The organism is Bacillus sp. F9_6S_D1_P_5, from assembly GCF_054823925.1.
In genome coordinates this window covers 1-57,671 of record NZ_JBTREW010000002.1, presented here as the reverse complement: position 1 = coordinate 57,671, position 57,671 = coordinate 1, and the positions used below count along the sequence as shown (strand labels likewise).

The 57,671-nt window shown below is 35.2% G+C and carries 58 protein-coding genes and 1 pseudogene; 20 read left to right on the top strand and 39 right to left on the bottom strand.

The genetic code is table 11. The features are described from left to right. Positions 1-242 precede the first annotated feature (242 nt). Positions 243-632, bottom strand: a complete 390-nt coding sequence (locus ACUXEY_RS03140; protein WP_029437700.1) for a hypothetical protein — start codon at positions 630-632, stop codon at positions 243-245. 292 nt (positions 633-924) lie between these two features. On the opposite strand from ACUXEY_RS03140, the gene ACUXEY_RS03135 reads away from it, so the two are divergent. Then, on the top strand, positions 925-1,473 hold the full coding sequence (locus tag ACUXEY_RS03135; RefSeq protein ID WP_461300078.1) for a DUF4352 domain-containing protein: 549 nt from the start codon (positions 925-927) through the stop codon (positions 1,471-1,473). Between the two features lie 196 nt (positions 1,474-1,669). Here the strand turns inward: ACUXEY_RS03135 and ACUXEY_RS03130 are convergent, their stop codons facing one another. From ACUXEY_RS03130 to ACUXEY_RS03120, 3 genes are all read right to left on the bottom strand, one after another. Next, on the bottom strand, positions 1,670-2,020 hold the full coding sequence (locus tag ACUXEY_RS03130; protein WP_461300077.1) for an SH3 domain-containing protein: 351 nt from the start codon (positions 2,018-2,020) through the stop codon (positions 1,670-1,672). A gap of 188 nt (positions 2,021-2,208) precedes the next feature. Then, on the bottom strand, positions 2,209-2,385 hold the full coding sequence (locus ACUXEY_RS03125) for a DAK2 domain-containing protein (protein ID WP_461300076.1): 177 nt from the start codon (positions 2,383-2,385) through the stop codon (positions 2,209-2,211). Between the two features lie 179 nt (positions 2,386-2,564). After that, positions 2,565-3,071, bottom strand: a complete 507-nt coding sequence (locus ACUXEY_RS03120; protein ID WP_001200329.1) for an RrF2 family transcriptional regulator — start codon at positions 3,069-3,071, stop codon at positions 2,565-2,567. 210 nt (positions 3,072-3,281) lie between these two features. Between ACUXEY_RS03120 and ACUXEY_RS03115 the strand changes: the two genes are divergently transcribed. Then, positions 3,282-3,923 (top strand): FMN-dependent NADH-azoreductase, encoded by a 642-nt coding sequence (locus tag ACUXEY_RS03115; protein WP_461300075.1) that lies wholly within the window; start codon positions 3,282-3,284, stop codon positions 3,921-3,923. Between the two features lie 74 nt (positions 3,924-3,997). Here the strand turns inward: ACUXEY_RS03115 and dhaK are convergent, their stop codons facing one another. Then, entirely contained in the window at positions 3,998-5,749 is a 1,752-nt protein-coding gene (dhaK, locus tag ACUXEY_RS03110; protein ID WP_461300074.1) for a dihydroxyacetone kinase subunit DhaK, read from the bottom strand. Positions 5,750-5,927: 178 nt separating this feature from the next. Between dhaK and dhaS the strand changes: the two genes are divergently transcribed. Together dhaS and dhaQ are read left to right on the top strand one after the other, a co-directional pair. After that, positions 5,928-6,494 (top strand): dihydroxyacetone kinase transcriptional activator DhaS, encoded by a 567-nt coding sequence (dhaS, locus tag ACUXEY_RS03105; protein ID WP_065211909.1) that lies wholly within the window; start codon positions 5,928-5,930, stop codon positions 6,492-6,494. 19 nt (positions 6,495-6,513) lie between these two features. Next, complete coding sequence (gene dhaQ, locus ACUXEY_RS03100; protein ID WP_461300073.1) at positions 6,514-7,512, top strand: DhaKLM operon coactivator DhaQ; 999 nt, start codon at positions 6,514-6,516, stop codon at positions 7,510-7,512. A gap of 340 nt (positions 7,513-7,852) precedes the next feature. On the opposite strand, the gene ACUXEY_RS03095 is transcribed toward dhaQ, so the two are convergent. After that, positions 7,853-8,482 (bottom strand): LysE family translocator, encoded by a 630-nt coding sequence (locus ACUXEY_RS03095; RefSeq protein ID WP_429600861.1) that lies wholly within the window; start codon positions 8,480-8,482, stop codon positions 7,853-7,855. A gap of 100 nt (positions 8,483-8,582) precedes the next feature. Further along, on the bottom strand, positions 8,583-9,221 hold the full coding sequence (locus tag ACUXEY_RS03090) for a VanZ family protein (RefSeq protein ID WP_461300072.1): 639 nt from the start codon (positions 9,219-9,221) through the stop codon (positions 8,583-8,585). A gap of 394 nt (positions 9,222-9,615) precedes the next feature. On the opposite strand from ACUXEY_RS03090, the gene ACUXEY_RS03085 reads away from it, so the two are divergent. Continuing rightward, positions 9,616-10,050 (top strand): hypothetical protein, encoded by a 435-nt coding sequence (locus tag ACUXEY_RS03085; protein WP_042513165.1) that lies wholly within the window; start codon positions 9,616-9,618, stop codon positions 10,048-10,050. 143 nt (positions 10,051-10,193) lie between these two features. Here ACUXEY_RS03085 and ACUXEY_RS03080 read toward each other — a convergent pair whose 3' ends face one another. The 6 genes from ACUXEY_RS03080 to licT form a co-directional block, all read right to left on the bottom strand. Further along, positions 10,194-10,565, bottom strand: coding sequence for an ATP synthase subunit I (locus ACUXEY_RS03080; RefSeq protein WP_429600863.1), 372 nt, complete (start codon positions 10,563-10,565; stop codon positions 10,194-10,196). 22 nt (positions 10,566-10,587) lie between these two features. Then, on the bottom strand, positions 10,588-11,172 hold the full coding sequence (pssA, locus tag ACUXEY_RS03075) for a CDP-diacylglycerol--serine O-phosphatidyltransferase (RefSeq protein WP_461300071.1): 585 nt from the start codon (positions 11,170-11,172) through the stop codon (positions 10,588-10,590). Next, positions 11,165-11,623 (bottom strand): MarR family winged helix-turn-helix transcriptional regulator, encoded by a 459-nt coding sequence (locus ACUXEY_RS03070; RefSeq protein ID WP_429600865.1) that lies wholly within the window; start codon positions 11,621-11,623, stop codon positions 11,165-11,167. Before ACUXEY_RS03070 ends, pssA begins: the two co-directional genes overlap by 8 nt. 149 nt (positions 11,624-11,772) lie before the next feature. Further along, positions 11,773-13,212, bottom strand: coding sequence for a 6-phospho-beta-glucosidase (locus ACUXEY_RS03065; protein WP_461300070.1), 1,440 nt, complete (start codon positions 13,210-13,212; stop codon positions 11,773-11,775). 95 nt (positions 13,213-13,307) lie between these two features. Next, on the bottom strand, positions 13,308-15,200 hold the full coding sequence (locus tag ACUXEY_RS03060; RefSeq protein WP_461300069.1) for a beta-glucoside-specific PTS transporter subunit IIABC: 1,893 nt from the start codon (positions 15,198-15,200) through the stop codon (positions 13,308-13,310). Between the two features lie 297 nt (positions 15,201-15,497). Beyond that, positions 15,498-16,346: a BglG family transcription antiterminator LicT gene (licT, locus tag ACUXEY_RS03055; RefSeq protein WP_429600868.1), complete on the bottom strand. Its 849-nt coding sequence runs from the start codon at positions 16,344-16,346 to the stop codon at positions 15,498-15,500. A 605-nt stretch (positions 16,347-16,951) separates the two neighbouring features. Between licT and ACUXEY_RS03050 the strand changes: the two genes are divergently transcribed. After that, positions 16,952-17,062: a YjcZ family sporulation protein gene (locus ACUXEY_RS03050; RefSeq protein WP_000505679.1), complete on the top strand. Its 111-nt coding sequence runs from the start codon at positions 16,952-16,954 to the stop codon at positions 17,060-17,062. Positions 17,063-17,180: 118 nt separating this feature from the next. Here the strand turns inward: ACUXEY_RS03050 and ACUXEY_RS03045 are convergent, their stop codons facing one another. Both ACUXEY_RS03045 and ACUXEY_RS03040 read right to left on the bottom strand, forming a co-directional pair. Continuing rightward, positions 17,181-17,735, bottom strand: coding sequence for an HPP family protein (locus tag ACUXEY_RS03045; protein WP_088121453.1), 555 nt, complete (start codon positions 17,733-17,735; stop codon positions 17,181-17,183). Positions 17,736-17,853: 118 nt separating this feature from the next. Then, positions 17,854-18,438: a CGNR zinc finger domain-containing protein gene (locus ACUXEY_RS03040; protein ID WP_461300068.1), complete on the bottom strand. Its 585-nt coding sequence runs from the start codon at positions 18,436-18,438 to the stop codon at positions 17,854-17,856. Positions 18,439-18,870: 432 nt separating this feature from the next. On the opposite strand from ACUXEY_RS03040, the gene ACUXEY_RS03035 reads away from it, so the two are divergent. After that, positions 18,871-20,277 (top strand): alpha/beta hydrolase family protein, encoded by a 1,407-nt coding sequence (locus ACUXEY_RS03035; RefSeq protein WP_461300067.1) that lies wholly within the window; start codon positions 18,871-18,873, stop codon positions 20,275-20,277. Positions 20,278-20,763: 486 nt separating this feature from the next. On the opposite strand, the gene ACUXEY_RS03030 is transcribed toward ACUXEY_RS03035, so the two are convergent. The 3 genes from ACUXEY_RS03030 to ACUXEY_RS03020 all read right to left on the bottom strand — a co-directional run bounded on the left by ACUXEY_RS03030 (position 20,764) and on the right by ACUXEY_RS03020 (position 23,668). Next, positions 20,764-21,591: a class I SAM-dependent methyltransferase gene (locus ACUXEY_RS03030; protein ID WP_461300066.1), complete on the bottom strand. Its 828-nt coding sequence runs from the start codon at positions 21,589-21,591 to the stop codon at positions 20,764-20,766. Positions 21,592-22,202: 611 nt separating this feature from the next. Then, positions 22,203-22,985: a hypothetical protein gene (locus ACUXEY_RS03025; RefSeq protein ID WP_461300065.1), complete on the bottom strand. Its 783-nt coding sequence runs from the start codon at positions 22,983-22,985 to the stop codon at positions 22,203-22,205. Positions 22,986-23,422: 437 nt separating this feature from the next. Then, positions 23,423-23,668 carry a hypothetical protein gene (locus ACUXEY_RS03020; protein ID WP_046957167.1) on the bottom strand — a complete coding sequence of 82 codons (246 nt, stop codon included), beginning with the start codon at positions 23,666-23,668 and terminating at the stop codon, positions 23,423-23,425. A 199-nt stretch (positions 23,669-23,867) separates the two neighbouring features. Between ACUXEY_RS03020 and ACUXEY_RS03015 the strand changes: the two genes are divergently transcribed. The 4 genes from ACUXEY_RS03015 (at position 23,868) to ACUXEY_RS03000 (ending at position 25,502) form a co-directional block, all read left to right on the top strand. After that, a complete protein-coding gene (locus ACUXEY_RS03015) occupies positions 23,868-23,993 on the top strand; it encodes a YjcZ family sporulation protein (RefSeq protein WP_000540385.1) in 126 nt (41 codons plus the stop codon). A gap of 168 nt (positions 23,994-24,161) precedes the next feature. Next, positions 24,162-24,503: a PadR family transcriptional regulator gene (locus ACUXEY_RS03010; protein WP_461300064.1), complete on the top strand. Its 342-nt coding sequence runs from the start codon at positions 24,162-24,164 to the stop codon at positions 24,501-24,503. After that, positions 24,496-24,978, top strand: coding sequence for a hypothetical protein (locus ACUXEY_RS03005; RefSeq protein ID WP_461300063.1), 483 nt, complete (start codon positions 24,496-24,498; stop codon positions 24,976-24,978). The genes ACUXEY_RS03010 and ACUXEY_RS03005 overlap by 8 nt, the downstream gene beginning before the upstream one ends. After that, a complete protein-coding gene (locus ACUXEY_RS03000; RefSeq protein WP_461300062.1) occupies positions 24,975-25,502 on the top strand; it encodes a permease in 528 nt (175 codons plus the stop codon). The genes ACUXEY_RS03005 and ACUXEY_RS03000 overlap by 4 nt, the downstream gene beginning before the upstream one ends. A 43-nt stretch (positions 25,503-25,545) precedes the next feature. Here the strand turns inward: ACUXEY_RS03000 and ACUXEY_RS02995 are convergent, their stop codons facing one another. Beyond that, positions 25,546-27,021, bottom strand: a complete 1,476-nt coding sequence (locus ACUXEY_RS02995; RefSeq protein WP_461300061.1) for an MDR family MFS transporter — start codon at positions 27,019-27,021, stop codon at positions 25,546-25,548. A gap of 142 nt (positions 27,022-27,163) precedes the next feature. On the opposite strand from ACUXEY_RS02995, the gene ACUXEY_RS02990 reads away from it, so the two are divergent. Together ACUXEY_RS02990 and ACUXEY_RS02985 are read left to right on the top strand one after the other, a co-directional pair. Then, positions 27,164-27,739 (top strand): TetR/AcrR family transcriptional regulator, encoded by a 576-nt coding sequence (locus ACUXEY_RS02990; RefSeq protein WP_461300060.1) that lies wholly within the window; start codon positions 27,164-27,166, stop codon positions 27,737-27,739. 108 nt (positions 27,740-27,847) lie between these two features. Then, positions 27,848-28,006: pseudogene (locus ACUXEY_RS02985) on the top strand (EamA/RhaT family transporter); the annotation flags it as partial. Between the two features lie 164 nt (positions 28,007-28,170). On the opposite strand, the gene ACUXEY_RS02980 reads toward ACUXEY_RS02985, so the two are convergent. Then, positions 28,171-28,938, bottom strand: a complete 768-nt coding sequence (locus ACUXEY_RS02980; protein WP_025966954.1) for a TSUP family transporter — start codon at positions 28,936-28,938, stop codon at positions 28,171-28,173. Between the two features lie 261 nt (positions 28,939-29,199). Between ACUXEY_RS02980 and ACUXEY_RS02975 the strand changes: the two genes are divergently transcribed. Together ACUXEY_RS02975 and ACUXEY_RS02970 are read left to right on the top strand one after the other, a co-directional pair. Next, positions 29,200-29,985, top strand: a complete 786-nt coding sequence (locus ACUXEY_RS02975; RefSeq protein ID WP_461300059.1) for a TrmB family transcriptional regulator — start codon at positions 29,200-29,202, stop codon at positions 29,983-29,985. A 408-nt stretch (positions 29,986-30,393) separates the two neighbouring features. Continuing rightward, positions 30,394-31,065: an EcsC family protein gene (locus ACUXEY_RS02970; RefSeq protein ID WP_253621505.1), complete on the top strand. Its 672-nt coding sequence runs from the start codon at positions 30,394-30,396 to the stop codon at positions 31,063-31,065. Between the two features lie 83 nt (positions 31,066-31,148). On the opposite strand, the gene dnaB is transcribed toward ACUXEY_RS02970, so the two are convergent. The 6 genes from dnaB to ACUXEY_RS02940 all read right to left on the bottom strand — a co-directional run bounded on the left by dnaB (position 31,149) and on the right by ACUXEY_RS02940 (position 35,213). Beyond that, positions 31,149-32,438: a replicative DNA helicase gene (dnaB, locus tag ACUXEY_RS02965; RefSeq protein ID WP_461300058.1), complete on the bottom strand. Its 1,290-nt coding sequence runs from the start codon at positions 32,436-32,438 to the stop codon at positions 31,149-31,151. Continuing rightward, entirely contained in the window at positions 32,435-33,295 is an 861-nt protein-coding gene (locus tag ACUXEY_RS02960) for a DnaD domain-containing protein (RefSeq protein ID WP_461300057.1), read from the bottom strand. Before ACUXEY_RS02960 ends, dnaB begins: the two co-directional genes overlap by 4 nt. A 193-nt stretch (positions 33,296-33,488) precedes the next feature. Continuing rightward, positions 33,489-33,815: a nucleoside triphosphate pyrophosphohydrolase gene (locus tag ACUXEY_RS02955; RefSeq protein ID WP_461300192.1), complete on the bottom strand. Its 327-nt coding sequence runs from the start codon at positions 33,813-33,815 to the stop codon at positions 33,489-33,491. Positions 33,816-33,867: 52 nt separating this feature from the next. Continuing rightward, a complete protein-coding gene (locus ACUXEY_RS02950) occupies positions 33,868-34,611 on the bottom strand; it encodes a MerR family transcriptional regulator (protein ID WP_461300056.1) in 744 nt (247 codons plus the stop codon). 8 nt (positions 34,612-34,619) lie between these two features. Next, positions 34,620-34,871 carry a hypothetical protein gene (locus tag ACUXEY_RS02945; RefSeq protein WP_461300055.1) on the bottom strand — a complete coding sequence of 84 codons (252 nt, stop codon included), beginning with the start codon at positions 34,869-34,871 and terminating at the stop codon, positions 34,620-34,622. Between the two features lie 3 nt (positions 34,872-34,874). Beyond that, positions 34,875-35,213 (bottom strand): DUF4870 domain-containing protein, encoded by a 339-nt coding sequence (locus ACUXEY_RS02940; RefSeq protein WP_461300054.1) that lies wholly within the window; start codon positions 35,211-35,213, stop codon positions 34,875-34,877. Between the two features lie 336 nt (positions 35,214-35,549). On the opposite strand from ACUXEY_RS02940, the gene ACUXEY_RS02935 reads away from it, so the two are divergent. After that, entirely contained in the window at positions 35,550-35,765 is a 216-nt protein-coding gene (locus tag ACUXEY_RS02935) for a helix-turn-helix domain-containing protein (protein WP_277545864.1), read from the top strand. Between the two features lie 13 nt (positions 35,766-35,778). Further along, entirely contained in the window at positions 35,779-36,930 is a 1,152-nt protein-coding gene (locus ACUXEY_RS02930) for a phospholipase D-like domain-containing protein (protein WP_461300053.1), read from the top strand. 153 nt (positions 36,931-37,083) lie between these two features. Here the strand turns inward: ACUXEY_RS02930 and ACUXEY_RS02925 are convergent, their stop codons facing one another. The 6 genes from ACUXEY_RS02925 to ACUXEY_RS02900 form a co-directional block, all read right to left on the bottom strand. Beyond that, positions 37,084-39,144 carry an AIPR family protein gene (locus ACUXEY_RS02925; protein WP_461300052.1) on the bottom strand — a complete coding sequence of 687 codons (2,061 nt, stop codon included), beginning with the start codon at positions 39,142-39,144 and terminating at the stop codon, positions 37,084-37,086. A 15-nt stretch (positions 39,145-39,159) separates the two neighbouring features. Beyond that, positions 39,160-40,086, bottom strand: a complete 927-nt coding sequence (locus tag ACUXEY_RS02920; protein WP_277545861.1) for a PD-(D/E)XK motif protein — start codon at positions 40,084-40,086, stop codon at positions 39,160-39,162. Further along, positions 40,076-42,790: a Z1 domain-containing protein gene (locus tag ACUXEY_RS02915; RefSeq protein ID WP_461300051.1), complete on the bottom strand. Its 2,715-nt coding sequence runs from the start codon at positions 42,788-42,790 to the stop codon at positions 40,076-40,078. The genes ACUXEY_RS02920 and ACUXEY_RS02915 overlap by 11 nt, the downstream gene beginning before the upstream one ends. Continuing rightward, positions 42,780-44,204, bottom strand: coding sequence for an ATP-binding protein (locus ACUXEY_RS02910; protein WP_277545860.1), 1,425 nt, complete (start codon positions 44,202-44,204; stop codon positions 42,780-42,782). The genes ACUXEY_RS02915 and ACUXEY_RS02910 overlap by 11 nt, the downstream gene beginning before the upstream one ends. A gap of 188 nt (positions 44,205-44,392) precedes the next feature. Next, positions 44,393-45,445, bottom strand: a complete 1,053-nt coding sequence (gene dcm, locus ACUXEY_RS02905; protein WP_461300050.1) for a DNA (cytosine-5-)-methyltransferase — start codon at positions 45,443-45,445, stop codon at positions 44,393-44,395. 82 nt (positions 45,446-45,527) lie between these two features. After that, positions 45,528-46,079, bottom strand: coding sequence for a tyrosine-type recombinase/integrase (locus ACUXEY_RS02900; RefSeq protein ID WP_461300049.1), 552 nt, complete (start codon positions 46,077-46,079; stop codon positions 45,528-45,530). A gap of 271 nt (positions 46,080-46,350) precedes the next feature. On the opposite strand from ACUXEY_RS02900, the gene ACUXEY_RS02895 reads away from it, so the two are divergent. Then, the gene (locus ACUXEY_RS02895) at positions 46,351-46,689 is read left to right on the top strand and encodes a helix-turn-helix domain-containing protein (protein WP_000424171.1); all 339 of its coding nucleotides are present in this window, start codon (positions 46,351-46,353) and stop codon (positions 46,687-46,689) included. 310 nt (positions 46,690-46,999) lie between these two features. Here the strand turns inward: ACUXEY_RS02895 and ACUXEY_RS02890 are convergent, their stop codons facing one another. The 3 genes from ACUXEY_RS02890 to ACUXEY_RS02880 are packed head-to-tail and all read right to left on the bottom strand — an operon-like array spanning position 47,000 to position 50,251. Further along, positions 47,000-47,968 (bottom strand): tripartite tricarboxylate transporter substrate binding protein, encoded by a 969-nt coding sequence (locus tag ACUXEY_RS02890; RefSeq protein WP_461300048.1) that lies wholly within the window; start codon positions 47,966-47,968, stop codon positions 47,000-47,002. Then, on the bottom strand, positions 47,965-48,642 hold the full coding sequence (locus ACUXEY_RS02885; RefSeq protein WP_461300047.1) for a response regulator: 678 nt from the start codon (positions 48,640-48,642) through the stop codon (positions 47,965-47,967). The genes ACUXEY_RS02890 and ACUXEY_RS02885 overlap by 4 nt, the downstream gene beginning before the upstream one ends. Positions 48,643-48,661: 19 nt before the next feature. Next, positions 48,662-50,251, bottom strand: coding sequence for an ATP-binding protein (locus tag ACUXEY_RS02880; RefSeq protein ID WP_461300046.1), 1,590 nt, complete (start codon positions 50,249-50,251; stop codon positions 48,662-48,664). A gap of 224 nt (positions 50,252-50,475) precedes the next feature. On the opposite strand from ACUXEY_RS02880, the gene ACUXEY_RS02875 reads away from it, so the two are divergent. Continuing rightward, positions 50,476-51,798, top strand: a complete 1,323-nt coding sequence (locus tag ACUXEY_RS02875; RefSeq protein ID WP_085309481.1) for an MFS transporter — start codon at positions 50,476-50,478, stop codon at positions 51,796-51,798. Between the two features lie 475 nt (positions 51,799-52,273). Here ACUXEY_RS02875 and ACUXEY_RS02870 read toward each other — a convergent pair whose 3' ends face one another. The 3 genes from ACUXEY_RS02870 to ACUXEY_RS02860 form a co-directional block, all read right to left on the bottom strand. After that, positions 52,274-53,641: a short-chain fatty acid transporter gene (locus ACUXEY_RS02870; RefSeq protein WP_461300045.1), complete on the bottom strand. Its 1,368-nt coding sequence runs from the start codon at positions 53,639-53,641 to the stop codon at positions 52,274-52,276. A 322-nt stretch (positions 53,642-53,963) separates the two neighbouring features. After that, a complete protein-coding gene (locus ACUXEY_RS02865) occupies positions 53,964-54,941 on the bottom strand; it encodes an ornithine cyclodeaminase family protein (protein WP_461300044.1) in 978 nt (325 codons plus the stop codon). A gap of 19 nt (positions 54,942-54,960) precedes the next feature. Then, positions 54,961-55,965, bottom strand: coding sequence for a proline racemase family protein (locus tag ACUXEY_RS02860; RefSeq protein WP_461300043.1), 1,005 nt, complete (start codon positions 55,963-55,965; stop codon positions 54,961-54,963). Positions 55,966-56,102: 137 nt separating this feature from the next. On the opposite strand from ACUXEY_RS02860, the gene ACUXEY_RS02855 reads away from it, so the two are divergent. Beyond that, positions 56,103-56,345: a YflJ family protein gene (locus tag ACUXEY_RS02855; protein ID WP_001999171.1), complete on the top strand. Its 243-nt coding sequence runs from the start codon at positions 56,103-56,105 to the stop codon at positions 56,343-56,345. 142 nt (positions 56,346-56,487) lie between these two features. Here the strand turns inward: ACUXEY_RS02855 and ACUXEY_RS02850 are convergent, their stop codons facing one another. After that, the gene (locus ACUXEY_RS02850; protein WP_029437630.1) at positions 56,488-57,441 is read right to left on the bottom strand and encodes a TRM11 family SAM-dependent methyltransferase; all 954 of its coding nucleotides are present in this window, start codon (positions 57,439-57,441) and stop codon (positions 56,488-56,490) included. Positions 57,442-57,671: the final 230 nt, after the last annotated feature.

Sequence of the window (57,671 nt, the reverse complement as noted above, 5' to 3'; positions counted from 1 at the left end):
TAAATGATATGCAGAAAAATCATATTGTTATAGAGATTTATAAGGGTATTATGTTGTTTTGCTTGCGGAATAATAGACACGAAATTTCATGTTACATGCAAATAAACAAGGAACCTATTAGTCGGTTCCTTGTTTATTTAACTAAAGCAGACTTATTTGGAGAAGCCAAATAAAAGTTAAATCAACTCCTATTTAACATTCCCCTTCAGATATATGACAGTAAAGAATACATCATCACGTTGTCAGCAAGCAAAAGTGTATTCTGCATTTCTGAAAACAGTAGATGGCAGATTGTGACCTGCTGAATCTGCTAAAAAAGAATATACAAGAACATCCTTAACATCATCTTTATTTCCACTAATAATAACATCAAGAAAATCTTCTATTTGGAATTCTGGCGTAAACAACACAATCTTAGTTGTTCTGTTTGGTTCTAAAGAAACAAAAGTACGAGAGATTTCAACTAATTCATTTTGAGTTGGGAAAGAAGTGTTTGGACTTCTCTTAACAGTTACCGTTACATTACTAGTATGGCAGCGTGAATCATTGTTTAACATAATGTTGAGAGCAGTTGGAATAATCCCATTTTCAGAAACCGGAACTCGAAACACTCCAGTAGATTTATGAGCCATATAATCACATCCTTTCAAAATAAAATATATTTACAATATATTAGATGCAAAAGATGTTCATTTTGATAGGGACAAATTATATGATTAATATATCTATAATAACCCTCCGTATTACTAAGCCAATGTTTTAAAAGATTAACAAATATCGCGAGAACCAATCGAATGTATATGAAAAGTAAAAAGAATAAGGTGTCTAAAAGATTACCTATCTTGAGCCAATAATGAGATATTATGTTAATCTTATATGTATAGTTGCACAAAATTGAGAAACTTAAGGAGACAGATCAATTTTATGAGAAAATTATTCATATTACTTACTTTCATTCTAGTATTAGTCAGTGTTACGGCTGCTTGCACACAAGATAAAAAAGATAGTGCCGTTGAAAATGTTCCATTAGAAGAACCAACCACAAAAAATGAAAATGAAGAATTAATAAATTTTGAAGAAGAAGATATGAGCCGCTTGGAACAAGGTATTTTATTAGTTGGTGAGAGTGTTAAGGGAGGCTATTACTTGAGCACCGTTCAAAGTGCATATTTAAATGATAGCAACGATTCTATCGTTGTTAATGTCTCTGTAAAAAATGTACGAGGTCAAATGATTAGACTATCAGAATTAAAATATAACTTAAAAGATGAAAAAGACGGAAAAACTTATGAAGGAAAGGTGCTTGACCAAAACCCTTCTAATATACAAGTTAAACCAAATGAAACGGTAGAATTAAAAATAGCTTTTGAAGTACCAAGTACCGCAGATGAATATATGTTTTATATTGAAAGCTCTTTAGATCCTCTAGGAGCACACTGGAAAATCGATAAGCTGCAATCACAAAAAAACTAAGTCTCAAATAAGCAAAAAGCAATGAAAAAATTTGATATAGATACAAATGAATAATATATAAGCATAAAACCATCGATTTAATGAATCGTTGGTTTTTTTTTCAAAAAATGCTCCATCAAAAACTAGGAGACAAAAAAACTAATCCTTAAAAGAGATCAGTTCAATATATCCACAATTATTATTATAGTACATAGTTTTATGAGCAAACGTTATATAATGTTGTGTGTGATACATAACCTGTCATCCCTTTATAAGTAACTTTTAACCACTGTTTAGAATTACTATAATGCCCTTGAACATACTCACCTGTTACCCATGTACCAGTAATTTTCTGACCACTAGTAAATGTATGTAAGACAGGTGATCCCACAGTGTAACCACTGCGCATCTTTGCACCATATGTACCTACCGTACCTCCCTTTGCACAAGCTGCTACTACTGTTTCATTTTTAGTAGTATTCGTAGCCGCGAAAGCAGAGCCGTTAAATGTAAATAAAGTAAACATAAAAGCTGTTAATAAAGTACAAATAGATAAGCGATGTAACAAAATAAATTCCCCCTTTTTTTATAATATATTTCTTCACAAACGATTATCTTAAATATTAGTTGGAGTTTTGAAATAAGATTTTATCAAAAATATGAAAAAACTCATATTTTACAGAGAGAGCCCGAAAGTAGTCTTCTACCAACTATATAAAAGTCCCTCCACCTTAAGGCAAAGGGACTTTCTCATTCCTATTTCAAACTACCCGAAATCTCCGTAAAAATAACTCCAAGTGCAAGTGCATGTGGATATCCTAAGCTTCTTTCACCAACTGTATCGGCGCGGCCCATGCGAGCTACGCTTTCTTTCGTATACTCTGTTCCTTTTTCAAAGGGAATTTTCATTATGTTTAAAATATATGAACACATAAATTCATTTACTTTTTACGAAAATAAAATTGTATTGTTTAGAATTTTAATGTTAATCAATTTGAAACTTTATGAGTTAATTAAATGTGATATTTAAAGAAGGAATTTGTGATGAAGTACTCACATGATGGAATTAATGTTAAAAAACAAAAAAACTCTAACTAATTCGTCATGGCGATTTAGTTAGAGTTTTTTTGTTTGAAGTATTCACGAGTATCTACCCTTATCTTTTCAGGTAAAACAATATCAAGTTCTTTATCTAACCATGCAAGAGTCTTTTTACGAAGAAACTCACGCATGTGTTCTTCTGCTTCAAGCATTACTAAGTTAATTGTACAAGAAGAATTGCTAGGTTCACAAGAATTACAAGCGTCGTCTCGATATAGTAGACCATTCTGTACAATATTTTTACATTGAAAAATAGGTTTTGGGCCTTCGACGGCTTCTATTACATCCCAAAAAGAAATATCTTCTGGAGACTTAGCTAACCTATATCCTCCCTTTACACCTGGGACAGAATTCACAATGTCAGCTTTAGATAATTTACCGAAAACTTTTGAAAGAAATGTTTCAGAAAGTCCTTGAAACTCTGCCAAATCTTTTATTCCAACACTTTCCTTGGAAGGAGCATTGATTAAATAAACTAGGCAATGCAAGGCATATTCAACCCCAACACTATATTGCATATACAAATCACCTGCTTTTTATTTTAAGGGTTATCAAATTGTATCTTAGGACCATTTAGAATTTTAGTCAAATAAAAAAAGGCTCTTTTAGAATAGTATGTATTTCATTTGACAAAAATAATTTCAGAGTTTATATTAAAGACCATATCAATCGACGATTAACTCAGTCGATAATTAAATTGTAAAATTTTAAAAAAAGGGGAAATACAAATGAACAAAACACTTATTATAAACGCACATCCGAAAGTGGATGATACATCATCAGTCAGCATTAAGGTTCTTAACCACTTTTTAGTATCTTATAAAGAATTAATTCCTAATAATGAAACGATTGAACAGATTAATTTATACGATGATGTAGTACCAATGATAGATAAAACTGTTTTAAGCGCATGGGAAAAGCAAGGAAATGAACAGAAGTTAACTGATGAAGAACAAAAAGTAACAGAGCGTATGTCCGAAATTTTACAACAATTTAAAAGTGCAAATACGTATGTGATCGTATTACCTTTGCACAACTTTAATATTCCATCAAAGTTAAAAGATTACATGGACAATATCATGATTGCACGTGAAACATTTAAATATACTGAAACTGGATCAGTCGGATTACTTAAAGATGGAAGAAGAATGCTTGTTATACAAGCAAGTGGAGGAATTTATACAAATGATGATTGGTATACAGAAGTGGAATACTCTCATAAATATTTAAAAGCAATGTTTAATTTCCTTGGTATTGAAGATTATCAAATCGTTCGTGCACAAGGAACAGCAGTACTAGATCCAAATGAAGTATTACAAAACGCATATAAAGAAGTTGAAGAGGCGGCTTCTAGATTGGCTAACAAATAAATTTTTTCACTGGAAGAATGATGGTTATAATTAAAGATCCCCTCCACCATAAGGCAGAGGGGATCTTCTAACTTCTATTTCAAACTACCCGCAATCTCCGTAAAGATAACTCCAAGTGCATGTGCACCTGCATCTGGATATCCTAAGCTTCTTTCACCAACTGTACCTGCGCGGCCCATGCGAGCTACGATTTCTTTCGTGTACTCTGCTCCTTTAACGGCTGCTTCTGCTCCTTTTTCAAAGGCAGTTTTCATATCTTCTTCGCTTGAAGCGCTAGCTAACCAAGAGTCTACACATGGAGCAAGTGCATCAACAAGTGTTTTATCACCAACTACTGCTCCTCTACCGAATGATCTTTCACCGATAGATTGTATGCCTTGCAGTGCTGCTTGTAACATTTCAGCAAATTCTTTCACTGCTAACTCACGCTTCTCGCCTGCTGCTTTACTAGCTGCGCGGAATGCTCCGCCCCAAATTGGACCAGATGCGCCGCCGCAATGTTCCATAATAATCATCGAACAACCGTCAAGGAATGATCCGATCGTTACGTTCTCTTGATCTACGATAGAATGCCACTCGCGTTTTAATTGCTTAAATCCTTTTGCAACACTCATTCCGAAGTCGCCGTCACCTGCATGCGTGTCTAACTCACAGAACGGTACTTCATTTTTAATAATAACGTCGCTCATTTTATCAACGAGATAAATCATGTTGTTTAATGTGATGACATTATTTTTAATAACAGCATGCTCTTCCGCTGTTTCTATTTCAAATGAAACTTCCTTCTCTTCTGTCTCTTCAAGTACATTCACGTACTCTACACTTTCAACTGGTCCATCTACTTTAAACGCTGGTGTGTTACACTCTTTAGATAGTAATGTTTTTAGCTCATCATCTAATTTCATTACTGTTAAAGACATACCAGCCATATCGATACTCGTCATATAGTTACCAACGAATACTCTATTAATTTTAATGTTTCTAGCAGCTAGTTCTCTCGTCACGGCGTTATTAAATAAGTAAAGTTCTTGCAGTGGTGTTCCGCCAAAACCGTTAACTAGAAGCGCAATTTCTTCGCCATCTTTCACTCCTAAATCTTTTACAAGATCATTTGTCATACGGTTCGCTAGTTCATCTGCTGACAACATTTTTTCACGCTTAATTCCTGGTTCACCGTGAATACCTACGCCGTATTCCATTTCATTTTCCGCAAGTGTGAAAGTAGGTGATCCACTCGCTGGAACTGTACAAGAAGTTAACGCTAAACCGATTGTACGCACGTTAGCCGCTGCTTTTTCTGCGACAGCTTTCACCGCTCCTAAATCCATACCTGCTTCCGCTGCTGCACCGGCAATTTTATGGACTAGAATAACGCCCGCAACGCCGCGGCGTCCTACTGTATACAAGCTATCTTCTACCGCAATATCATCGTCTACTTTTACGTAGTCGACTTCAATTCCATCTTCCGTCGCTAAATGCGCACCGTTTTTGAAATTCATAATATCGCCGCTGTAATTTTTAATAATTAATAACGTACCTTTTTTACTAGCTGTCTCTTTAATCGCTTGATATACCTGAATTTGTGAAGGAGACGCGAACACATCTCCGCACACTGCCGCATCTAACATTCCTTTTCCGACTAGTCCTGCATGCGCTGGCTCATGACCACTACCGCCGCCACTAATTAACGTTACTTTATTTTCGTTCATTTCTTTCTTCTTAATGACTTTATATTTTTTCAAAAGCTCAAGCTCTGGGTGCGCCATCACCATTCCGTTGCACATTTCCATTACTAATGTTTCTGGTTTGTTTATAATCTTTTTCATTGTAGTTCTCCCTCAATTCCTTTAATATATTGTGATATATTTGAAATCTTCTTCTTACTATCCATGTTAAAATGAAAGCGTTTTATAGTAAACGGACAAAATGGACAATCTGTCTAAAGACACCGCTCTCATTTATGGGTAGGATTTTCATATTACTAACATTCTAGGGATGATTGAGATGACCTCTTCTATAATTTCTAAAAAAATAATCGCGAATTCATTGAAGTATTTAATGGAAACAGATTCGTTTCATAAAATATCAGTGAGCGATATTATGTTACACTGTCAAATGCGTAGGCAAACTTTTTATTATCATTTTAAAGATAAATTTGAACTATTAAGCTGGATTTATAGAGAAGAAACGAAAGAAAACATTATCGACTTTCTCGACTATGAAACGTGGGAAAACATTTTCGATTTATTATTTGATTACTTTTATGAAAATCAAAAATTTTACCGAAATGCTTTTAAAGTCATTGAGCAAAACTCGTTTAATCACTATTTATTTGAGCATACGAAAAACTTATATATGAAGATTATTGATGAACTATCTGTAAGCTGTGGATTCAGCCTTTCTGATGAGACGAAAAATACGATTGCCTCCTTTTATAGTCACGGCTTCGTTGGAACGATAAAAGATTGGATTGAAAGCAAATGCGAAGTAGATCCGTCCATTATGTCTTCTCTTATGAAAAATATGATAAACAATCAATTACTACTATTACTTGAGCAATCAGCAAAGTAATTAAAGGGTGGCAAAAGCAATGAAAAAGATTATGAATGATGTACAAAATATCGTTCAAGATATGATGCATGGCTTTTATTTTGAACATAACGACAAAGTAAATTACGACGAAACAAATAACATCATTTATGTAAAAGATATCGAAAAACTGAAGCAAGACGTCGCTATTATAAGCGGCGGTGGTAGCGGACATGAGCCTGCTGATATCGGTTATGTAGGAAAAGGAATGCTTACGGCGGCAGTAAACGGAAGCATCTTCACTCCGCCTACAGTGGAACAAATTATTGCGGCAACTCGCCTCATGCCAAAAGATAAGAGTATTTTATTCATCATTAAAAACTTTAAAGATGACGTAACTAACTTTTTAGCGGCAGAACAAATCGCAAAAGAAGAAGGACGACAAATTGACCACATCATCGTAAATGATGATGTTTCAATTGAAGATGATGCTTCGTTTAATAAAAGAAGACGCGGCGTTGCTGGTACTGTTTTCGTTCAAAAAATACTTGGTACGGCTGCTCTTGAAGGTCATTCTTTAGAAGAACTAACAACAATTGGCCGTTCTGTTACAGAAAACTTACACACATTAGGAGTTGCTCTTTCACCTGCAAACGATCCAGTGAAAGGAAAAGCTTCATTCACATTAAACGATGATGAAGTCTTTTACGGCGTCGGTATTCACGGAGAAAAAGGTTACCGTAAAGAAGCACTATCCTCTTCTGAAATATTAGCGATTGAACTAATGAACAAATTAAAAAGCATTTACCGCTGGAGAAAAGGTGACAACTTCGCCATTCTCATTAATGGATTAGGTGCGACACCATTAATGGAACAATACATTTTCGCAAATGACATTCGTCGTTTATGTGAGCTGGAAGGATTACATATTACATTCGTAAAGGTTGGTACCCTTCTTACTTCTTTAGATATGAAAGGTGTTTCGCTTAGTTTGCTTAAAGTAGAGGATTTGGATTGGGTGAAGTGGTTGAAGGAAAATACGGAAACTGCTAGTTGGTAATATAAATAAAAATAGGATGGCTTCAATTGGCCCTCCTATTTTTATTTATATTTATTGAAAGGCAACTTCTCCTACTTTCCATATGCCATCACGTTTAAACATAAAAAACTCTTTATCATTCCTCACCTTGAAATATCCGCTGTGCTTACCCCATTGCTATCAAGCTAAACTCGTACAACGTCAATTAAAGTATAGGTTGTTTCTTGAAATAAATTTTTAGATAACTCAAAATAACAAGCAAAAAGTCCCTTCAAAGTTAAAGGGACTTTTTAGTATATAGAAATTAGCCTAAACCTAAGATTACATCTCTTGAAAGGGGGCATTTTTATGTTATTCAGGTTTATTGAGGAGCTTTTGTTTGAAGCAACTTTAACCCCATACCAATAAAAATCATTCCTGTTATCTTATTTAGAATCATTCCTACCTTTTGGTTTCCTCTTAATTTTTTTGTAACATATGAAGAGAAATAAGCAACAAATAAACACCATAATAGTCCAGTTACTGTAAAAGTAAGTCCTAAAATGATAAAAGGCATAGGACCTGAAGCCTTTGTATCTATAAATTGCGGAAGAAACGCAATAAAGAATAAAGAGACTTTTGGATTCGTCAGACTTGTTAAAAGTCCTTGTACATATATCTTTCTAATGTTCAATTTATTGGATGAGGCCTGGAAAGCTACATTTGTCTTATCAAGTATCATTTTAATCCCTAAATATACAAGATAGATAACACCTATAACCTTAATAGTGTTAAATAGCACAATGGATTTTGTAAGTATAATAGATAAACCAAAAGCAACCAATAACGTATGAACTAAAGAACCAGTAATAATACCAAAAACAGAATACACACCTGCTTTTCTACCTTGTGAAATACTTCTCCCCACAATATACATGGTGTCTGCACCAGGAATTAAATTCAATAAAATTCCTGTTAGTAAAAACACTTCATAATTAATAATACCGTACATTTTAGCACCTCTATCTATTTTTTTGGTGCCCTTATTGATATTAAATTAAATAGACGAAAAAAGAAAGTATTTTCTATTTATTCAATAAAATTAGTCGATTTTAATTTACAACCAATAAAGCTGGATGATAAATTAACATCGCACCTACAAATGAACATACTAGACAAAAAACAGCCTCGTATTTTATGACTAAAGGAGAGTTCGTATCAAGCTTTTTCCCCTCTCTTTTCAATATCATTTTAAATAATGCTGTGTATAATACTTTATATAAGACATACCCAATAATTGCCCCAAGGGTGTTCGTAAATAAATCATCAATATCTGTAATTCTGTTATTTAGTAATTGATTTAACTCAATTGCCAATGAAAAAAAGAATCCCGCACATACGGTGTTTTTCATTTTTCTAAAATGCGGCCAAATAGTCGGTAATAAAAAACCGAACGGCATAAACAATACAATATTCAAAAGATACGTCGTACTACCTGCCGTATCAAATAGAGTCAAATTAATTTGACTTACACGAATCCACGTTTCGTATCTACTTATATCCCATACAGTCGCGATCTGCGTCACTTTATACACTAACGAAAGGTAGAATAGAAAAACATATACCGATAGAAAATGCCGAATAGATATAGTTCTTTTCGCTTTAAAATAACATCCAATTTGAAATACAATACAAAACATAATTGTAAAAAAATAAGTATACAAATAACTCATTAAAACTTCTGTATGCATGTGGAATCCCCTAACTTTACATTTTCATCTATGACTTTGTTGTTTATAGGATAGGAGAAACTTTTAAAATAAAAAGTGGGGTAAATATAAAATTTCCCTTAAATCTTCACATGCAACCCTTGTAGTATTTTTATCAATGCAGTATATATAATCATGTGAAAGTCTGACAAGAGGAAAACAATTAGCGTGAATGAAAAGGTACTTGTTGGAATGAGAATTCATGAGGGTAGGTAAATACATAATGTTAAAGAAGCCTAACAACCATATAATACAATTCCACACGAAACGAAATTCTGATAATATGAAATAGATAATTATTTATACTTAGAATTTTTTCATATACATTAATGCGATATTTAAGGGAGATAAAGAAAGTTGGAGCTGATTTTTATTCATGAATAGACAAAATTCTTCTAATAACAAAGATGATTCCTCAAATAAAATTGCTGCTTTTATTGCAACGCTAGGAGCTCTATTAGTAAGTGTAGAAGTTTTATCTAATTTTTTTATAATTTTTTGGTTAATGATAATAGCAGTAACAAATTTAATAGTTATATTTTATCTTCAAATTAGTGTTTTTAGTTTAGTAACAACAATCCTTTTTGTAATCTTTTACTTTATATACAAAAAGTTATTTGCACATTCTAAATTTGTAGAAACCTTTTCAAAATATAATATGATCATTACAATAATTTCTTTATTAATTTTAAATATGTTATACATATCAAAAAAAATGTTTAACGGTGCATTAATTACACCTGTAGTAATAATTATTACATGGTTAATTTACAAATTTATGTTTAAAAAAATAAAAAATAAGAAGAGCTAGTTTTATAGAACATACTCAAAATAGAGCACTTACTTTCATTTTTTATATTTTTTGGGAATTGTAGTGATTTTATTGTAAGTGTTAATAACCCCCTCCTCAAGAGCTTGAGGAGGGGGTTAATTTCTAATTTAAAATGTACTAATCTATCCCTTCTCTTTCCTCATACTGTAATACCCCAAATTAATAATAACCAAGAAATACCCACCCATAATTCCAGCAGCAAATGTCCACATGTACTCACGGTGTTCAATTTCATACATAATAATCGCGCCGAGTATTGCGGCTGCAAACCGATTCATCATGCCAAGCATCGGTGCTTTTTCTTTTTTTACGATGCTATTTCCGAACTTTTCGATACGCCTTCCTAAAATCCAGGCGCAGTACATACTAACTAAAAGGCCGATGCTTATCCCTACAAACTGGGCTGAAAAAGGTGTCAGCAACCATCCCAGTAACATCACGCCTAGCAAACAATATATTTGTATGTTGAATGATCTTAATGCCATACGAATCATGTTATGCTCCTTATCTTTCCTATTAATCCCATCTTTCGGACTTCAAGCTTTCCGATATATCTTTTTTAAAATGGGGGAATTTGATTTTGCTTACCATTAAATAAGCGAGTACGCATGTGCCAAATGCCACGGAAACTGGGTTATTTAAGAGGCATAAAATGAGGAGACACATTGCCGCAAATGGAATAGGCATTCCAATAAATGTTGGGAGTTTGCTTTGCTTCGTATTAAATCCCGCAAGCCGAAGCATTCCGCAAATACTATAAGCAAGTGCACACATCATCCCGATAGACTGCAAATCTTTTAACGAGGCACTATAGGCAACAATAGATGGTGCCACACCGAAGGTTACTAAATCCGCAAATGAGTCTAACTCTCCGCCAATTTCCGTAACAGCATCAAGTTTCCGAGCGACCATGCCATCAAACAGATCAAATACCATACCTATAATAATGAACATAACTGCACCATACATATCGTGAACGAAAACAGCGTGAATAGCCAAAAGCCCACATACAAAGTTTGCTATCGTAAGCATATTCGGTATGTAACTCATCACACGCTTCTCCTCCTTTCTACTAATTGCTTCATCTCGGGCTTTACTCATTAGACTCAAGATCCTTCTGTTTTTCTTCCGATATCACTTTATTTATTTTCGTTAACGTATCAGTCATTTGTTGCAAAGCTTCAATATCAATTTTCGAGAAATATTTCTCGATTAATACATCATCTAACTTCGACAATTGCTCTATATACTTACTACCGTTTGGACCAATTGTAAGGAAATACTCCCTTTTATTATTCGGATTAACTTGTTTTGAAATCATCTGTTGCTTTTCCAGTTTCGATAAAACTTGGCTTACAGCACTTTTCGTTACATTAAACGTACTCGCAATGTTATTTGCTGTTGTGTTTTCATTTAAATTTATATGAAATAGCATGCTCTCTTGCTGCCCAGTAAGACCGAACTCATCCTTTAAATCTTGAAATAGTAAAATGTAGAGTTCCGTGTAGGCTCGATTCATTTCATTAATTACTTCTTTATATGATCTAGTCATAGAATTCTTCCTCCGGTCACGCTTTTATATAGTTTAGTTAACTTAACTAAACTATATTATACCTTTATGTTCGTGTAAAGGGAAATATCGCTCCATGCTTTATTCACAATGAAAAAGAAGACATCAATTAAGATGTCTCCTTTTCATACTTAAGACTCCAAACTCTTACCATTCGTCTTAATTACTTCTTTATACCAATCGAAGCTTTTCTTCTTCGATCTTTTTAATGAACCTTTTCCTTCATTATCTTTATCAACGTATATATATCCGTAACGTTTTTTCATTTCTCCAGTAGAAGCACTTACAAGGTCAATTGGGCCCCAGCTTGTATATCCGATAATATCTACTCCGTCTTGAATCGCTTCAGACATTTCAATCATATGTTTTTGCAAGTAATCAATACGGTATTCATCATTCACTTCGTCTTCACCATTTAATTGATCGACTGCACCGAGACCATTTTCAACAACAAATAACGGTTTTTGGTAACGATCGTACAGTTGGTTCGCTGTAATACGGAAACCTTTCGGATCAATCGTCCATCCCCACTCTGATTTTTCAAGGTATGGATTTTCAACAGAACCGAATACATTCCCGCTCGTTATGCTTTTTAATACTTCTGGATCTGTGCTTGTTGCTCGGCTTGAATAGTAGCTAAAGCCAATATAATCAACTGTATGCTCTTTTAAAATTTCCTCGTCTTCTTTTTCCATTTCAATTGCTAAATTGTTATCTTTAAAGAAGCGTTTTGCGTATCCAGGATATGCACCTCTTGCTTGTACATCTATGAAGAAGAATGATTCACGGTCTTGTTCCATCGCGCGTTGAACGTCATCTGGATTACATGTGTACGGATATGTCGCACCTGCAGCAAGCATACAACCGATTTTTGCATCTGGAATGATTTCATGACACGCTTTTACAGCTAACGCACTTGCGACAAGTTGATGATGCGCTGCTTGATACTGAATTTGTTTTTTATTATCACCCTCTTTAAATGCTAGACCTGCTCCCATGAAAGGTAAATGTAAAAGCATATTAATTTCATTAAACGTCATCCAATATTTCACTTTATCTTTATATCTATTAAATATAGTTTTCGCGTACGTCTCGAAGAAGTTTACAAGCTTTCTACTTCTCCAGCTTCCATACTTTTCTACTAAATGAACAGGCACATCAAAGTGAGCCATCGTAACAACTGGTTCAATACCGTGCTTTAACAGTTCATCAAACAAATTATCATAAAACTGTAATCCTGCTTCATTTGGCTTTTCATCTTCACCACTTGGGAAAATACGTGTCCACGCAATCGATACGCGTAACGCTTTAAATCCCATTTCTGCAAACAACGCAATATCTTCTTTATAACGATGGTAAAAATCAATCGCTTCGTGTGACGGGTAAAACTCTCCTTCTACAGGTGTAAAGGAATGAATATTTCCTTTCATAATATCCCAACGATTTTCACCAGTTGGTAATAGATCAACCGTCGTTAATCCTTTTCCGTCTTCTGCATATGCTCCTTCAACTTGATTGGCTGCAGTTGCTCCACCCCATAAAAATCCTTTTGGAAAATTAACTTTAGACATATAGAAAAACTCCTTTATATTAGAATGAACGAGGAAAGCTATTGTAAGTTTTAAAGAATACCTTTCTTCGTTTGAACCAGTATGAAATGTAACTACTATTTAACTCCTAACGTTAGTAAGGAATCTCCTGCTTGAATCTTTTCTATTTCCGTTTTTTTGATGCTATATTTATCATAATTTGTAACAACAACTGGTGTTGTCAAAATATAACCCGCCTTTTGAATTTCGGCTATATGAAACTCAATAAGTAATTGCCCTTTTTCTACTCTCGCTCCTTGTTCAATATGAGAAGAGAAAAATTCGCCATTTAATTTCACAGTATCCATCCCAATATGGATTAAAATTTCAGCACCTGAATCTGCCGTAATTCCTACCGCATGATTCGTCGGGAACAGCGCAGAAATCGTACCTGAAACTGGTGAAAACAACTTTCCTTCTGAAGGCTCAATCGCAACCCCTTCACCTAGCGCACCTGATGCAAATGCAGCATCGTCAATATTTTGAAGCGGCATAACAGCGCCATGGAAAGGACTAAAGATTACTTCATCATCGTTTGATGCAGCGATCTTATCAATTGTTTCAGCTGTTTCTGTAGATGTTTGCTTTTTCGTAAAACCAAATAAATAAGTTAGAACAAAACCTACTATTAAAGAAACAACCATCGAAATAATTGATCCCCAAAATCCAGCTGTAATCCCATCTTTCGGACTAATAAATGTCGGAAGCGTAAATATACCAAGTCCACCTGTCATATAAGCTTGTGTACCAAATACACCGAGTATTGCGCCGCCAACTCCTCCAGCGATACAGCTCATAATAAACGGCTTTTTAAGAGGAAGTGTAATCCCATAAATCGCCGGCTCTGTAACACCGAAAATACCTGAAATAAAAGCTGGAATGCTAAGCGTTTTTAACTTCTTGTCTTTCGTTTTCATCCAAACGCCAAGCACGGCACCAATTTGAGCAAATGAAGCAGCAAATATAAGTGCTAATATCGGATCAACGCCGTTTACTGCTAAATTGTTATAACCAATCGGAACGACGCCCCAATGAAGGCCAAATATGACAAGTACTTGCCAGAACGCACCGAGTAAAGCACCCGCTACTAATGGGCTTGCATGATAAACCCAAAGCGTCGCCTGTCCTAAAAACTGCCCTGCCCACGTCGCAATGGGGCCAATAACGAGAAATGTAACTGGTACAACGATTAATAATGTGAAGAATGGTAATAAAAATGTTTTCACAACATCTGGAATCACTTTCTTTAAAGACTGTTCTACTTTCGCTCCAAAATAAGCAGCAAGAATAATTGGAATAACAGATGATGCATAGTTCATTAAAATAACTGGTATTCCTAAAAACGTAATATGAATTGGTGATTCAAACATCGTTCCTGCAAATAACGTATATAATGGCTCACTTGCTTTTAAACCGGATAAAGCCGGATAAACTAAAGCTCCTCCAATCGCCATACCGATGAATGGGGATCCCCCGAATTTCTTACTTGCTGTATATCCAAGGAAGATCGGGAAGAAATAAAATAACGAATCGCCGACTGCATTTAATATTTGATACGTTCCTGCCTGTGTACTTAACAAGCCCAACGCTACAAATAGTGCATTAAATCCTTTAATCATCCCTGTTGCAGCTAACACTCCTAAAATAGGAGTGAAAATGCTAGAAAGAATATCTATAAGACTACTCTTTTTCTTCTCACTCGTAGTTTCTTCCTCAGCTTCTTGAAACCCTCCAGCCGCAATAACTGCTTTATACACGTCGGATACATGGTTACCAATTACAACTTGATATTGTCCGCCGCTTTTCATAACAGTCACAACATCTTCCATACTTTTCAGTACTTCCGTATTCGCTTTCCCCTCATCTTTTAACTGAAATCGTAAACGAGTGATACAATGTACAACGCTATGTATATTTTCTCTCCCGCCAACATTTTTCAGTATGTCTTTTGCTAATTTTTCATACTTCATAATAATTTCCCTCCCTACAATCATCCCATTTATTATTTTTATAAAGTGAAACTTTAATCAGTGGGGGTTTTGTTCATCCCCCACTGATTATTAGTTGAACCAATCGGGCCTTTACGGGCAGTTGATCTTCCACCTAACTTCTTTGCCACAGCCAAATTTTTAGGTGGAAGTCTTACTGCCCGTTAATGCGGGATAAAAGAAAAAACCTAAACTAACCGTAACGGCGCGATACATACGAATCACTCCATTACAAGTCAATTTAGGTTTTGCCTGCCAAACAGTAACAATCCCGTTTATTCAATTACATAATTCATTGCGTTTCGTTACACGATGAATGTGCAACGTTAAGTACACTTTTTCATCTTTTGAAAGATGACTATTATGTGCTTTTTGCAAGTATGCTTCAATTTTTTCTGTACAACAATATGCCTCTTCATACTTACTTTTCACTTGCTCGTATAAAAACTCATCCTCAGCCGAGTTCAGTTCCTTCTGCATTAAACGCTGCGCAAAATATCGTAAATGCGTTACAAACCGGCTATAATTAAATGAATTCTCATCTAAGTTCATCTTATAGTGGTACTTTACAACATTTAAAATATCTTGGACGATTTTCGTCATCGCTACCGTTTGTTGCATCGCCGGCTCTCCTTGCTGCGCATTCACGAAATGCAAAGCAATTGACCCTGCTTCATCTTCAGAAAGTGTAAACCCAGTCTCTTCTTCAATTATGTTCAAAGCTTGTAGACCAATTTCAAACTCTTTCTGATAAAACCTCTTAATCTCCCAAAGCAAAGTATTTTTGAGATCCATTCCTTCTTTATGCCGAGTTAAGGCGAAACTTAAATGATCCGTTAATGTAAGATAAATATAATCACTTAAAGTCCCCGGCAAAACTGTCTTAGCAAACTGAATAATTCTCTCTGTAATCTCTAAATTTTCTACAGGAATTTCAGTTAGCAACCTAGCAAGTTTCTCTGATAATTCTTTTGTTTCTAGCACAAAGGTCTTTTCTATCTTAGATTCATCAATCGCATCGCCGACTTTTTTCTGAAATCCCAAACCTCTGCCCATCAGTACAACTTCTGTCTCATTATCCTTCATCGTACAAACAACATTGTTATTTAAGATTTTATGGATTCTCATATTGTTCCGCCTTCTTCTTCTTAAAGTCACAAAAGGTAATAAAAAAACCTAAACTGATTCCAAAAGCCACACTACACCCGTAGCCTCTAGATCAATTTAGGTTTTGCCTGCCGAACAGTAACAATCCTTTTACTTATTAACTTACCTTTATTATACACAAAGAGTAAGCGGTTGCAATGATAAATTATTGAATATTTTTTTACAAAGAAAAATACTAACCGTTAATCAGCTGTTGCTTAAATTTATTACAAGACTAGTTATATACATCATTATATTTTACAATTACTGTAGGTAGCATATAAATTTCACTACGTGTATCATTCCGAATAATCAAGCACAATTATTAATAAAATTCCATATAGACCCATTAATGGTTAAAATGTTATAATAGAACTACCCTACATAGTTACTCATATTCATACTGAGGAACTAGCGTCTTATTAAGCAATGCGCATAAATTAGATAAAAAAGACACTTTTTACAGTGTCTTTTTTATTTTCAAAAGGACCTGCTCACGTTTATGCTTCAAAACATAAAGTAAATGGAATCCGTTAAAAAACACGAGTGACCCTTTGTTTTCCCCTCTTATTAAAGGAGGAACTATTATGGGATTTGGTGGTAGTTGCGGCGGAGGCTGCGGTTTTGCTGGAGGATTTGCACTATTAGTTGTATTGTTTATTTTATTAATCATCGTTGGAGCTGCTTGCTTCTGCTAAAAAACTATTGGAAAAGACACTCTTATATGGGTGTCTTTTCTTTGTAAACGAAAGAGTATGTGAAATGAAAATATAGTATAAATGGGATACTTACTCAAATTGTTTTTCACCTTATTAATTATATCCAAAAAGTTGGATAGCTCCTTTTACTACTCATATTATTAATAAATAAAGCAATAACTACAATAACAAGAGAACCAACTAAAACCGGTGTTACTAAATAACTCCAACTGTATGCTCCTAAAATAACGACAATTGGATCAGCCCCTGCTGGAGGATGCGTTGTTCTTGTTAACATCATAATAGCAATCGACATCCCAACTGCTAAAGCAATTGTCCAATATTCATTCCCAAACAAATGATATATTGATAAGCCAATGAAAGTTGAAATCAAATGTCCTCCAATAATATTACGCGGCTGAGATAGCGGTGCATTCCAAACTCCAAAAGCTAATACACAACTCGCTCCAAATGGGGCCATTAGTAATTCTGTAGAAGTTATACTCGTTAAATATGTTAAGGTAAGAATCGTTAAAAATCCCCCCAATAATCCCGTTAAAGAGTCCTTTATATTTACTTGTAATGGACTTCTTCCTTTCCCTTTCATTTTTGCAAAATATCGTACACTTATTGGTTGAGCCTCTTTCTGCTTAGCTGTTGTTATATTACTCATCATTCTCCTCCTTTATTTACCAATAATTATATTCCGAACAAACTAACCAGTCAATATTAATTTTAGGGGTTAGTTTTAAAGTACAGAAAAAAAGAATCAACTGTTATAAGTTGATTCCCTAAACTTCTTCACATTTTCGATCTTGAAATTTCGCTACCTTTTTTCGGTTCCCACATATTTTCATAGAACACCATTTTCGTTTTCCGCTTTTATCTATAAATAATAAAACACAGTCAGGGTTTGAGCACCTTTTAAGAGAAATAAGCTTATTTTCTGCTATTAACGTTAAAGCATCAAGCGCAATTAACGATACAAGTACATCCTCAATTTCTCCAACTGGAATAGGTACTAAACTCTGTTCAATAACTTTATATGTAAATGGTGCCTTCTCAATTTGTTTTTCTAAATACGTAATAAAATCATCAGAAATTTCATGCTGATCGGCAATTCCCTCAAACTGTTTTCTCAGTACTCCTCTTAGCTCTAATATGCTAGATGTAACTTGATTGAGTCGCTCTTGAATTTCTATAAGTGTTTTTTCATTCCAAAAAGGAAGATTAACCTTTATTACATGTAGCCATTCTAATACATCTTCATCTGTTATTAATAAATCATAACGTTGTCCACGCCTAACTAACTCTGTATTCACTAAATCTAATGAGAGATTTCCAGATATAAGCGGGAATTGTTTTCTTTCCTGCATGTACTCACCACCTACTCTTTAAATAATCATATTCCAAATTCATACAGAAGTGCAACTTTTTTATAAACTACAAAGTATGAAGACCAAAACCTTTAGCCATAATTATGACGAAAGGCTTTTTGTATATAACTAAAAAAGGAGCTGACTGTATGGAACATAATAAAAATGGAATGCTTGCTTTAATCGTTTTATTTGTAGGACTAGCATTTTTTGTTTTCGGTATGGTTTATCATTTATGGGGAACGGTTTAAAAATAAATTACTATTTATTTAAGAAAAAGTACTCGTATGAGTACTTTTTCTTAAGATGTCATGTAAAAACATTCTAAACTTACTTACATGCATACAATTATTACTGATGGTTATATAATTGAGAAGATTATAAATTATCAATCTATATTTATATGATTTGGAAAGGAGCTAAAAGCTAAAAATGTTAGAAATCATTTTTATTGCTATATTACTTTTGACTAGCATCACTCCCATCTTTATCGAACGAGGTTTGACGAAAAAAAATATAGTCATTTTACTGATCAATTATGCATTCTTATTTGCCACCATCATTGTAATTGGCACAAACTGGCGTATGATCCCCGCCTATTTCTTATTGTTCGTTTTAACATTACAAGTTTTTTTGAAACCAAAAACTACAGCCGTTTCTAAAAAGTTAGTGATGAAAGTTTTTAAAGGTTTAGGAATTATCGTAACTGCTATCGCAATGTTTACATTACCTTTACTTTTTCCAATCATAACACTCCCTGAGCCTACTGGAAAATATACAGTAGGAACGAAAGCTTTTCATTTAATTGATACAAATCGAAAAGAAACCACTGTACCAAATAGTCATGGAAATCGTGAGTTAATGATACAAGTATACTATCCTGCCAAAAAAGGATCAGGGAACCCTTCTGCCTATTTTAAGAACATAAACGAGCTGGCTGAACAATTGGCAGTAACAAACGGTGTTCCATATATCGTAACGACACATTTAGGACTGACAAAAACACATTCTTATCAAGATGCTACGCCACTTCAAGCTAAAGAAAAATTCCCTCTCCTTTTATTCGGCCATGGAATGGGATTATATGGTCAACAAAATACATTCCAGTTAGAGGAATTAGCTAGTCAAGGCTATGTCGTAATCGCTCTTAATTTCACAGGGTACGCAGCAACAACAATTTTTCCTAACGGAAACCGTGTAGACTCTATGCCAATTGAATATACACCTACTGCCTTAAATACCATAGTTCAAAAATGGGAACAGGATACTACTTTTGTTTTAAACAAAGTAATAGAGGGGAATTTCGATAAAAGCTTTAAAACGATTGCAGACTTAATCGAATATGACAAAATTGGAATGTTCGGTCACTCTTTTGGCGGAGCAACTTCCGCACAAATGTTAGTAAAGGATACGCGTATTAAGGCTGCAATTGATATGGACGGCGGATTGTATGGAGACCCGTTGCCTAAAGATGGTCCTCAGAAACCATTCATGTTGATGAATGCTGAGGCTACGATTCATTATATGAAAGAAGCTAAGAATCAAAAGATAACCGGAATCCAAAATGAATTATTAGAAATATCCTATTTAAGAAATAAAACGATTGAAAAACCTGGTGTATACACAGTAGTAATTCCAAAAACAAATCATACTAGTTTTACAGATTTAGCAGCATTTTCACCTATTATTAACGAACCAGACGAAGATGTAGCCGCAAATTATACACTCATTAATAAACTAGTAACTAGCTTTTTCGATCAAAATTTAAAAGGGATAAACGAAAATCATTTAGAAGAAATTCAGAAGCAATATCCTGACCTTCCTCTCATGAAACATTAATAATCTTTTCCTAGTTATGTAACCCCTCCTTGAGCTTGAGGGGTTTCTGCTTTCACACCATTATAAAAAAAGGCCCCATCACTGGGGGCACTCAAAAAATAATATAAATAAATGAATTAAAACAAATAACAGACAACTAAAATATATACGATTCAAATTATATAATCTATATATATGCAAAAATACATAAAAAATTTACTATTACATGCTATACTAAAAAAGGAATCGAAAATCGTTATTTTCTTCTTAGTTTTAAAGCAATATGGATATATACCTTCTTATCGCATTTGGATTGTACTAGCAAAAGAAGACATCAATTAAGATGTCTTCTTTTCTTATATTTTTATGAATCCCTTTGAGCAGATGTTCTCCAATCAAGAAAAGATGTTGGGCGTCTAGAATAAGTTGCCGTTTGTTAAAAAGAAAAAATATTGCTTTTTGAAAAAAGTGATAACATATATTTCTTTCTCTTTGTTCAATGTAACCTTATTTTTCTAACAATAAGGCTATAGTTTGACTTCCTCCGTTGCCAGTTTCACCGGAAACATCATCGTAAATTTCTTTTACAGTAAATCCTACAGCAGTTACCTCTTTGATGAATAATTCTTTTGTGAAGAATTGATACCAAATGTTGTAAGTTTCTATTTTATCATCGGTTACCACTGTTGTTTGTTCTAATGTTACTCTATCAGGATATTTGAGATTTCTCCCGATAGCTAAATAGCAATCCTTTGACCAGAAACCACCATTTTCATTCATACTCCAATATTGTTCTTCCTTGAACTGATCAAATTTATTTTGAGAGAAAACATCCAATAACAACTTTCCTCCATCCTTCAGACTGTTCCAAATGTTGAAAAGTAATTTACTACGATTTTCAGGCGCAAGAGCACCATAATCACAATATATCAATAGCGCCAAGTCATACATATTTGAATCATTTAATTCCAAATAATTTTTATAGCGATATTCAATATCATAATCTAACCTTTTTGCTTGTTCTTTAGCGTAACGAATTGAGTTTTCAGAGAAGTCTATCCCTGTTACTGTATAACTTTTTCTAGCTAATCGCTCACTATACAGACCTGGACCACAACCTAAGTCTAGTACTTTTTGATAAGATTTTTTGGGAGCGATTCGTTGGATAAAATCAATAGATTTATCAATAAACTGAACACTCCTACTAGCTCCTTCAGTATCAGAGCTTAAATGAGCTTCTAATAATTTTTTAGCAATATAAGGATCTTGCCAAAAAACATTATCAGTTTGTTCGAATCTTGAAGGTACCTGCAATTGATTTAATAAATTATTCATAAAAACTTCCTCCTAAAAATTTTTAAACACAAAAAACCGCAGAGTTTTACTCTGCGGTTAAAAAAGAGAATAAGTCCGTAGAGTAAAAAAAATCAAATGGGCATACCGAATAAACACATAAAAATGCGTATTTCAGTTTGCTTCAAATTGATTTATTTACTCTTTTCCAGTCATAACAAAGTTCACGAAAATCAAACTTCTGTTATGCCGAACTTCTTCACCTATCCTTTTAGTGTTTGTATAAATATAACAGACCATAAACTACGAGATCAACTACTAGTTTAACCCATTATTCAAGGATATGGTCCGATTGTTTAGTAGAATGACTTGCATTTTTAAACAACTTTTTACATGTAAAGTTTTTTTTATAAATAGACAGACACCTATTAAATAAAGAATGAGAAATGTATATTCAATTCTATAAAAATGGTGTGCTACTCAAATTGGTCTTGTTTCAAAAACAGATGCTACCAGTTCATCGTCTATACTAAATTATCATTTGTAACATTGAAGAGATTTTATTTACTTGATATAAAAATGAAGAAGAACTTCCCTTACGAAAAGAACTCATATAAATGTTTAAAGAGGATGCACAGATAGATGCATCCTCTTTAATTTACCTTCCGTCCGAAAAATGTAAAAACAAAAACATCTTTTGTCCATTTTCCTTTCCCATACATATAAAATACAAATCCACTAATGCTAGTTAGTATAAGAAGTACAACGAAATATATCCAATTTTTTTTATTACCATTCTTTAAGCTATCTATAATTTGCTCCTTAGTATTTCCCATATAAACAAATTCCCCATATCTACTAGGTAATTCTTTTATTAATTTTCCATCTACTGACCCAAGTACAACTACATTTTCTTTATTTTCTACTGCTCTAAATGAATAAAAGCGTTTTTTTCCATCTGCTAACTTTGTAGTATTTGCCTGAATATCATTTATTCTTGTTGAAATGACATTCTGACTATTTAATTCCATAAAGGGAGTTTCCAGAGACACATTTTCTTTATTTATTAATTGTAATTCTTTATTTCCAATATGTATTGGTTCATTATAAAAAGCTGTTACTTGGCCGTTACTCCATAAAGAACGATTGGGTGCAGAAGTCTGTGTATAGTATGTCGTTTTTTTCTTTTGAATTCGATTCACTACCGCATACCCATCAGCAAGTAGCGTTTCATCCCCTGTTACATGTTCAGAATATACCTTTCCCTTTACAAAGTATATACCGTTTTTAACCTCTTTATCGCTTGAAATCATCTGTACATCACCGAGTTCATTCCAGACTAAAAAACTATTTAAACTCTTATACCCATAAAAAACAAATACCATTAATAAAATTGTAAACAATGCCCCTATTTTAATTGTTGCCTTTTTATTCACTGGTTGTTATTCCCCCATATACTACGAATACTTTCATCTTAAAATTATAATTAGAAATATTATTCATGTACATATATTAATCCTTTTTCCCTAAGCTAACTTTGCTACTCCCTATTTAAGTAAACGTCAAGTAACGCTAAATCTACACAATTATTTATATTTTGCTCTTCCATTTCAGCCAATAATAAAGCCGGTGAAGCGGTAAGTTCTGTTTTCCGCACCAGACAACTAAAATATATACAACAAAACATCATATAATTCATATATATGCAACATTACATAAAAATATTTACTATTACATGCTATACTAAAAAAGGAGTCGACAATCGTTATTTTCTTCTTAGTTTTAAAGCAATATGGATATATACCTTCTTATCGCATTTGGATTGTACAAGCAAAAGAAGACATCTTACTAGATGTCTTCTTTTCTTATATTTTTATGAATTCCTTTGAGCAGATGCTCTCCAAGCACGAAAAGATGTTGGGTGTCCAGAATGAGCTCTTTGCTTCGCAGCAGCAACAGCTGGTTTTTCTTCAATAGTTGTTGGTTTCTCTTCCACAATCGCTGATTTTTCTTCAAGAGTAGTCACAGCTGTTTGTATTTTTTCCAACTGCTCTTTTAAAGCTTGCTGTTCAATCTTTAAATCCGTAAGTAATCGTAAAATCATTTCAGAATTGGCCATAAAGATCCTCCTTCCCCCAATACACAGAATAAAATACAATATGTCATCAGCATAATACCCGTGACAAAAATAAGGTCGTCAACTCTTATAAAATCTAAGCACCTTTTATTTTTCAAAAGGACCTGCTCAAGTTTATCCGTAAAAACATAAAGTAAATTAAATCCATTAATTAATGGTCTTTATGGAAGGAGGAGTTAATATGGGCTATGGAGGTACTTGTGGTGGAGGCTGCGGTTTCGGCGGCGGATTCGCTTTACTTGTTGTACTCTTTATCTTATTAATCATCGTTGGCGCTAGCTGTTGGGGCGGCGGATTCGGCTGCTAAGGAGAGGCACTCTTGAGAGTGTCTTTTTTTTGTGTGTTTTTAGATGTACAGCCCCCTCGAAATTCGCACATTTTAAAATTGACATAACACATCATGCACCATATACTGTTAACAACAGTATACTGTCATTAACAGTATAAATCCTAATTCATTCTAGGAGGTATATCCATGAAACATACAGGAAGACATACAGGTGCATTTCTTTTGTTATTTTTAGCAGAAGGTGATAACTATGGCGGGCAATTACTACAAAAGTGCGAAGAAGAACTTCCAGTCAATCCAATCGATAGTGCCATTTTATATCGCACGCTAAAAAAGTTAGAAAGCGAAGGTGCAATCGAATCTTACGTAAGTACAGATCATCAAGACAAACCGAGAAAGATGTACAAAATTACACCTGCTGGAAAGGAACAATTAGCAGATTTCCAAATGGATATTGAAGAAAAAATGAAGAACTTATCTTTTTTCATAGACAAATATAAGGACTTAAAGGATTCCGACCATGATTAACGGTGTGATTCTTTACACTTTAGCCATTATTCTTACGGGGCTTTCTTTTATGAAGGACCGCTCGAAGACGAAAAAAGCTCTAATGAAATCGTGGAAAATGTTCCGAAATCTTCTACCTGCGATGCTCTCCATTATGCTTTTCGTTGGCTTATCGCTTTCTATATTAACGCCGTCTTTCATCTCTTCTATTATTGGGGAGCAATCAGGGTTTATCGGCATTGTTTATTCAGCAATACTCGGCTCCGTTGCACTTATTCCAAGCTTCGTCGTATTCCCGCTTGGTAATACGTTAGTACAACACGGCGCAGGCCTTCCTCAAGTTGCGGCACTTATATCTACACTCATGTCAGTAGGGCTTACAACATTACCGATGGAACAAAAGATATTCGGGCGAAGCTTTGCTTACGCACGTAATGCATCTGCATTGCTCATGTCCCTCCTATTCTCCTATATCATTTGGATGGTGATGGTATGAAAGAACTAAAAAAATATCGCTTCTTTTTCATCTTATTACTGGGACTCTTCGTATTAACTTTTATAAATCAATCTTTAGGATGGAGCGCATTACAACTAACAGGCAATAGCATTTTAGATATGTTGTTTCTCCTTCCCCCTGTTCTACTATTTGTAGGATTACTTGATCAATGGGTGAAAAAAGAAACGCTCATGAAATATATGGGCAAAAATTCCGGCATATACGGAATCTTATTCTCTCTCTTATTAGGCGGCATTGCAGCTGGTCCTCTCTACGTTGCCTTCCCAATTGCAGCACTCCTTCTAAAGAAAGGCGCAAGCATTCGATACATCGTATTTTTCTTAGGCGTTTGGACAACTGCGAAATTGCCAATTCTCGTGTATGAACTTTCTTCATTTGGAGCAACTTTTACACTCATTCATATTTGCTTCGGACTAGTATTCTTTTATGTAATGGGGATTATTTTTGAGAGGTTTTATGATCAGGGAGAGTTGCTAAAGTATGATGTTACGAAAGAAATGTAAAAAGACATCTTTATCTCTTAAAGATGTCTTTTTTATTTGGACCTTAATTCTCGTTCTGTAAAACCCTCGCTGCCGTTACTCCCTCTTTCTCTTCTTTTAAAAACAACGATACGATAAAAGCAACAATGATAAAGACTAACCCTAGTGTAAAAGCACCTTGGAATCCTGATGTTAAACCGTTTAACTTCTCTACTGGATCCAGTGGATTTGCGGAGCTTTCCATATAGCTAGCTGTTCCTGAAGACATTTTCGAAATAAAGATAGCCGTACCAATTGCGCCAGCTACTTGTTGCAACGTACTAAACAGTGCTGTTCCGTGTGGATATAAATCTGGTGTTAATTGATTTAAACCGTATGTTTGTGCTGTCATGACAAACATGAGTCCAACCATTAATACGCTATGCATGACAATAATTTGTACCATTGATGTGTCAGGCGTAATGCCTTTAAATAAGAACATCGCAATCCCCACTAACACAATACCAGGAACGATAATAACTTTCGGACTAAATTTATCAAATAGTTTACCCGCGATTGGTCCCATTACGGCGCTAATAACACTTCCCGGAAGCATGATAATTCCTGACTTAAAAGCTGTAACGAGTAACACTGTTTGCAGGAACATCGGTAATAAAGTCATCGTTGAAAATAATGACATCATCACAATGACTATTAATCCAACTGATAATGTAAACATCGGAACTTTAAATGCGCGTAATTCTAAAATTGGATTCTCAATTTTCAATTGTCGAACGGCAAAAATACATAATGAGATAAGCCCAACAAGTAAAGTGCCATACACTTTCGCATCAGACCACCCTAAATCACCCGATGCACTAAAGCTATACACAAGTCCTCCAAATCCTAATGTCGATAAAAGGATTGATGGATAATCTACTTTTGGTCTTGTTAACTCTGAAACATTTTGAATGTACTTCATACCAATCATAATGGAAATGATCACGATTGGAATAACAATATAGAATAACCAGCGCCAATTTAATGAATCCACGATTACTCCAGATAATGTAGGACCAATTGCCGGGGCTGCCATCATCACAAGTGCGATTAATCCCATTGTGGCACCACGTTTTTCAGGGGGACAAATAATTAAAATCGTATTCATTAATAACGGTGTAATTAATCCCGTCGCTACAGCTTGGACGATACGGCCGACTAATAAAATGGAAAATGTCGGTGCGAATCCCGCAATTAATGTACCAGCTAAAAACGTTACCATAGCGATCAAAAACATTTGTCTCGTTGTGAGCCATTGCTGAAGTAACGCTGTAATTGGAACTAAAACCCCAACCACTAACATGTAAGCTGTAGAAAGCCATTGAATCGTTGAAGCTGTTACACCAAACTCTTTCATTAATACTGTTAACGCATTACCAAGTAATGTTTCGTTTAATAATGCAACCATTGCCCCTAAAAGTAATGCAATTAAAATGGGGGTATGTTTCAAATTAGAAGTATCAACTTTGCCACTTGCTGGGCTCTTAGTTGTCATATTCATTTACAAATTCTCCTCCTATTTCTTACTTAAAAAACTTTAAATACACCAGAACACATGTAATATAATATACATATGTAGATTAAAAAGGGAGAATCAATTGTCAGCCACTGTATACTTAATCTACAAAAAAGGAGAATTGTAGATGGACGATAATGAAAAACAACTCGATTTACGTATTAGACGTACACATAAATTACTATGGGATTCCTTATTTGAATTAATGACGCAATCAAAACAAAAATATAGTACGATCACCATTAACCAAATTTGCGACCGTGCGATGGTACACCGAACAACCTTTTATAAACACTTTGAAGATAAAGATGCTTTATTAGCATTTGGATTTAAACGATACAGCAAGATGATTGTTGAAATACCAGTTTCAGATCGATTAAGTAAACCATTTCAAGTAATGGAACAATTTCTACACCATGAAGAAATCGGTAAAATATTAGAGACGCAAATGTCAGATGAACAATTTATTAACCGGACACAGTATTTAAGTCACGAAACGAGAAAACAAGAAATAGAAGCGTTAAATCAACTACGCAAAAATCATACGATGCCAAATGATTTAATCATTGAATTTTATTCAGGGGCAATCACCTCATTAAGCACATGGTGGTTTAAAAATGAAAGAAGCGTTTCTGCTGCTGAAATGGATAAGTATCTCCACCAACTTATTAACCGGGATATTTTTCAGTTTGAAGAGGAATAACTTCCCCATCAAAAAAACGCCTATATGAAATAGGCGTTTTTTTGTACATACTACATACCAATCTTCTTCAAATCCGAACTTTCAATAATCGAATGAGAATATCCATCTTTCCCAACTCGCACACATACAGGCCTTATCTTTTCATCAGAACCTGTATTTTCCCCAAGTTTTGCTTTCGTTTTCACAGGTGAAACGCTCACAGGAAAAGAATACTTAGGGGCGACGCTTATATTATTGCGGGTTGTTTATAAAAAGAATGTGGAATAGGTATTTCACTAAGATAGATAAACATACCCGAGAAAAATATGAGTTTATACTATTTTAATTTTCTTCACTTAGATCTTCTTTTAAATGAGACTTTTTTAAAGAAATTCCCCCTGGTATCTTCTTATACTTTATGTAGTCTGCATAGTTAACCTTTCCTACATTACTTACTGCACATAGTCATACAGATTTTTCGCTAACAATAAACAAGTTACTGTAATGAAAAGAGCACGAACATACCCGCTTCCTTTTTTTATAGCAAACTTAGAGCCAACGACTCCTCCAGCAATTTGAGCAATCCCCATTATAAAACCATACGCATAGTTTACTTGCCCCACATACATAAATATCAACAATGCACCAACATTACTTCCTAAATTAAGAAACTTCGCATTACCTGCGGCTTTTAAAAAATCATACCCAATAAATAAAAGAGCAAACATTAAAAACGAACCTGTGCCAGGCCCTAGAAATCCATCATAAAAACCAATAGCAAAAATAAAAAAGGTAAAAATAATGACGTGTCGACCAGATAATTTCTTATGAGTAGAAATACTACCCCAATCCTTTTTAAATATCGTATAAATAGCGACTGCACCAAGCATCACCAGCATCAATGGCTTCAGTACTTCTGGGTTCATTAAATGAACAGTCCATGCACCTACTATAGAGCCTATGAAAGTGATTGGAAATAATTTTAAAGCCGATTTCAAATCAAGATTACCAGAACGATAAAACACAATATTACTAGTTGCACTTCCCATTGTCGATGCTAATTTATTCGTGGCTACTGCACTTGCTGGATTCAGCCCTGTAAATAATAAAGCTGGTAAGGCAATGAGTCCACCACCACCTACAACTGAATCAATAAATGCAGCCACAAACCCAAAAACAATCAAAATAATTAATATAGATGGGTCTAAATACAAATCCATACTAGTAGCCTCCCCTTTAGTCACCATTGTAATAGTAACTATAAATTTGCTAAATGTAAAGAGTTATTGTAACGTTGAAATATAAAGTGAAACTTTAATCAGTGGGGTGTGTTCATCCCCCACTGATTATTAGCCCTCACCAACCGGGCTTTTACGGGCAGCCCGACCCCCACCTAACTTCTTTGCTTCCGCTGAATTTTGAGGTGGGGGTCTTACTGCCCGTTAATGCGGGATAAAAGCAAACATCGGAGGAAGAAAAAAGTGGACTACATAGTACAACAGCTTAAAAAAATTGGTTTTAATGAATATGAAGCTAAATCTTATGTATCTCTTGTGAAACAGGGGCCTGCTACAGCCTACCAAGTAAGTAAGGATTCAGGGGTCCCAAGAGCGCGAATTTATGAGATTTTGGGTAACCTTGTAGAAAAAGGAATTGTCATGAAGGAAGAAATAAATGACACCACTCGCTATTCACCTCTACCTGTTGAAATCTTTTTACAGAAAGCTCAATCAGAATGGCAATCTACTTATGAAGGAATCAGTGATTCATTAAAAAAACTCGAAACTTCCGAGGAAAAACCGGATAATCGAGTGATTACTTTAAAAGACAACAAAACAATCATTAGCTATTGTCAGGCATTAATAAAAAAAGCAGAACGACGTATTGTCATTTCGATGTGGGATGAAATGTATGAAGCGTTAAAAGAGGATTTAGCTGAGGTAGCTGATAAAGTTACAATACAAGGCATTACCCTGCATGTTGAAAATCCTATTAAAAATCTAGAAGCCCATCGTATCACACCTTATACAGAAACCCTCTCTACAGAACATTGGTTTATTTTATCGATAGATTCTAAAGAGATGATTTATGGACCATCAATTGAAGAGCGTAATATTGCTTTTTATACAGATGACCCCGTTCATATATATTTATTAGAGGATTATGTATGGCATGATGTTTTAGTAAATCGACTTGTCCGACGTAGCCAAGACGACTTGGAGCAATGGATTACGGCAGAGAGACGATCTTTCTTTATAGGGAAATAAGGAGTATATGAAAAGAATCAAAGAATTTTAGGCGCGACACTTATATTAGTACGTATGTTGATTGCTGAGGTGGATTTTAAGAGGTATGTGGAGTAGGTGTTTTTTAGATAGATGAACATACCCCGGGGAAATAATTTTTACTTCTATTTTCATTCTCTACATCTAAATAAAAAGACACCAATTGGTGTCTTTTTTTACATTTAATGAGATAAACGCTTCTCCCACTCTTTCACCTTTTCAATTGTTACATCTAATTTTCGAGCTACTTCTTCAAACTTTGATATTCCTATTACAGGTTAATTAACTATCTATACATTTTTCAAAAAGAATTTCCTAATTAAATTACCATTTTAAACCTTTTATATAGATATTCTATTATAATTAAAATTAAATAAAAAAATATGGATGGTGACAAATTTGACTAAGAATAATTTGACCGTTGAAACTATAAACAAAACTTTAGAATGGGGCTACGAAAAAGCTTTACATGGTTTACCTGGTACTGATAATATTTTTGAGCTAGCTGAAAGCTATCTTTCTAAAAATTCTACTGTTGATGAAGCAATTGATTCATTGATACGATGGCAAAATACAAAAGCTGCTACTTCCGGATTCTTAACCGGATTAGGTGGATTAATCACATTACCTGTGGCTATTCCAGCTAATCTTGCTTCTGTTTTATATGTTCAAATAAGAATGATTGGTACAATCGCTTACATGAGAGGCTATGATTTAAAAAATGACAAGGTAAAAACCTTAGTATTTGCATGCCTTGCTGGTCAAGCAACCTTTGATATTTTTAAAGGTGTAGGAATAAAAATTGGAGAAAAGTTGACAGAGCAAGCAATAAAAAAAATTTCTGGCGAAGTTATAAAAAGAATTAATCAGGCAGTAGGTTTTAGACTGGTTACTAAATTTGGAGAAAAAGGGATTGTAAACCTCGGAAAGACCATTCCTTTAATCGGCGGTATAATAGGTGCAACTGTAGATGGAATAGGGACCAATTCTATTGGAGAGATTTCTAAAAAAGTGTTTAATGAAAATCCTGTGGGAGATTTAGCTGCTTATCAAATTAATTAGTTTTTCAGTTTTAAAATTAATTTCATACAAAATAAAACGAATAAATAAGACGTTATCTTATTTATTCGTTTTATTTATTCCAATTAATCCCCTTTCTCCACAAACCGCCCAAACTCCTTCAAAAACCTAAGCTTAAAACTCCCCACAGGCCCATTCCGGTGCTTCGCCACATGAATCTCCGTCATCTCTTTCTGCACCGTTTCCTTATCGTAATAATCCTCGCGATACATAAGCATAATGACATCCGCATCTTGCTCAATTTGTCCTGTCTCTCTTAAATCAGATAAAAGAGGTCGCTTATCTTGTCGTGCTTCTACCGAACGAGACAATTGTGATAATGCTACTACACAAACATTTAATTCACGGGCTAATACTTTAAGTTTACGAGAAATTTCACTAATCTCTTGAAATCGATTGCCCTTATGCTTCGGATCGCCCGTAATAAGCTGCAAGTAATCTACAATAACTAAAACCTTCTTATCACCGTGCTTTCTCTTTAACTTACGAGTTTGCATCCAAATATCTTGCACCGTAACACCTGCATTGTCGTAAATCTCAAATGGCAGTTCACCAATCTCTGCAAACGCCTTACTCACCTTTTCCCAGTCCTCTATCGCAAAACGATGCTTCGGATTTTTCAGCCTACCTCCTGACACTTCGCCTAAGCAAGATGCCATCCTTTTCAATAATTGCTTACTACTCATCTCTAACGAAAACAATCCAACCGCTGCTCCCGACTTCGCCGCATGCAGTCCAACATTTAATGCAAACGCAGTCTTACCCATAGAAGGGCGCGCACCAAGGACGACAAAATCACCTTCCTGCAATCCGCACGTCATTTTATTTAGCGATGTATAACCAGTCTCAATACCAGTAATCTCTTTCGCATCTTGATGAAGCTCTTCATATAAATCAACTAGCGCATCCTTCAAATCAAACTCACATACACAGTCCTTTTCCTCTAACTCACAAAGTGCCGTAATTGTCTCACCTATAATTTTCTCATTCTTCTCCGCAATAAGACGCTCTCCCATCTTGTGCCCGAGAACACCTGCCTGATACATTTTCCAGGCACCTCGAACAAGCCCCTCATAATAAGAGAAGTTGGCAGTTGTAGGCACCCCATCCATTAAGCCTATAAAATACTCCATTCCCCCGATCCCCTCTAAAAACTTCGGATCTACCCTAGAAATGAACGTCACAAGATCAATCGGTTGCCCCTCTTCTTCCATTTTTTGCATTAACTGAAATATAGACTTGTGCACTGACAGAGAAAAATACCGCTCCGTCAAACGGCACTCCTTAATAAGCTCTCCATCAATTAATAGAGAACCTAACACCGTCTTTTCCGCATCCACATTTTGAATACTCATGGACGCCACCCGCGCTCCGCTAAAAAGCGCTGCAACTCTTCCTCTGACGGCGCATTCTTCTCCCACTCCTCACACCTCGCCAAAAACTCCTCCGTCTCCCCCGTACTAACAGACGACTCCTTCTTTCGAAACTTAGCCGTATCCGCCTCAACCTCACACACTTTCGTAAATCCTTTCCCGTGCCACCCTCTCAAAATCCCTTTCACATAAGCAACCGTCCGCTTATTATTCTCAAACGCAATTTGAAGAGCCTTCAGCACAAGCTCCTCTGACAAATCTTCCATCCACGCACTCAGTTCCTCCACAGTATGCGGAGACAAACTTCCGAAATGTTGCTCATAAAAAGAAAACACACGACTTCCCATTTCTTCCTCTATAACCTCTTCTTCCTCTGTCTCCTCGCAAACTGGCTCAACATCATCCACAGCCAAATCACTCGGCATACCGAAATGCGCTAAAAGCATCGGAACATTCAGCTCCTCCTCTACGCACTTCTGAAGAAACATATGTACAAACTCCTTATTCTTCACACCTTTAAGCTCACGAAGCACACACTTCTCCACATTCGTATTCGTCACCGGATTATAACGAAGCCAATTCAAAACGAATAACTCACGAGTATCCGCATCATAAAGAATCTTCCCATAATCAATGAAGCGCTGCACAAGCTTATCAACAGTCTCCCGATTATAACCCGTCTCCATCTCAGCTAACCGCTTCGGAAAAGGAAAAATCCCACACTGCGTCGTCTTCGAACAAGTTAACAAATACACATAAAAATACCGCTCCTCCGGCGTCAAATCCAAAACAAAATCATCCTGCCAAAAATTCACCTGCACAGTACGATACACCGCCATCCCAATTCCTCCCGTCTCCGTTCAAAAGTGAAAACCTCTTCATAATATATATGGGAGGATGGCAGGGTTTTTGGCGTGTTATTTCAAAATTTTTTTCGACTACTACTACGGTGTTTGTTGGTGTTTTTGTTTTGTTATGTTTTTTCTTAGTGATTTATTACTTGGTAGGGGCTTGTAAGGGGCTTAGGAGGGGCTAGTTATCGGTTACTTCGATTAGGAAGACTCGATCTGAAAAGCCACCTCGTTCTTTTGCTTTCTTTTTTCGGATGCTGTTAATTTCTTCTAGTGTTGTGCCTTCGTATTCGGCTAGGGCGTTTATTAGTTCTAGTAGGTCAGATAGTTCTTCGAGTTTATGTTCTGTTGTGTCTGCTTCTAGATATTCGGTTAGTTCTTCTTCTGTTTTTTTGCAGAGTTCTTTTATGTATTCATCTTCGTTTAGGATTCTTGTTGTGGGTGTTTTTCCGTTGGATTTTATTATTTGTGGGATTTTGTTTCGGATTAGTTTGTTGTGGGGTGGCATGGGATTTCCCTCCATTTGGCTTTTCTTCTATTATAATGGAAAAGCAGTTTAACTAGTTGTTAAACTGCTTCATTGCTTCTTTTATATAGTTTTCTTCTTCGGTGGTGAAGAGAGTTGGGAATTCGGATAGTGGGAGGTTTGATTTTTGGATTATATCCTCTATATCACTTTGAGGTGTATCAAGGGAATTCATTACCTCTTCTATTACATTGAAAAATTCCTTCAAGGTAACTTGAACATCTTGATGACTCGGATCCTTCTCTTCTACCTTATACTTTTTCAACTTCCCTATCACATCCATAAATCGCCGATCAAACTTTTCTTTTAATTCCTTATTATTATAAAACGTTTGAACACTCTCCTTTGAAAAGTGTTCCTCTAGCCATTCTTTATTTTCTTTCTCCCATATAAAAGTTTGTAGAAAAGAAGAAAACAAAGCAACATCCACTCGTTCTTCCTTTTGAAACTTCTTCGTCATCTCATCCATATGCGAAAGCACCTTCGCAATTCTTTCTTGCTCTGCCAAAAGCAATTCCCTTTGAAATTGCATTTGTCTTAAAAATTCTTCCGTCTCTATATCACGCTGCAATATAATATTTTGAATCTCCCCAAGCGAAAAACCGAGATGCTTAAACGATTGAATTTGCTGCAGCACATACAAATCATCTTTCGTATATAACCGATGCCCACCCTCAGTATAATCGCTCGGCTTTAATAAATTAATCTTGTCATAATAACGAAGCGTCCGCACCGTAACATCCCCAACACTTGCAAACTCACTAATCATCCACGCCATATCATCACCTACTCCGCTAACTTCTCTCTCACATACTGAAGCATATGAGAAAAATTCATCTCATTCTTTCTACAATATTGAAACAAACCTACAACAAGTAACAAAAAAGGAACATTCCCTCTATAACGATTTTCATACTCACTAATACCATCATAAAAGTACTCATACTGTCTTTTTCGTAAAACGATATAAATCGCAATAAACAGCACTGCAATCATAATGAAAAATCGCTTTCCCCTTATCTCCACTTCTTGTTTCATCACCTATTCTCCTTCCACCGTGTACTTATCTTCTTTAAATAACGGAATTCGAATAAAATAACGATATGGCTCGTCGCGTATTACTTTCCACGCAACAATGATCACTTGAACTACCTCAAAGGCAAATACAATCCAAAACAAAACATCACTAATACGCGAACTAATATTAAATAGAAGAAAGATTAACAAATGAAAATTGAACGCCTTCCGGCAATGGTATTTGTACACTTCATTTTTACGTGCCAGCGTGATGTACATGAGTAGTGGTGAAAAGATTCCTATTGCGGCTGAAAGTAATAGCATGATGATGGTGGTTCTTTTTTCTTTTGTGGTGGTTTTCATGAGTGGTTTTGTCCCCCTTTTTTGATTTATCTTCTTTAGGTTAGGGCGTGACGTTGGGGGAGGTGCAAGGGGAGATCTTCAAATTCCTCTTTAAAAATTATGCTAATTATTCCAAATATCACGCTATTTATATTTAAATCCCTACTTCCCAAAATAAAGATATAAAAAACAAATAATTATCCTTTCCAACATTTCAGATAAACCTCCAAATTATCTTGCTTCTTCTTAATAATAGTCATCAATTTGCAATTAGCAAATAATATAAGTTTGCTAATTGCAAATTGATGACTATTTTCAAGATTTCGAGTGATACTATAACTAACAGGAGGTGAAGGCATGGAAGGTTTTTTAGGTACTCGCATTCAAAACGCACGAGAAATGAAAAATTTGACTTCAAAAGAAGCAGCTCAATTAATAGGTGTCTCAGCTAGCACTTGGTCTTTATATGAAAATAACAAGCGCACTCCATCTGTAGATACCCTAAAACTAATTGCTAAGAAACTAGAAGTATCCATGGATTACTTAGCTGGTCTAAAAAACGAAAAATTATAGAGGAGAAGAGCATATGCTTTATAATAGACAAACAAAATCAAACCAACAAAAATACATTGAAATGCTTAGATCAACAGGCGCACTTTCTAATTTATTTTCCGAGAGCGATGCTCCTTATCTAGTATCAAGAAATGTAGAAAACACCTATTGTGTAGCTTTACAAGCTGACAACCTTGGACGAGCAGACTGCTCAGCCGATGCCTCGTTAGATGGCGTAGGTGTTGGCCTAAAAACCTTTTTACATGGAAATGGTCGCACCTTACAAAAGGTAGCTGAGTTCAATAAAGATTCAAAATTATATAGGGATAAATCACCTAAAGAAATGATTATAACTGTTGCACAACTCCGAAACCAACGTATCGAGTTTACCAAGCGTACTTACGGATTACATGATATGATTTATCATTGCGTTACTAGAAAACCTGGGAACATCTCCTTATTCGAAGTACCCATGGATTTAATCGATATTCAAAACATTAAAAATATAACTGTTAGTAATAAGAATATAATTACATTCCAAGATGGGATAAATGAATATAGTTTTAACGTTACCAAAAGTACTCTTTATAAACGTTTCTATATGGAAAATCCCTTGGCTGAAATTGATGTCCAGATTATCAAAGATCCATACACTACATTAGCCCAGTTGTTTAATCTTAATAATAACTACATTCAGTCATCACCTACAACATCAAAGCTTAATAATAAGGAACGAGAATTCATAGTTTTACCTTTATTCTCAGATCGTGGTGCTAAGCGACACGTACCGGAAAAAAGCGGTTTGAATCAATGGAATGCTGCAGGTAGACTTCGCAATCCAAATGAAGTCTATATTCCAATTCCTGTTTGGATTCATAAAGTTTTCCCTACCTTTTTCCCACCTCGCGATGAAAGTTTTGACTTGTCTCTTCCTGACAAAGCCATTTTATCAGCCAAAGTTTGCCAAGAAAATAGCAAGGCGCTTATGTCTAATCCTAATAGCGCTCTAGGGGAATGGTTATTAAGAAAAGTCATGGATTTAAAGGAGAAAGAATTGCTTACATATGAAAAATTAGAAACTTTAGGAATCGATTCAGTAGCAGTATATAAACATGGCGACACAGACTACTCTATAGATTTTTGTGAAATCGGAACATATGATGAATTTATAGAAGAACATCAATAATTAAAGTTCTATTAAATAAAGTCGGATGCAAACCGAACTTCATTTAATAGAACTTTTTTCAATCAAAATCCCTTTTAATGATACCTAAAAAATTTATTGCTACTTATAATAATTTCCCAGTACATTTCACATTCTCGCTTTAAAGTAGTGATTTTATTTCATCCCCTCTGTTTCAGTCCCCAATACTTCCCATCCCTCTTGAACAGCCTTTTGATACAATGAATAGAGCACTTTTGCTTGTTTTTCAGAAGGTAATGTTAATTTACCTTCTACATACTTTTTCAAAATATCTCTTTGAGTTATACTCAAAGATCTAAAATTGTCACTACTTATATAGTACCCAAATAACTGATTCCAATATTCAAGATTAGTTTGTATAACAAATGTTTGAATTTCGATACCACTATCTAAATCTTTTCGTTTCTTCCCAGATTTTTGTTCACTCTTCGCTTCTTCAATAGTCATAAGCAGTTCCTTAATTGGTAACAATTCAATTTCAATACCGCGAACATCATTCCAACATTGTTCTTTTTTACACCATTGACCTATATTGGCTGATCCTGGTGGAGGATTGGTTATTATTTTATAGACGTCATGAGTAATAACTTTCAATAATTCTATTAATTCATTAGGTAAACCTTGCTCAATCCATATCCTATTAAAATCTAAAGATAGTTTTCTTTTATATATTGCATCAGAGAGCACTGCTATTGAATATGTAACAACTTGCGCCCTAAATGCATTTTCGTACCATGGTGCCTTAGATACAATTTTCTCTGTTGCACGGAATAAAATAACTCTTGAAACAGCTTCTATAAAATAATTTTCTGTAATTGAGAGTTGCTTTTTTTCTAATGTATCCGTTACCGAACGAGCAAATTCCTCGAAACTATACTGCGCCCCTTTAGAAACAATATAAGGTTTTCTTCCCCAAGAATTTTCACTTTTAGCTAAAAATGTCTTATCGATTAATTGGTTTTTAGGATTTTCAATTTGAAATTGTCTTTTCTTGGCTGGTGTTAAATAAGCTTGTTCATTCAAATATTCACCACGTACTCTCTCATAAAACCAATGAGTACGTTTCTGAGATCCCCCATGAGTAGCTACCCAAATACGTTTCGAATAGTCTTTCATTTCTTTATGAAAAGGACTATTCGAAAAGAAATCTGATTTATTTACTTTATTTTGAGTATTAGCATACTGGGATACATTTGATACAAACTCGCCTTTTTTCTCGATATTATTTACAACTGATAATTTCATTTGTATAGAAACACTTGAAATATCTAATTTTGAATTCTTCTTAGCCGCATATATAGCAGAAGTTGTTTGACCACCATTTACTATTTGAAAATCTGTTATCTTAGTTATAAAGCCATTTTCCGTTTCTACATGTGTTGCAGTTGCAGTAATTCCATTATTATACGCGAAAAACATATCCGGCTTATACTGAATAGTATTTCTTATCCCTTTATTGACGCCTCCCCTAAATTGTAAAAAAGTACGAACATTTTGTTCAAGAAGTTTTTGTCCATATTCATCATATATTTCAAACAATTGCTCTCCATCAATAATCCCCAAATAGGATTGATATTCATTGGAGGTATTATGCACTTCTAAATATGGAATTTTCATATCAATATCATAGGAACCTGAACTATTCTCAGACATAAAAATACTATACAAATAGTTAATATCAATAATTTGATGTTCACATTCAATATTTTTAATCCAGTCATTTGGAATGCTAGATATGGTTTTAGTTAATTTCCCATCAGTTAATACTATTAAACGAAATTTATCCACTAATTTGTTGTGTACATGTCTATGTATATTAAATGCCAACGAATAAGCATCTGAAGTCTCCTCTAACTCAGAATGTATCCCTTCTATACACATCCCCGCAAATTTTTTCAATCGATTAAATTTTATAGTTGCATACTGCTTTGTTAATGTTTCAATACTATCACTTTGAAAAAATTGAAAGTTAATTAATGTAAATATCTTTCGATTCTCGTCATAATCATATCCATAAACTTCACAACCAGTCTTAATAAATTCCGCCATTGCATAATTATTTGTCAAGTCACCGACCTGCATAAGATCTTCACATACCAATTCAAAAAAAGATTGAGCCTTCAATAATCCCCGGCTTTCAGAATCTGATAATATTGATTGCAAAAAATCTTGATGAAATTCTTCTAAAGTCGCCAAAATTATCATCTCCGTTTATTTCAAAACTTTAGTTATATCCACTTTAAACTGTGAACATCCTGATAACTCAATACTATATTTCATATTTTTTATTAACTTAGAAACATGTTCTAATGATATTTTAGGGAACCCCTCTCTCACTTCATAACAGTTAACTCGCTCTAAATGAAATTTTGATAGGGGCTCTTGTTGCATTTCTAAAATATACCCATACTGCTCAATTTTCTCAATCAACTCATTTATAAGATCTTCTGCCTCAACTTGTTCCACGATAGAGCTAACTAAATCAGCAACTGTTTCACCGCTACTGATCTCATTCAATGAACAAGTAACTAAATATAAAGGCTCTTTTTCTGAGTTTAATTGCTCCTTGGAAGAAATCCAAACTGAATATCCAGATGTAGCTCTAAAAGATTTCACCTCAACAGCAAATTTCTCCAAAAGAAAGTCTTGTTTATCTCCGAGCGCCCCGACCCAACTATGAATAGCAGTCTCATATCCATACTTAGGGATAAGATAGTCTCGTAGTATCACCAACTCACTAAATAAGCCCATCTGCTCTTCTTTAGACATTATCCTTACTCTCTCTTTTTGTAATAGCTTCTGCCACCTCTCAAGTCGTTTCATAATAGTTCTAATGATATTTTCATCATGTTCCTTCAAAATACTTACTAAATCATTACATAAAACTAAAAAGATCTCCCAATCTTTTGTTTCTTTCAATAGTAAAATTAGTTGATTTGGAGCTGAGGTATTATCAATTTTTATTTGAACTCCTTTCAACTTAATTTCCCTAGTTTGTTGCATAAAATCTTTATCACATTGAATTATTAATCCATATTGCCCTAAAGCATCCATAACCCAAAACGCATTATATAAAATCGATTCTTTCACTCTGATTCGACTTAATCTCTCTAGTTGTAACCAAGGATTACTCTTCATAAACAATACCCTCATCATCTTCATCTTTATATGCTTCTAATAATTGTTTCTTATATACACTATTGATTCTGACTTTCAAAGGCTCAGTATCCATAATTGCGAAACTTGGAAAACTAATACTAAAACCAACAGCATTAAATTTATTATTATTCTCATCTTCAACTTCTAAAGCGTGTAAAAAAATTAATGGTTTTACCAATTTTGTACGCATCTTACGTGAATTATATTTTTTAAACTCCTCTGGCATAATAATTCTTTCAGGATTAGATCGTGAAAGTTGTCTATTTGTCACCTCATAGTATCCTGATTTTCTTTTTACTACTCGGAATTGGCGCTGAACTTTTATAGAATCAACTTGAAATTCTCCCTCTCCCTTACCATTAAATAAAACTACATCCCAATCTAATTCACATTCTTCAATATATTTTTTAATAAAATCTATTGGCATCCGCGATTTTAAACCTAATGGATCATTTTTATATAAGCGAAATTGATTTACAAATTTCTGAATTATAGATTTATCCACATTTCTCCATACATGACTATCAGTTTCTAAGTGCTCATATCCCCCATCTTGTAATGCTTGGACAGTTTCCTTCAAAAGAGTTTCATTCAATTCAAGGTCTAGTGCTACATCACTAATCCACCTTGTTTCTTTTATCTCTCCATTTAAATTCATTCGTAGATACATATCCTCTGTATATTTCGATTTATTGCGCGCTGTAACTTGCAGCAAACTATCTGGATGTAATCGTACAGCCAATCCAAAATCTTTTGGTGTTAAATTTTCTTCACGCATTTCATTTAAACGACTAATCAAATCATTTGTGGCATCGATGATAAATCCAAACTTTCTATTCAAATCATCAGTTAAATAAATTCTACAAATATCTTCATAACCAATTCGATACCCAAACCATCTACCCATTTGCATTAATGTGTCATAATAAATAGTGGTTCGTAAGAAATAACTAACACTTAATCCTTCTAATGTAAAACCACGAGATAAACTTAAACCACCAATTACAATAACATTTGATTGTACATCTTTTCGATATACTAAAGGGATTTTAGCCTGTTGATGCACATCTACAATTTGTATCGTATCTATTATATTACATATTTCTGGTAAAATAATATCAAAGTCGAATTCAATATCTTTTAATCTTGTATCAAATGTTTCTTTCATAGACCTCAAATCTTCACAATACTCATAGGGATTAGGTAAATTTCCATAAGCTTCAATTTTTTCTTTTAAATCCTTAAAATAATCCACTACAAGCTCTTTCACCCTAATATGAACACCCGTGAAACGAGAAATATGGATTAACATACTATTATGTTTCCTCTGATTCCGTAAGTTACGAATTGCAATGTTAATAATAAATAAACGAACTGCATCATATAGACTATCTGGTAATTTTTCCAAAACAGAATCATAATCTTTTTTATGTTTTATAACAAACGGAGCTTTATTTGATATATATGGATAGCTTTCATCTAACTCGTTAACCACTTCATTATTAGGAATTACCACCACATGCTTCTCATTTTCTTTACGAAAAATTTTTTCTGCACCAAAATAATTAGACGGTGCGTCTAACGCATATATAAAATCACTAGGAAATAGATCTCTACCTGTTTCATCATTATTAGCAACATGATCAATAAAAATATTTGCATACGGTGTAGCTGTATATGCAACATATGCACTCTTCTTAAATTTTTGTAATAGCATTCTTATTTTCTCATTAATCACTGTTGGATCTTCTTCTTTATTTGTATTAATAGACGCATAATCCGATTCATCGTCGATAACCAACATCGCTTTATCTATTTGGTTTTTATAGTGTATATCTAACCACTCTAAAAGATGTGACAAAGTCTTTGTATGTTTTTTTATTACTACTAAAATAGGTAACTGCATATTATCAAAATTGGTTGTTCTTCTGGCCCTCGCTGTTTCAATTTTAAAATCACTTTCTGTGTTCGTTAAACTATCTGGCATTTTTTCTTTCTTGAACCCTGACAACTTGCCAACACCCTTATAGTTTGTCCCCACAAACACTTCATCTAATCTAGATTGCGTTTGATTTCGCAAATTATTTTGTCCACCTGCAATGACTACAATAAAACGATAACCCGCATCAGCCGCCTTACAGATTAATGCTGCATAGTTAGATGTTTTCCCTGACTGGACATGACCAACAACCATACCATATCTTGAAAAAGCCTCCAATTCAGGGTCTGCTATATTATTCATAATTGCATCAGTATCTTCATCTATAGTTTCAAGTACCTTAGGTGGTACCTCTCCCTTCATATACCTTCGATAATTATTTATATAGTAGCTGTCAACTTGTTGCTTTTTTTTACCTGTCCACCAAGATAAATCTCTTGTTTTTTGCTCTTCTCCTGTAACAAGAACCCCTGTTTCAATTCGGACATTAAACGATTGTTCTAATTCATTTTGAATATATTTCCATTCTAATTCAGTCAGAATACGTATATCTTTAGGATCTTCCACTCCTAATACAGTCTTCAAAAATTGTGGTGGCGTCTCTTCAATTATTTTTTTCCATTCTTGTATAATATTCGGAATGGTCGACTCTTGTAAGAGTTCTTGCTCTTCAAGATTCCTCTTAACCCTTTCTTTAACATGTTCATACATTCTACTCTGATTAAATTCAGTATTAGTTTTCATTTTCAAAATAGCCTCCCCTATTTTTATATACTTCTGTTTTTAATAACTGATTAATAAACTCTTCACTAATGCCTTTTTCCTGCCAACTCTCTACAAGCACTCTTATTTCATTCTCATCTATTAAAGTTTCTTGCTTTACCTTCAATGGATTCATATTTAGTTGAGCAACGATAGCATCTAACGGTAAATAACTTTCTATCCCCATTAAAATGACATTTAATAGACGCTTTTGATCATCGTCTAATTTATGTATTAAATCTAAAAGTATTGGGTGTTCTCTATTAATAACAAAGTGAACCCCCTTATTATCCGCAACTAACTCCCAAAATCTTGTTGTTATTTTATCTTCAATTTTTTTCCCTCTTCCAGTAAAAGGTTTGGATCCCTTAACAGTTACTTGCCGAACTATACGTTTAAGATCTCTCTTAATTTCATCTACTGGATTCGCGGAAGATTTCTTAATATCAATACCCCATGCAAAGTCTTGATTATTCGGAATATCAATTTTAATCCTTACAAGTTTATGGGCATCATTTGTTTTATGCATTCCCCACCATGTTCCATGAATAAGTAAGCGATAAGCACGGTATAAATAAAAACCTTGAGCTTTAGTATAGCCTTCTTTGGTAGCATATTTATCAAATTCTTGTTGGGATAACTTAGAATGGTGCGGCAAAATATATGGTTGCACTACGATATCTGAATTAAGATATTTTATTTTTTCAGGTAACAATTGTTGCGTTGCTATATGATTGGGATTAAACGGATTCAATGGCTTCAGTTTCTGACCGTTAACAGAAATTTCGATTGCTCTTTCTCCGGGAACCTTACCTTCCAAAAAACAGTGAAAAACTAAAGATAAATGACTTCTTAATAAATCTAGTTTATTCGGTATTTCAGAGTTTGAAAAGGTATCTATCCTTCGCCAGACTACCAATGTTCCATTTTTCAATTTCATAAACTCTTCAAACAAAGGCACATCTCTATATTCATTTATATCCGGTGTTATTAATAGCCACTCATCTTTCCAAGAGATATATTCCAAATCCCATTTTTTAAGAGAAACTACCCCATTTTTTTTTGATAGAACCGTTAAATCAGTGCATTGAGAAAAAGATGCTGTTTTTAATCCCAATCCAAATCTCCCTAAATCATTTCCTTCTCTAGGACAATCAGGGTCTTTGGTTGATAAACGCATTGCATCAATAAGTTCAATATTAGACATACCAAGACCATCATCTAATAATGTAAATACTGTATTTGGATTTGGAATACATGAGATTTGTATATTTTTAGCTTTTGCTGTGATACTATTATCTAAAATATCTGCAACAGCTACTTCAAATGTATATCCTACATCTCTCAAGGACTTAATAAAATTTGATACTTTAGGTTGTACTATTTCAGTCTTCAACTTACCACCAACTCTTCCATATTTAAACTATATCCTACCCTATATATTAATCACTCCTAATAACTCTTTCAATCTCATTCTCTAATCTATATACCATTCATTTCATCATCAATAAATAAAAAACTCTCCCTCATTTGGAAAAGAGGGAGAGTTTTTTATTTATATTCAGTACCTATATATTCAAATTTTTATACAAAAGTTAATTGTCCATTGTTTCCTTCTTGGACTATAACATCATTAGTTAATTCATTTCCTCTTAATACCTTTATTATGTTATCTGCAATACGACGAATCACAGGAACAGTAACCGAATTACCAGCTTGTTTATACAAATGACTATTCGCCATTCCTTCTGGCAAAGTTAATTCTTTTGGAAACCCTTGAAGTAATAAGCATTCTTTAGGTGTTAATTTTCTAATATTATTTTCATTATCTAAAATCAGAGGAACATTGTGTCCACCTGTTCCCATATTAGCTGTTAGTGTTGGACAAACATTATTTTTATTTTCTCTTACATATACTCTACGCCATTGATAAACTGTGTCATGGCTAGTCATTCCCTCTTGAAGTTCGTTATAAAAACTAACCTTTTCTGGGAGGTAATAAAATGCTTTATATTTTTCATCGTTAATACTACTATTTCGATTAATAACTGTATTAAGTGTATTAGTTAATGGAATTGGCGCTGGAAAATCAAATTTCGCTGTCAATTCATTTTCTAAAAAACCTACAATGTAAATTCTCTCTCTATTTTGCGGAACATTTCCATATTCCATCGAATTTAAAACCTTAGCCTTTATTGTATATCCTTGTTCCTCTAGACACTCTTTAATAACCTTAAAAGTATTTCCTTTGTCGTGACCTTTTAAATTTTTAACATTTTCGAGCATAATTGCTTTTGGTTTAGTACCATACATTTTTTCTTGCGCATCAATTACGTCAAGAATTTGAAAAAACATATTTCCTCTTTCATCTTCAAACCCTTTTCGATAACCTGCAATACTGAATGCTTGACATGGAAATCCACCAATTAATATGTCTAACTGTGGAATCGTAGTTTTATCTACCTCTGTAACATCAGCCTCTTGTAAATATTCACCTTTCCAAAAATGTCTGTATGTGATGGAAGCATTATGATCCACTTCATTAGCCCAAACAATTTCAGCACCGGCTTGTTGAAATCCCAAGCATGTACCACCAATTCCGGCAAACATACTCCCTAATTTATACTTCACAGTCATTAAAGTTCTCTCCTTCTAACCCAAAAAATCCTCTTTTAAATTTATTATATCACCCTAATAATCGAGAAATCTTCAGTCATTATTAGGAAATAATTCTTTTCAATTTAGCTGTATTAGATTGTTCTTCCTCAAAAATACCTATATACTTTCTAGTTACGTTCTTGCAAGAATGATTAAAAAATTCCATTAATGTACTAATATCTTTAGTTTTTCTATAATAATGATAACCAAATGTTTTTCTCAATGTGTGAGTTCCTATTCTATCCATACCTATTTTTTGTGCTGCCTTATTTAAAGCACGGTATGCTTGTACTCTTGAAATATGTTCATTACCATTTCTACTTGGAAAAAGCCATTCATCATCCTGTTTGTTTTGTATATACTCTAAAATAATCGATATTAAAACGTCATCTAATACTACCTTTTTTACCTTTTCACTCTTATCCCCTATTAAAAGTAAATATTGCTTTCCTTTAACATCTTTTACTTTCAGTGGCAATATATCACTAATTCTTAATCCTGTATGAATACCAAAAACGAACATAAAATAATCTCGATATGAACAATAGCACATCAATGATTTTTCCATCTTTTGAATATCTTCTATACGTTTTATAGGATGAACAAATTGCATACCTTACCCTACCTATTCTCGATATGTTACATTTAAATTAACATATCGAGAATAGGTAGGTCAACAAAAGAGGACACATTACCATATATTCAATATTAGATGTAAAAAATATTCTTTTTTCCACTTCTAATAATGCTTTTTCAAATAATATATCTCTCTGTGAAATCCTTACCACACAAAACATATAAATGGTATAATAATAAAACAATTCACTTATCAGTTATTAGTATCATTATTGTATTACTTAGTTTAACTCTAGAAGGTGGTATTTATGGAACTAACTACAAAATTAGGAGAACGTATTCGTTTTTTAAGAAAAGAAAAAAACTTAAGCCAGGAACGACTAGGCGAATTATCAGGCATACACACAAATCACATCGGGGCTATTGAGCGAGGCGAAAAAAACGTAACTTTAGAAAGCTTGGCGAAAGTTACCAAGGGATTAGATATTACCTTGGAGGAACTATTCCGATATCTTCAACCTATGGATAAACTAGACGATCTAAACACAATCATGGACTTATTATTGTCTCGGACTTCTGAAGACCATGCGTTAGTACTGCACTTAATAAGGAACGTATTTGATTGGGAAGCACAAAAGCACAACTAAATCTACTTCAACCTAGTTAGTATCTACCATATTCAAGAGATACATGCTCCTCGTATAGACTACACTCTTTTTCGAAACATTTCATCTATGTAAAACCAAAAATTCTTCTATACATAATGAAACGGCCTTAACAACATATTTTTCCTTTGATAACCGAAAGGCTTGTTTTATATCATAGAACAATCAATACTTAATATAATTATAAATAATTATATTACAGAAACCTTTTAAACCCTCAGTTAGCCGGCACTATAATCTGTGCTTTTAAAAGGTTCTATATCTTCTTTGACTCGAACTAATAGGGAGACAATTAAATATTAAAATTAATCATCTCCCCATACTCCCTAACACTCTCCTCCAAAAACCCCCTACTCTCCCCACTATCCTTATAATAAGAATTCCAACCCCGCTCCCTCAAAATCCCCTTCCAACTATCACTCTCCACCATCTTCTTAATAACACTATCCCAATAAGCAACCTCTTCCTCCGTCATATCTTTTGGGCCCATAATTCCTTTCCAGTGCTGGAAGATGACGTTGATGCCTTGTTCTTTCCATGTTGGGATTTCTGGTAGTCGGTCTAGGCGTTTTGGTGCGGATACGGCTAGTATTTTTATTTTGCCGGCTTTGTATTGTTTTTCGGCTTCGGATAGTGTCATGGTTGCGGCGCTGATTTGTTTGTTCGTTAGGGCGTTTATGATTTTTTCTTTGTTTTCGTAGACGAAGAATTGTAGTTCGGCAGGGTTTATGCCGAATGCTTTGCTTACTTGTACGAATGATAGGTGATCGTCGTTTCCTAGGCCTGGGGCAACGCCGATTTTGAAGTTTTTCTTGTTTTGTTTTAGTTGTTCCATAAGTTGTTTTGCGTTTTCTATGTTTGAATCTTTTGATACGACAACGACTTCCCAGTCCGATGCGAGTGTTGCGAGCGGTGTGAAGTCTTTATATGTTAGTTTACTGTGGCCTAGTAGGTTGTTCGTTATGAGTAAGCTTGAGTTAATCGCCAGTACGTGACCGCCTTTTTGTTTCGTATATTTCCATCCGACGTCACCGCTGCCGCCTACTTTGTTTGTGACAGTGATTGGTTTTGTGAAGATTTTTTCTTCCGTCAGCGTTTTTTGCATCGCTCGCGCTGTTAAGTCCCATCCTGCTCCTTGAACGTTTGGCGCAACGATTTCTACTTTGTCGATGTTCACTTTATTCTTGTGCGCTTTTTCTACGGAACAACCAGCTATTACTCCTATCATGATCCATATACATAGTAATAATCGCTTTTTCATAGTCCTCGTCCTATGCGATATTTTCGTTCTGGTCGTCCGATAATGCCGTATGTGTACTCTACTGTGCATTCGTTTGTCGCTACTAAATATTCTAAATATCTTCTTGCGGTTGTTCTGGAGGCTCCCATTTGTTCTCCCATTTCTTCTATTGTAATGCCCTCTTCGAATCCTTTTATAATCCCCTTCACTTTTTGCAGTGTTAACGGATCAACACCTGTCGGTAAGTTTTTTATGTCTTGTGTTTGCGAAATGCCGAAGAAGTTATCGATAAGTGCTTGATTCACTTCATTGTTACTGTGTAATAATTGCTTCTTTCTTTTATAGTCTTCAATTGTGCGAACAAATTTTTCTAACGTGACCGGTTTTATAAGGTAGTTACTTACGCCGTTTCGAATTGCTTTTTCTAACATATGATTTTCATTCGCCGCTGTAACCATAATGACGTCAACGTCTGGAAAGTCAGCATGGACTTTCGGTAATAAGTCTGTTCCGATTCCGTCTGGTAAGTAATTATCTAATAGAAGTAAATCGATTTCTTCCTTTTGTAATAGTTCCATCGTTTCTTTCGCGTTCAATGCTTTTCCAATCACTTTTACGTCCTTTATTTTTAATAAAAACTCTTCCTGAATTTGCGCGACGCGAAAATCATCTTCTGCAATTGCAACCTTCAACATATGCCCATCCCCCTGTTTGTCATGTACTTTCTCTCAATGTTTTCGGAAGGTAAATTGTAAAAATAGCTCCCCCATTTTTCTCGTTTTGAATCTCAATTGTTCCCCCTAGTAGATCTACCATCTCTTTCACGTTTGCTAGTCCGTAGCCACGATTGTTTCCTTTCGTTGAAAACCCTTTTTGAAAAATGGTACTTATTTTTTCTGCTGGTACTCCCGCTCCACTATCTATCACTTCAAACACAATGTCGTGCCCAATATCCGTAACAAAGAAGGAAACATTCTTCTCCTCTCGTTCACTCACCGCATCAAACGCATTGTCTATTATGTTTCCAAGGATCGTAATAAGGTGCGAAACTTTTATATGGCTTGGTAACGGATAAAGCGCACTATCTCCTTCAATATGAAAATCGATTTTCTTCTCAGATGCTGTTCCGATTTTCCCTAATAAAATAGCTTGTACTTTCGCATCATGAATTTGATGGAATAAAATATGGTTTTGGCTTTGATGAATGTTAGATTCTTGTTGGATAAATTCAATCGCTTCTTTGTAATGTCCTAACTGAAGTAATCCTGATAAGACAAAAAGCTTATTTGTGAATTCATGTGTTTGAGCACGTAAGTCCTCAGAATACTTTCTTACCTCAGATATTGTATTCACTAAGTTTTGCAGTTCCGTTTTATCTCTAAAACTACATACAACGCCTACCGTACTGTTATTTTCGAGTATTGGTGTCATGTTTAAAATAAACACTTTATCTTGAAACGCGATTTCTTGATCGTTTTCTAGCACTCTTTCCATATTAAATTCTGGTAAAACCTTTGAAATGTGCTGCTGCATATAATCATCATTTACATGTAGCATTTCTTCTGCCGACGTGTTCATCATCGTAATAAAACCGTTTTGATCGATAGCGATAATTCCTTCTTTTATAGATAGTAGTATCGCGCTTCGTTCCCGGTATAACGCCGCAATTTCATTCGGCTCTAAACCGAGTGTGTCTTTACGAATGCTACGTGCTAAAAGAATACCACCAACAATTCCAGCTAATAATACAGCTAAAGAAAAGAGTATAATTTCTTTCGTTCTGCTCAATATGTTAGATTCAATACCTTTTATTAAAAACTCTACTGTCACAACACCTACGACTTGATCATAGTCTCCGTTATGAACAATAATGGGCGCCTTCGCCATTAAAGCAGGACCACTTTCACCATTTCCTTCAAGCGTATAATAGCCACCAAAAGTAAGTGCTTCATAGTTATATGGATTGTTACTCTTTGTACCAATTAACTCCGAATTAGAATGGGAATACATAACCCCAAAGCGATCTTCTATAATGACATAATCTGCACCCGCTTGCTCACGAACTTGTTCCGCAATGGATTGGATGATATTTTTATGCTCGTTATTTTGAAAAGCATCTTTTATAGCTGGCATAAAAGAAAGCGACTTCGCTGTTTGCAGTGCTAACTGCTCCACTTGGCGCTTCGTATCAACGGACTGAATGTACACAAATATTCCCGCTAATAGGAGAACGACAAATAAAATTAACGCGATAATTAAGCTTACTATTTTCGTTTGTAATGAAACTTTGCGTAATTTCTTCATGCTTCATATCCTTTGATAAAATATTCAAAACTATCAATCTCCTTTTTCTATTATTATGACAAAACGAATAAGGAAGCAACTATTAAAACTCTCCATGTACATAAAGTACAAAAAGAATAAAATTGTCATAATATTGAGATTTTATTCTATAGACAGTACAATTCAACTACAATGAACACGCTTTCATATATACCTTTTATTACTAAGCAAGAGGAGGAATGATTATGGCTCAAGCAAAATCTAATCGAGTCGCCGGCAATATTTTCAAAGGTTCTGTCGGCAATTTAATTGAATGGTACGATTGGTACGTTTACTCTGCTTTCGCTGTTTACTTCTCAGCGGAGTTCTTTCCTAAAGGAGATCCAACGAGTCAGTTACTGAACACTGCGGCTATTTTCGCAGTTGGGTTTTTAATGCGCCCTATCGGAAGTTTATTAATGGGACGCTATGCAGATCGGCATGGACGCCGGGCAGCATTAACGCTTTCGATTACAGTTATGGCCGGTGGTTCTTTAATTATCGCCTGTACACCTAGTTACGAAAGCATCGGTATTATGGCGCCAATTATTTTAGTTCTTGCCCGTTTACTACAAGGATTATCACTTGGCGGAGAGTACGGAACTTCCGCGACGTATTTATCTGAAATGGCTAGTAGTGGTCGCCGCGGTTTTTATTCAAGCTTCCAATATGTAACGCTCGTTGCTGGACAAATGGTTGCATTAGGCGTTCAAATTGTTCTTCAGCAATTGCTAAGCGAACCAGATATGAAAGCTTGGGGCTGGCGCATTCCATTCATTATTGGAGCGATGGGCGCAGTAGCTGTATTATGGCTTCGCCGCACGATGGATGAATCAGAGCAGTTTGCAAACATAAAATCGCAAAAACGCGAGAGCGCAGGAACCGTTCGTGCCCTTATGAAACACCCGAAAGCAGTATTAACAGTAGTCGGCCTAACATTAGGAGGCACTGTCGCATTCTATACGTACACAACATATTTACAGAAATTCATGGTAAACACAGTCGGTCTTCCGAAAGAAGTTGTAAGTTGGATTAACTTTGTCGCACTACTTATTTTCGTCGTACTTCAGCCAATTGCGGGGCTACTATCCGATAAAATCGGACGCCGCCCACTATTAATGGCATTCGGTATTCTCGGAACGTTACTAACAGCACCGATCTTCTTCTTTATGGAAAAAACGACAGAACCAATGGTAGCATTTTTACTCATGATGGTCGGTCTCATTATCGTTACTGGCTATACTTCCATTAACGCAATTGTAAAAGCAGAACTCTTCCCAACTGAAATTCGTGCACTCGGCGTAGGTTTACCATATGCACTAACCGTTGCGATATTTGGCGGAACAGCTGAGTTCATCGCATTATGGCTAAAGAGTATCGGAATGGAATCACTATTCTACTTCTACGTTGCTGGATGTATCGCAATCAGCTTTATTACGTATTGGCGGATGGATGAGTCATCGAAGACTTCGCAGATTGAGGCGGAGCTTGGTGGTGGGGATACATTAGTTAATAATAAGTCTAGCTAAACTTATAAAAGGCTATGTATTCTATGATTTTCATTCATCTAAAAGAGTGCCAAGATGATATATGTGAGTTTAATTTTTGGGGATTTCTATGATTAAGCTAGAGGTGGGCATGGGGGAGCATCAATATTTTGTGGATTTACAACATTAAGGATCTATCAATAAGATTTACTCTTATTGATAGATCCTTAACTAATTTCACTTCAAATAAGGCTTGCGGGTATCTCTTATGCCTTCTCACAAGATGGTTCTATTGCAAAGTTGCTTAACAGATAGAAAATGAGATGTTTACAGATGAATGTTATGCAACTTCAAGTAACTTTTGTAATTGCCGTTCCTACTTGGAATAACATAGATATCTGGAAAGTTGCTACTGAAATCTAAGATGTTCATAAATACTTCTTCTATACTTCTAAATCCATTTCACCTTCATTTTAATGGTATTACTTAATAGTAGTGATTGGTATTCCTATGAAAACTAATATAAAAATAGCATCAATATACTTGTAACAATCCCGACCCAAATGCAGAGAATGAAACAATAACCCATGATATCTTTAATTTTCAATCCTAGTACTCCTAAAAGAGGTAGTGCCCAGAACGGCTGAATCAAATTTGTCCATGCGTCCCCCCAGCCTACCGCCATAGCAATAGTAGCCGGATCTACACCTAACTTTAATCCTACTGGGACCTGCAGTGGCCCTTGCAAAGCCCATTGCCCCCCGCCAGATGGTGCCAATAAGTTCACCAAACCCGCTGACCAATATGTAAATATATCAAATGTATCCTTTGACGCAATGGATGCCATCCATTCAATGATTGAGCTTCCCAACCCTGAACTACCTAAAACAGCGATAATCCCCGCATAAAATGGAAACTGTAGGATAATTGGAGATATGGATTGCGCAGCTTCTTTGAATCCTTGTGCAAAGTTACCAAGAGAACCATGCAGGAGCAAACCAAGTGACAAGAAAAATAAATTAATGATATTTAAATCTAAACTATGACCGTTTATGAATTCATAAACACAATACAACGTGCCGATTATGCCTAATACTATTCCTAAAACTGGTGTCCATTCCAGTTTTTCCGCAGGAGTTAAATTTTTTTGAGGAGATTTTACAAAAGAATTTGTATCTATTTCGAGTGCTTTATACCTGATAATCCCGCTTTTTGGAGCCATGAGTACAATAATAATTGGCATCGTGATGAATAGAGCGAAAAAAATAATTAGAGTAGAATAACTAAAGATTGTTTGTGAGGTAGGAATAATTCCAATCATATCTACAAGAAAATGATCCTTTGTGGCAATTGTCAGGCCAATAGAACTAGAGAGACCTGCGCTATATAAGGCTGTCGGAGCATAAGCAGCTGCTACAAGCAATGGAAAATGTGCATTCGGATTTTTTTTCGCTACTTCCTTCGCAATGATTGCTCCCACAACTACAGCTAGTCCCCAATTGATATAGTATGCAATTGCACTAATTAAAAATGTCATCGTATAAGCCTTTTGAGGTGTATTGGCTAACTTTGCAACGGACTGCAAACCTCTATTGATAAACGGGACAGAAGCTAGTGTCATTCCTGTAACCATTAGCAATACCATTTGCATCGTAAACGTTAAATAAGTCCAAAATCCATCCCCCCAAGATTTTACGATTTTGTACGGATTTGAGGGATTCATCAACAAAGCTATAATGAAAGTAAATAAAGTGAGCAGCACAGCAATAACAAAGGCATCCGGGACATATTTCTGAGACCATCTCGAAAATACATTTGCACACCGTGTAAGTAATGATTCTTTCTTTCCTGGATCTGTATTTGTCTCCAACAAGGAATGTTTCATAAATATTCTCCTTCCTAAATTTTAATAAGGGAAATATAAATATCATTCCACAAAAGAAAACAAAACCCTTTTGCACTTATAAATTCTTCTCCTACTAGATTTTATGAAGTTTTTTATCCCTATCTACCATTTCAAACTCATACTTCGCTTCTATTTTTATACTAGAAAAATTTAATCTTTATACATTCCCCATGCATTCCTCATGTACTCCTGTCCTCTATATCTTATGTTAATGATTACTTGTCGCTATTCTTCCAAACAAAATCCATTAACACAGATGAGACCTACACTAAACAAAAAAAGACCACCAAAAGGCAGTCCCTCAAAACTCAATCCTATTCCCCACCCCTCGCTCCACCGCTTTCTCATACAAATACTTCGCAACAATAATATCCACTACTGCCAAACCAACCGATTTAAAAATAGTAATCTCTTCATCATTTTCACGGCCAGCTCTTTCACCGCTTATAATTTGACCAAGTTCTGCATGGATGTCGTTTGCTTCAAATAAACCTTCTCGCACTGGAACTTGGAGGTCACCTGTTTCTTCTAGTGCTGCTTCTTTTGATTCGACTACTACTTTGTTTGCATTAGCAATGGTGTGGGATGGTAGTTCTTGCATGTTCGGTCTGAATGAGCCGACGGCGTTTACGTGGACGCCTTTTTGTAGTTTTTCTGAGAAGACTGGTGTGGATGCGTTCGTAGTTGTGACGATGATGTCTGCTTCGCTTATTGCTTCATTTGCATTGGAATAGACATAAGCAGGTTTATTGAATTTCTCTTGTATATATTGCGCAAATGCATACGCCTTTTCTTCTGTTCGATTGTATAAAATGACTTTTTCGATATCTCTAACCGCAAATACTGCTTCCGCAATTCCCTTCGCTTGTTCCCCTGTCCCGATGATGCATAAAGTTTTTGCGTTATGACGAGCTAAATATTTTGTCGCTACTCCTGATAGAGCCCCTGTTCGAATCATCGTTAAGTAGGATCCCTCTAAAAGTGCGAGTGGTTCTCCCGTTTGAAAGTCTGATAGCATCACAATCCCGTTTATCGTTTTCTTTCCTACCTTTTTGTTCTCAGGGACTACTGTTACTACTTTTAAACCAAGCGCCTCGAGTCCTTCCGCTACTGAAGGCATAATTAATGCCGTATTTTTCTCGTTCGCAAATGGTAATGAACCTCGTATCGGCGTAATCGTTCTTTCTGCGGAAAATTCTTTTAAAGCGAGCGCCGCGTATTCAATGACTTCGTTCATATTTACTAAGTTTCGTTGTTCGTTCGCGCTTATGACTAGCATATCTTTCCACCTCCTCTTCTTATCCTAACAAAAATCCCCGATTCAAATCATCTCTCGGGTCTATAACGAACTGATGAAATCCTGTAATAAATGCATGCCCCGTTATTTTTGGAACGACAGCTTCATATGTATGTACTGCGGTTACCGACAATACTTCCCCTTCGAATTTCCCATCCGTAATGCATTCGTGGACGAAAATTTCTCCCTTTTGTAAGGCATCTTTTTCAAAAAGAGTTGCGATTCTTGCGGAAGTTCCTGTGCCGCAAGGAGAACGATCTACTTGCCCATCAGCAAAGATCGTTACATTTCGTAAAGTTGCGCCTTCTCCTTTCGGTTCATCTGAGAAGATAACGCCGTATATTCCTTTTAATCCTTCTTCAAGTGGATGCTTCACCTCCATCTTGCTCTCAATGTAGCGCTTAATTTTACCGCCCCACGTTTGAATAGCAGATAAATCTTTGAAATCGACTTTCAAACCAAATTCTTTACAGTCTACTACCGCATAAAAAGCTCCGCCAAACGCGATATCTACTTGAAATTCATAGTCATCTATTTTAATAGGAACGTCTTTTTTGTATACAAAAGAAGGAACGTTTTCAAATGATACGGACTCTACTTCGCTACCGTTATATGTTGCGTACGCAATGACTTCCCCAGCAGGGCTATCAATAATGAACTTTTGTTTCTCACCTGTCACTTCAAACATACCTGTTTCAATTCCGACTGTAATAACAGCAATAATGCCGTGACCACACATCGTACTCCAGCCTTCATTGTGCATAAATAATACGCCAAAATCAGCGTGATCACTCGCAGGCGGGGTAATGATACAACCGTACATACCGTGATGTCCTCTCGGTTCATACATAAGAACCTCGCGAAGATGGTCCAAATGTTCCATGCAATATGCGCGTCTTTCTAGCTGCGTTTCTCCTTTTATTTCTGGCACGCCGCCTGTAATAATTCGAAGCGGTTCCCCAGCTACGTGAGCATCAATTGTCGTGTACACTTTACTAACCTTCATTTCTATCTCTCCCCTATATGTTGATACTCTTTTTATTGCAAATATCATGCCAACGCATAGGGTATAAATTTGTATACATTGTGTAAAAAAGCATACAGTACTGTCTATTTTTTTATACACGGTCCGGAAATTATTTTATGGAACACCTTGATACAGCCAGGCTTATTATTTTCAATGGAAAGTTACTTCCACCCCCAACATATACTGTTCAAAAGCAAAAAGGAAGTGATCCAATGTACTACGGAACAAAAGGCTGGTACGTAGCCGAACTAAAAAAATTAGGCGTGCGCTATCATGAAGGGCGAAAACTAGAAAGTTACCGCGGGCATATCTTACGTAATTTACTACTTGCACAACAAGAAAAATTAAAAGAACAGTAATATACTAATATAGCGATATCGACGATTCGACATGGAATATCAACTTACCGACAAATTTTGCTAATTCATCTATCTACACCACCAACCAATCACACATCAATACAAATCAAAAAAGGTCACCCAAACGGGTGACCTTCTTTTCTTATTCACAAACGAGAATTTGTCTAGTAAATGATCCTTTTCTTGTAACACAGCGATCTGTAATTTCGAATCCTGCTTCATGGATCATGTCGTCCATTGTTTCCATCGTGACAACGACTACTTTTTTAGCGATGCGGCGCGCACTTGAAAGAATGGAGAGTTGGTCTTCTGGTGTGGCGTGCGTAAATAAGTCGTACGGCATATCGATAATGGCAACGTCGTAGTTCTCAGTAATTTCCTCGATCGGACCTTTTGTTACTGTCCCTTCAAACCCGAAATGTGCGATGTTTTTTCTCGTTCCAAGCACTACAAGTGGATTTATATCTCTACCGACGATGTTAATTCCCATAGAAAGTGCTTCTACTACTACTGTTCCAATACCACAGCATGGGTCAATTGCTCGTACACCATCTGGATTTGGTACAGCGATATTTGCAACTGATCTCGCAACACGCGTGCTAAGAGATGTCGAATAACTATGCGGTTTTTTTATGTGATGATACCAAACTGGCTCACTTTCTACATAGTGTCCGAAGTACCAGCGTCCTCCAAGAGGAACAATTCCAAATACACGCTCTGGATTACGAACATCCGCCTCTCCTTCAATATGCATACCGAGGTCGCGTTCAATGAGACGTCTTTCTCCATATTCAATTTTATTCTCTCCAACGAGGTCATTGATTTTAACGAAGATTACTTTAAATGACGCCCCCGCCAAATCAATTTGTTCTACTTGTTTTAAAATGCTTTCTAAGTCGTCTCCCTCGTACATAACTTCAACGCGCTCTTTTATAAACGCACTTCTACTCGGGTCAATTTTGACATCACTTTTCAAAATATTAACGTGAGACTCCGTTCCAAAGAACGAGCGCATTTCCAAGTAACATAAAGCACGCTCCTCCTCGCGAAATGCATACGTATATATACATGCAGGTGTTTTACTATGATTATTCAATCTATGATCATCCTCTATATCGTTATAATTACAATTGCTACAATACTTTTTCGTATAAAATTAAATGATATCACATGCCGGAAATAAAGAGAAACGTTAATAAATAAAAGAGACTGCCATTGGCAATCTCTTTTTCAGGCTGTGGAGAAAGTCTTCTCCACAGCCTATTTTTGTGTCTGAACCTCTTTTTATGTGTCAACACTGATAAAAAAGAGGAAAAGGAGAGATTT

Coding starts and splice junctions, on each gene's coding strand:
- ACUXEY_RS03140 (WP_029437700.1), bottom strand. CDS start 632: ATGGCTCATAAATCTACTGGAGTGTTTCGAGTTCCGGTTTCTGAAAAT.
- ACUXEY_RS03135 (WP_461300078.1), top strand. CDS start 925: ATGAGAAAATTATTCATATTACTTACTTTCATTCTAGTATTAGTCAGT.
- ACUXEY_RS03125 (WP_461300076.1), bottom strand. CDS start 2,385: ATGTGTTCATATATTTTAAACATAATGAAAATTCCCTTTGAAAAAGGA.
- ACUXEY_RS03120 (WP_001200329.1), bottom strand. CDS start 3,071: ATGCAATATAGTGTTGGGGTTGAATATGCCTTGCATTGCCTAGTTTAT.
- ACUXEY_RS03115 (WP_461300075.1), top strand. CDS start 3,282: ATGAACAAAACACTTATTATAAACGCACATCCGAAAGTGGATGATACA.
- dhaK (WP_461300074.1), bottom strand. CDS start 5,749: ATGAAAAAGATTATAAACAAACCAGAAACATTAGTAATGGAAATGTGC.
- dhaS (WP_065211909.1), top strand. CDS start 5,928: ATGACCTCTTCTATAATTTCTAAAAAAATAATCGCGAATTCATTGAAG.
- dhaQ (WP_461300073.1), top strand. CDS start 6,514: ATGAAAAAGATTATGAATGATGTACAAAATATCGTTCAAGATATGATG.
- ACUXEY_RS03095 (WP_429600861.1), bottom strand. CDS start 8,482: ATGTACGGTATTATTAATTATGAAGTGTTTTTACTAACAGGAATTTTA.
- ACUXEY_RS03090 (WP_461300072.1), bottom strand. CDS start 9,221: ATGCATACAGAAGTTTTAATGAGTTATTTGTATACTTATTTTTTTACA.
- ACUXEY_RS03085 (WP_042513165.1), top strand. CDS start 9,616: ATGAATAGACAAAATTCTTCTAATAACAAAGATGATTCCTCAAATAAA.
- ACUXEY_RS03080 (WP_429600863.1), bottom strand. CDS start 10,565: ATGATTCGTATGGCATTAAGATCATTCAACATACAAATATATTGTTTG.
- pssA (WP_461300071.1), bottom strand. CDS start 11,172: ATGAGTAAAGCCCGAGATGAAGCAATTAGTAGAAAGGAGGAGAAGCGT.
- ACUXEY_RS03070 (WP_429600865.1), bottom strand. CDS start 11,623: ATGACTAGATCATATAAAGAAGTAATTAATGAAATGAATCGAGCCTAC.
- ACUXEY_RS03065 (WP_461300070.1), bottom strand. CDS start 13,212: ATGTCTAAAGTTAATTTTCCAAAAGGATTTTTATGGGGTGGAGCAACT.
- ACUXEY_RS03060 (WP_461300069.1), bottom strand. CDS start 15,200: ATGAAGTATGAAAAATTAGCAAAAGACATACTGAAAAATGTTGGCGGG.
- licT (WP_429600868.1), bottom strand. CDS start 16,346: ATGAGAATCCATAAAATCTTAAATAACAATGTTGTTTGTACGATGAAG.
- ACUXEY_RS03050 (WP_000505679.1), top strand. CDS start 16,952: ATGGGATTTGGTGGTAGTTGCGGCGGAGGCTGCGGTTTTGCTGGAGGA.
- ACUXEY_RS03045 (WP_088121453.1), bottom strand. CDS start 17,735: ATGAGTAATATAACAACAGCTAAGCAGAAAGAGGCTCAACCAATAAGT.
- ACUXEY_RS03040 (WP_461300068.1), bottom strand. CDS start 18,438: ATGCAGGAAAGAAAACAATTCCCGCTTATATCTGGAAATCTCTCATTA.
- ACUXEY_RS03035 (WP_461300067.1), top strand. CDS start 18,871: ATGTTAGAAATCATTTTTATTGCTATATTACTTTTGACTAGCATCACT.
- ACUXEY_RS03030 (WP_461300066.1), bottom strand. CDS start 21,591: ATGAATAATTTATTAAATCAATTGCAGGTACCTTCAAGATTCGAACAA.
- ACUXEY_RS03020 (WP_046957167.1), bottom strand. CDS start 23,668: ATGGCCAATTCTGAAATGATTTTACGATTACTTACGGATTTAAAGATT.
- ACUXEY_RS03015 (WP_000540385.1), top strand. CDS start 23,868: ATGGGCTATGGAGGTACTTGTGGTGGAGGCTGCGGTTTCGGCGGCGGA.
- ACUXEY_RS03010 (WP_461300064.1), top strand. CDS start 24,162: ATGAAACATACAGGAAGACATACAGGTGCATTTCTTTTGTTATTTTTA.
- ACUXEY_RS03005 (WP_461300063.1), top strand. CDS start 24,496: ATGATTAACGGTGTGATTCTTTACACTTTAGCCATTATTCTTACGGGG.
- ACUXEY_RS03000 (WP_461300062.1), top strand. CDS start 24,975: ATGAAAGAACTAAAAAAATATCGCTTCTTTTTCATCTTATTACTGGGA.
- ACUXEY_RS02995 (WP_461300061.1), bottom strand. CDS start 27,021: ATGAATATGACAACTAAGAGCCCAGCAAGTGGCAAAGTTGATACTTCT.
- ACUXEY_RS02990 (WP_461300060.1), top strand. CDS start 27,164: ATGGACGATAATGAAAAACAACTCGATTTACGTATTAGACGTACACAT.
- ACUXEY_RS02980 (WP_025966954.1), bottom strand. CDS start 28,938: ATGGATTTGTATTTAGACCCATCTATATTAATTATTTTGATTGTTTTT.
- dnaB (WP_461300058.1), bottom strand. CDS start 32,438: ATGAGTATTCAAAATGTGGATGCGGAAAAGACGGTGTTAGGTTCTCTA.
- ACUXEY_RS02960 (WP_461300057.1), bottom strand. CDS start 33,295: ATGGCGGTGTATCGTACTGTGCAGGTGAATTTTTGGCAGGATGATTTT.
- ACUXEY_RS02955 (WP_461300192.1), bottom strand. CDS start 33,815: ATGCCACCCCACAACAAACTAATCCGAAACAAAATCCCACAAATAATA.
- ACUXEY_RS02950 (WP_461300056.1), bottom strand. CDS start 34,611: ATGGCGTGGATGATTAGTGAGTTTGCAAGTGTTGGGGATGTTACGGTG.
- ACUXEY_RS02945 (WP_461300055.1), bottom strand. CDS start 34,871: ATGAAACAAGAAGTGGAGATAAGGGGAAAGCGATTTTTCATTATGATT.
- ACUXEY_RS02940 (WP_461300054.1), bottom strand. CDS start 35,213: ATGAAAACCACCACAAAAGAAAAAAGAACCACCATCATCATGCTATTA.
- ACUXEY_RS02935 (WP_277545864.1), top strand. CDS start 35,550: ATGGAAGGTTTTTTAGGTACTCGCATTCAAAACGCACGAGAAATGAAA.
- ACUXEY_RS02930 (WP_461300053.1), top strand. CDS start 35,779: ATGCTTTATAATAGACAAACAAAATCAAACCAACAAAAATACATTGAA.
- ACUXEY_RS02920 (WP_277545861.1), bottom strand. CDS start 40,086: ATGAAGAGTAATCCTTGGTTACAACTAGAGAGATTAAGTCGAATCAGA.
- ACUXEY_RS02915 (WP_461300051.1), bottom strand. CDS start 42,790: ATGAAAACTAATACTGAATTTAATCAGAGTAGAATGTATGAACATGTT.
- dcm (WP_461300050.1), bottom strand. CDS start 45,445: ATGACTGTGAAGTATAAATTAGGGAGTATGTTTGCCGGAATTGGTGGT.
- ACUXEY_RS02900 (WP_461300049.1), bottom strand. CDS start 46,079: ATGCAATTTGTTCATCCTATAAAACGTATAGAAGATATTCAAAAGATG.
- ACUXEY_RS02895 (WP_000424171.1), top strand. CDS start 46,351: ATGGAACTAACTACAAAATTAGGAGAACGTATTCGTTTTTTAAGAAAA.
- ACUXEY_RS02890 (WP_461300048.1), bottom strand. CDS start 47,968: ATGAAAAAGCGATTATTACTATGTATATGGATCATGATAGGAGTAATA.
- ACUXEY_RS02885 (WP_461300047.1), bottom strand. CDS start 48,642: ATGTTGAAGGTTGCAATTGCAGAAGATGATTTTCGCGTCGCGCAAATT.
- ACUXEY_RS02880 (WP_461300046.1), bottom strand. CDS start 50,251: ATGAAGAAATTACGCAAAGTTTCATTACAAACGAAAATAGTAAGCTTA.
- ACUXEY_RS02875 (WP_085309481.1), top strand. CDS start 50,476: ATGGCTCAAGCAAAATCTAATCGAGTCGCCGGCAATATTTTCAAAGGT.
- ACUXEY_RS02870 (WP_461300045.1), bottom strand. CDS start 53,641: ATGAAACATTCCTTGTTGGAGACAAATACAGATCCAGGAAAGAAAGAA.
- ACUXEY_RS02865 (WP_461300044.1), bottom strand. CDS start 54,941: ATGCTAGTCATAAGCGCGAACGAACAACGAAACTTAGTAAATATGAAC.
- ACUXEY_RS02860 (WP_461300043.1), bottom strand. CDS start 55,965: ATGAAGGTTAGTAAAGTGTACACGACAATTGATGCTCACGTAGCTGGG.
- ACUXEY_RS02855 (WP_001999171.1), top strand. CDS start 56,103: ATGGAACACCTTGATACAGCCAGGCTTATTATTTTCAATGGAAAGTTA.